52 protein-coding genes and 1 tRNA gene (1 of these 53 running past the window's edge) are annotated in these 57671 nt (G+C 67.5%); 26 read left to right on the forward strand and 27 right to left on the reverse strand.

The window, feature by feature from the left end:
* Nucleotides 1-211: 211 nt before the first annotated feature.
* Nucleotides 212-1996, forward strand: coding sequence for a penicillin-binding transpeptidase domain-containing protein (locus tag ACH438_RS42980; RefSeq protein ID WP_397016442.1), 1785 nt, complete (start codon nt 212-214; stop codon nt 1994-1996).
* Here ACH438_RS42980 and ACH438_RS42985 read toward each other — a convergent pair.
* The 5 genes from ACH438_RS42985 to ACH438_RS43005 all read right to left on the reverse strand — a co-directional run bounded on the left by ACH438_RS42985 (nt 1930) and on the right by ACH438_RS43005 (nt 5961).
* Nucleotides 1930-2412 carry an SMP-30/gluconolactonase/LRE family protein gene (locus tag ACH438_RS42985; RefSeq protein WP_397016444.1) on the reverse strand — a complete coding sequence of 161 codons (483 nt, stop codon included), beginning with the start codon at nt 2410-2412 and terminating at the stop codon, nt 1930-1932. The two genes, ACH438_RS42980 and ACH438_RS42985, sit on opposite strands and share 67 nt — an antisense overlap.
* A 116-nt stretch (nt 2413-2528) precedes the next feature.
* Complete coding sequence (locus ACH438_RS42990; RefSeq protein WP_397016446.1) at nt 2529-2951, reverse strand: hypothetical protein; 423 nt, start codon at nt 2949-2951, stop codon at nt 2529-2531.
* Between the two features lie 117 nt (nt 2952-3068).
* Nucleotides 3069-3590 carry a DUF3145 domain-containing protein gene (locus ACH438_RS42995; protein ID WP_397016448.1) on the reverse strand — a complete coding sequence of 174 codons (522 nt, stop codon included), beginning with the start codon at nt 3588-3590 and terminating at the stop codon, nt 3069-3071.
* 118 nt (nt 3591-3708) lie between these two features.
* Nucleotides 3709-4521, reverse strand: coding sequence for a serine hydrolase domain-containing protein (locus tag ACH438_RS43000; RefSeq protein WP_397016450.1), 813 nt, complete (start codon nt 4519-4521; stop codon nt 3709-3711).
* A 9-nt stretch (nt 4522-4530) separates the two neighbouring features.
* A complete protein-coding gene (locus ACH438_RS43005; protein ID WP_397016452.1) occupies nt 4531-5961 on the reverse strand; it encodes an amino acid permease in 1431 nt (476 codons plus the stop codon).
* Nucleotides 5962-6157: 196 nt separating this feature from the next.
* On the opposite strand from ACH438_RS43005, the gene ACH438_RS43010 reads away from it, so the two are divergent.
* Nucleotides 6158-7348, forward strand: a complete 1191-nt coding sequence (locus ACH438_RS43010) for a serine hydrolase domain-containing protein (protein ID WP_397016454.1) — start codon at nt 6158-6160, stop codon at nt 7346-7348.
* Here the strand turns inward: ACH438_RS43010 and ACH438_RS43015 are convergent.
* Nucleotides 7345-7923, reverse strand: a complete 579-nt coding sequence (locus ACH438_RS43015; RefSeq protein ID WP_397016456.1) for a DinB family protein — start codon at nt 7921-7923, stop codon at nt 7345-7347. The genes ACH438_RS43010 and ACH438_RS43015 overlap by 4 nt on opposite strands.
* Before the next feature lie 77 nt (nt 7924-8000).
* The gene (locus tag ACH438_RS43020; RefSeq protein WP_397016458.1) at nt 8001-9065 is read right to left on the reverse strand and encodes a phosphotransferase family protein; all 1065 of its coding nucleotides are present in this window, start codon (nt 9063-9065) and stop codon (nt 8001-8003) included.
* A gap of 83 nt (nt 9066-9148) precedes the next feature.
* Here ACH438_RS43020 and pabB point away from each other — a divergent pair, with 83 nt between their 5' ends.
* A complete protein-coding gene (pabB, locus tag ACH438_RS43025; protein ID WP_397016460.1) occupies nt 9149-11320 on the forward strand; it encodes an aminodeoxychorismate synthase in 2172 nt (723 codons plus the stop codon).
* A 7-nt stretch (nt 11321-11327) separates the two neighbouring features.
* Here pabB and ACH438_RS43030 read toward each other — a convergent pair whose 3' ends face one another.
* Nucleotides 11328-11825 (reverse strand): hypothetical protein, encoded by a 498-nt coding sequence (locus tag ACH438_RS43030; protein WP_397016462.1) that lies wholly within the window; start codon nt 11823-11825, stop codon nt 11328-11330.
* A gap of 64 nt (nt 11826-11889) precedes the next feature.
* Between ACH438_RS43030 and ACH438_RS43035 the strand changes: the two genes are divergently transcribed.
* A complete protein-coding gene (locus ACH438_RS43035; RefSeq protein WP_397016464.1) occupies nt 11890-13557 on the forward strand; it encodes a TerD family protein in 1668 nt (555 codons plus the stop codon).
* A gap of 122 nt (nt 13558-13679) precedes the next feature.
* A complete protein-coding gene (locus ACH438_RS43040) occupies nt 13680-14462 on the forward strand; it encodes an SDR family oxidoreductase (RefSeq protein ID WP_397016466.1) in 783 nt (260 codons plus the stop codon).
* A 139-nt stretch (nt 14463-14601) separates the two neighbouring features.
* Here the strand turns inward: ACH438_RS43040 and ACH438_RS43045 are convergent, their stop codons facing one another.
* Nucleotides 14602-15345 carry a hypothetical protein gene (locus ACH438_RS43045; RefSeq protein ID WP_397016468.1) on the reverse strand — a complete coding sequence of 248 codons (744 nt, stop codon included), beginning with the start codon at nt 15343-15345 and terminating at the stop codon, nt 14602-14604.
* A gap of 117 nt (nt 15346-15462) precedes the next feature.
* Between ACH438_RS43045 and ACH438_RS43050 the strand changes: the two genes are divergently transcribed.
* The 3 genes from ACH438_RS43050 to ACH438_RS43060 all read left to right on the forward strand — a co-directional run bounded on the left by ACH438_RS43050 (nt 15463) and on the right by ACH438_RS43060 (nt 18945).
* On the forward strand, nt 15463-16692 hold the full coding sequence (locus ACH438_RS43050) for an MFS transporter (protein WP_397016470.1): 1230 nt from the start codon (nt 15463-15465) through the stop codon (nt 16690-16692).
* A 119-nt stretch (nt 16693-16811) separates the two neighbouring features.
* Nucleotides 16812-17216 carry an ArsR/SmtB family transcription factor gene (locus tag ACH438_RS43055; RefSeq protein ID WP_397016619.1) on the forward strand — a complete coding sequence of 135 codons (405 nt, stop codon included), beginning with the start codon at nt 16812-16814 and terminating at the stop codon, nt 17214-17216.
* Nucleotides 17217-17337: 121 nt separating this feature from the next.
* Entirely contained in the window at nt 17338-18945 is a 1608-nt protein-coding gene (locus ACH438_RS43060; protein ID WP_397016472.1) for a flavin-containing monooxygenase, read from the forward strand.
* Nucleotides 18946-19006: 61 nt separating this feature from the next.
* Here the strand turns inward: ACH438_RS43060 and ACH438_RS43065 are convergent, their stop codons facing one another.
* Nucleotides 19007-20038, reverse strand: coding sequence for an alpha/beta hydrolase (locus ACH438_RS43065; protein ID WP_397016474.1), 1032 nt, complete (start codon nt 20036-20038; stop codon nt 19007-19009).
* 295 nt (nt 20039-20333) lie between these two features.
* Here ACH438_RS43065 and ACH438_RS43070 point away from each other — a divergent pair, with 295 nt between their 5' ends.
* Nucleotides 20334-21704, forward strand: coding sequence for a serine hydrolase domain-containing protein (locus ACH438_RS43070; RefSeq protein WP_397016476.1), 1371 nt, complete (start codon nt 20334-20336; stop codon nt 21702-21704).
* Between the two features lie 41 nt (nt 21705-21745).
* On the opposite strand, the gene ACH438_RS43075 is transcribed toward ACH438_RS43070, so the two are convergent.
* A complete protein-coding gene (locus ACH438_RS43075) occupies nt 21746-24910 on the reverse strand; it encodes a BTAD domain-containing putative transcriptional regulator (RefSeq protein ID WP_397016478.1) in 3165 nt (1054 codons plus the stop codon).
* 95 nt (nt 24911-25005) lie between these two features.
* On the opposite strand from ACH438_RS43075, the gene ACH438_RS43080 reads away from it, so the two are divergent.
* The 4 genes from ACH438_RS43080 to ACH438_RS43095 all read left to right on the forward strand — a co-directional run bounded on the left by ACH438_RS43080 (nt 25006) and on the right by ACH438_RS43095 (nt 26679).
* Nucleotides 25006-25422 carry a PaaI family thioesterase gene (locus ACH438_RS43080; protein WP_397016480.1) on the forward strand — a complete coding sequence of 139 codons (417 nt, stop codon included), beginning with the start codon at nt 25006-25008 and terminating at the stop codon, nt 25420-25422.
* Between the two features lie 99 nt (nt 25423-25521).
* Nucleotides 25522-25737 (forward strand): hypothetical protein, encoded by a 216-nt coding sequence (locus tag ACH438_RS43085; protein WP_397016482.1) that lies wholly within the window; start codon nt 25522-25524, stop codon nt 25735-25737.
* 63 nt (nt 25738-25800) lie between these two features.
* Nucleotides 25801-25977 (forward strand): DUF6374 family protein, encoded by a 177-nt coding sequence (locus tag ACH438_RS43090; protein ID WP_397016484.1) that lies wholly within the window; start codon nt 25801-25803, stop codon nt 25975-25977.
* A gap of 159 nt (nt 25978-26136) precedes the next feature.
* On the forward strand, nt 26137-26679 hold the full coding sequence (locus ACH438_RS43095) for a hypothetical protein (protein ID WP_397016486.1): 543 nt from the start codon (nt 26137-26139) through the stop codon (nt 26677-26679).
* Here the strand turns inward: ACH438_RS43095 and ACH438_RS43100 are convergent.
* On the reverse strand, nt 26674-28740 hold the full coding sequence (locus tag ACH438_RS43100; protein ID WP_397016488.1) for an AfsR/SARP family transcriptional regulator: 2067 nt from the start codon (nt 28738-28740) through the stop codon (nt 26674-26676). The genes ACH438_RS43095 and ACH438_RS43100 overlap by 6 nt on opposite strands.
* Nucleotides 28741-28898: 158 nt before the next feature.
* Here ACH438_RS43100 and ACH438_RS43105 point away from each other — a divergent pair, with 158 nt between their 5' ends.
* Nucleotides 28899-30161, forward strand: a complete 1263-nt coding sequence (locus ACH438_RS43105; protein WP_397016490.1) for a GAF domain-containing protein — start codon at nt 28899-28901, stop codon at nt 30159-30161.
* A gap of 88 nt (nt 30162-30249) precedes the next feature.
* Here ACH438_RS43105 and ACH438_RS43110 read toward each other — a convergent pair whose 3' ends face one another.
* Nucleotides 30250-31224: a helix-turn-helix transcriptional regulator gene (locus ACH438_RS43110; RefSeq protein ID WP_397016492.1), complete on the reverse strand. Its 975-nt coding sequence runs from the start codon at nt 31222-31224 to the stop codon at nt 30250-30252.
* Between the two features lie 61 nt (nt 31225-31285).
* Here ACH438_RS43110 and ACH438_RS43115 point away from each other — a divergent pair, with 61 nt between their 5' ends.
* Nucleotides 31286-31864: a DinB family protein gene (locus ACH438_RS43115; RefSeq protein ID WP_397016494.1), complete on the forward strand. Its 579-nt coding sequence runs from the start codon at nt 31286-31288 to the stop codon at nt 31862-31864.
* Nucleotides 31861-32253, forward strand: coding sequence for a RidA family protein (locus tag ACH438_RS43120; RefSeq protein WP_397016496.1), 393 nt, complete (start codon nt 31861-31863; stop codon nt 32251-32253). Before ACH438_RS43115 ends, ACH438_RS43120 begins: the two co-directional genes overlap by 4 nt.
* Before the next feature lie 32 nt (nt 32254-32285).
* Here the strand turns inward: ACH438_RS43120 and thrS are convergent, their stop codons facing one another.
* From thrS to ACH438_RS43145, 5 genes are all read right to left on the reverse strand, one after another.
* Entirely contained in the window at nt 32286-33503 is a 1218-nt protein-coding gene (gene thrS / locus ACH438_RS43125) for a threonine--tRNA ligase (protein ID WP_397016498.1), read from the reverse strand.
* 192 nt (nt 33504-33695) lie between these two features.
* Nucleotides 33696-34616, reverse strand: a complete 921-nt coding sequence (locus ACH438_RS43130) for an NADP-dependent oxidoreductase (RefSeq protein WP_397016500.1) — start codon at nt 34614-34616, stop codon at nt 33696-33698.
* An 85-nt stretch (nt 34617-34701) separates the two neighbouring features.
* Complete coding sequence (locus ACH438_RS43135; RefSeq protein ID WP_397016621.1) at nt 34702-35838, reverse strand: serine hydrolase domain-containing protein; 1137 nt, start codon at nt 35836-35838, stop codon at nt 34702-34704.
* Nucleotides 35839-35925: 87 nt separating this feature from the next.
* Nucleotides 35926-36381: an aminoglycoside 6'-N-acetyltransferase gene (gene aac(6') / locus ACH438_RS43140; RefSeq protein ID WP_397016502.1), complete on the reverse strand. Its 456-nt coding sequence runs from the start codon at nt 36379-36381 to the stop codon at nt 35926-35928.
* A gap of 27 nt (nt 36382-36408) precedes the next feature.
* The gene (locus tag ACH438_RS43145; protein WP_397016504.1) at nt 36409-37335 is read right to left on the reverse strand and encodes an FAD-dependent monooxygenase; all 927 of its coding nucleotides are present in this window, start codon (nt 37333-37335) and stop codon (nt 36409-36411) included.
* A 230-nt stretch (nt 37336-37565) separates the two neighbouring features.
* Between ACH438_RS43145 and ACH438_RS43150 the strand changes: the two genes are divergently transcribed.
* Both ACH438_RS43150 and ACH438_RS43155 read left to right on the forward strand, forming a co-directional pair.
* Nucleotides 37566-38915 carry an MFS transporter gene (locus ACH438_RS43150; RefSeq protein ID WP_397016506.1) on the forward strand — a complete coding sequence of 450 codons (1350 nt, stop codon included), beginning with the start codon at nt 37566-37568 and terminating at the stop codon, nt 38913-38915.
* Nucleotides 38916-38926: 11 nt separating this feature from the next.
* On the forward strand, nt 38927-39604 hold the full coding sequence (locus tag ACH438_RS43155; protein WP_397016508.1) for an isochorismatase family protein: 678 nt from the start codon (nt 38927-38929) through the stop codon (nt 39602-39604).
* 28 nt (nt 39605-39632) lie between these two features.
* Here the strand turns inward: ACH438_RS43155 and ACH438_RS43160 are convergent.
* Nucleotides 39633-39706, reverse strand: a tRNA-Ile gene (locus ACH438_RS43160).
* Between the two features lie 250 nt (nt 39707-39956).
* Here ACH438_RS43160 and ACH438_RS43165 point away from each other — a divergent pair.
* The 8 genes from ACH438_RS43165 (at nt 39957) to ACH438_RS43200 (ending at nt 48307) form a co-directional block, all read left to right on the forward strand.
* Nucleotides 39957-40385, forward strand: a complete 429-nt coding sequence (locus ACH438_RS43165; RefSeq protein ID WP_397016510.1) for a nitroreductase family deazaflavin-dependent oxidoreductase — start codon at nt 39957-39959, stop codon at nt 40383-40385.
* A gap of 194 nt (nt 40386-40579) precedes the next feature.
* On the forward strand, nt 40580-41620 hold the full coding sequence (locus ACH438_RS43170) for a TerC/Alx family metal homeostasis membrane protein (protein ID WP_397016512.1): 1041 nt from the start codon (nt 40580-40582) through the stop codon (nt 41618-41620).
* Nucleotides 41621-41679: 59 nt separating this feature from the next.
* Nucleotides 41680-42165, forward strand: coding sequence for a hypothetical protein (locus ACH438_RS43175; RefSeq protein WP_397016514.1), 486 nt, complete (start codon nt 41680-41682; stop codon nt 42163-42165).
* A gap of 262 nt (nt 42166-42427) precedes the next feature.
* Nucleotides 42428-43429: an ABC transporter permease gene (locus ACH438_RS43180; protein WP_397016516.1), complete on the forward strand. Its 1002-nt coding sequence runs from the start codon at nt 42428-42430 to the stop codon at nt 43427-43429.
* Nucleotides 43426-45198 (forward strand): ABC transporter substrate-binding protein, encoded by a 1773-nt coding sequence (locus tag ACH438_RS43185; RefSeq protein WP_397016518.1) that lies wholly within the window; start codon nt 43426-43428, stop codon nt 45196-45198. The genes ACH438_RS43180 and ACH438_RS43185 overlap by 4 nt, the downstream gene beginning before the upstream one ends.
* Nucleotides 45199-45204: 6 nt before the next feature.
* Nucleotides 45205-46185 (forward strand): ABC transporter permease, encoded by a 981-nt coding sequence (locus tag ACH438_RS43190; protein ID WP_397016520.1) that lies wholly within the window; start codon nt 45205-45207, stop codon nt 46183-46185.
* Entirely contained in the window at nt 46182-47264 is a 1083-nt protein-coding gene (locus tag ACH438_RS43195) for an ABC transporter ATP-binding protein (protein WP_397016522.1), read from the forward strand. Before ACH438_RS43190 ends, ACH438_RS43195 begins: the two co-directional genes overlap by 4 nt.
* Nucleotides 47261-48307: an ABC transporter ATP-binding protein gene (locus ACH438_RS43200; RefSeq protein WP_397016524.1), complete on the forward strand. Its 1047-nt coding sequence runs from the start codon at nt 47261-47263 to the stop codon at nt 48305-48307. Before ACH438_RS43195 ends, ACH438_RS43200 begins: the two co-directional genes overlap by 4 nt.
* A 529-nt stretch (nt 48308-48836) precedes the next feature.
* On the opposite strand, the gene ACH438_RS43205 is transcribed toward ACH438_RS43200, so the two are convergent.
* The 8 genes from ACH438_RS43205 to ACH438_RS43240 form a co-directional block, all read right to left on the reverse strand.
* Nucleotides 48837-50600 (reverse strand): SDR family oxidoreductase, encoded by a 1764-nt coding sequence (locus tag ACH438_RS43205; RefSeq protein ID WP_397016526.1) that lies wholly within the window; start codon nt 50598-50600, stop codon nt 48837-48839.
* Nucleotides 50601-50636: 36 nt separating this feature from the next.
* Nucleotides 50637-51716 carry a PDR/VanB family oxidoreductase gene (locus ACH438_RS43210; protein WP_397016623.1) on the reverse strand — a complete coding sequence of 360 codons (1080 nt, stop codon included), beginning with the start codon at nt 51714-51716 and terminating at the stop codon, nt 50637-50639.
* Nucleotides 51717-51742: 26 nt separating this feature from the next.
* Nucleotides 51743-52645: a metal-dependent hydrolase gene (locus ACH438_RS43215; RefSeq protein WP_397016528.1), complete on the reverse strand. Its 903-nt coding sequence runs from the start codon at nt 52643-52645 to the stop codon at nt 51743-51745.
* A gap of 130 nt (nt 52646-52775) precedes the next feature.
* On the reverse strand, nt 52776-54638 hold the full coding sequence (locus ACH438_RS43220; RefSeq protein WP_397016624.1) for an amino acid transporter: 1863 nt from the start codon (nt 54636-54638) through the stop codon (nt 52776-52778).
* A 217-nt stretch (nt 54639-54855) separates the two neighbouring features.
* Nucleotides 54856-55629, reverse strand: coding sequence for an N-acetylmuramoyl-L-alanine amidase (locus ACH438_RS43225; RefSeq protein ID WP_397016530.1), 774 nt, complete (start codon nt 55627-55629; stop codon nt 54856-54858).
* 37 nt (nt 55630-55666) lie between these two features.
* The gene (locus tag ACH438_RS43230; RefSeq protein WP_397016532.1) at nt 55667-56083 is read right to left on the reverse strand and encodes a MarR family winged helix-turn-helix transcriptional regulator; all 417 of its coding nucleotides are present in this window, start codon (nt 56081-56083) and stop codon (nt 55667-55669) included.
* A complete protein-coding gene (locus ACH438_RS43235) occupies nt 56073-57449 on the reverse strand; it encodes an MFS transporter (RefSeq protein WP_397016534.1) in 1377 nt (458 codons plus the stop codon). Before ACH438_RS43235 ends, ACH438_RS43230 begins: the two co-directional genes overlap by 11 nt.
* Before the next feature lie 82 nt (nt 57450-57531).
* On the reverse strand, nt 57532-57671 hold the end of the coding sequence (locus ACH438_RS43240) for a hypothetical protein (protein ID WP_397016536.1). The gene runs 580 nt beyond the window's last position; only the last 140 of its 720 coding nucleotides appear in the window; its start codon lies beyond the right edge, outside the window; it ends in the stop codon at nt 57532-57534.

Consider the following 57671-nt stretch of genomic DNA (forward strand, 5'->3'; position numbering starts at 1 on the left):
ATCGCCGCCGCCCTGGCCGCCGCACCGGCACGCCCGCAGCACAACAAGAACATCCCGCTGTAAATCACTACACGGCAACAAAAGCGGGCAGCCTCCACGGAGACTGCCCGCTTTTGCGTTGTGTTCCGGCTCGATTCGTATCGTCTTTCCTCGATCGATACCGAATCGGCTCGTTTCATTCCGAATTGCGATTGCTCCGGGCCCGCCCGGAATGAGTAGGGTCGGTCGGGTGCGAACAACCACCAGGATTCTCGCTCTGCTCGCGGCGCCTGTGGTGGCGCTGGCCGCCTGCTCCTCCTCGGGGCCGGCGCAGCCCAAATCGGTGGCGCAGCAGTTCGCCGATGCCCTGACCAAGGACGATGTGCAGGGTGCGGCGGCGCTGACCGACGACCCGAAGTCGGCGTCCGCGGCGCTCGGCCCGCTGTACGACGGACTGGGCAAGAACGTGAAATTCCAGGTGCAGGACACCGGGAAGAACGGTGGCGACAGTTTCGAACTATCGGCGACCTGGAAACTCGGCGCCGACGGCAAGAACGAATGGACGTATACGACGCAGGGCACCGCCGCGGATCACGGTGGCTGGAAAGTGCATTGGAATCCGCTGACCGTCGCGCCTGGGCTGGATCAGGGGCCGTTGAGTTATGGCCCCGCCTATCCGCAGCAGCCGGCGCGCATTCTCGACTCGAATGGCGGCGAGTTGATGACGCAGCAGGTGGTGACGCTGGTGAATGTGTCGTCCGGTGCGGATCTGGGCGCGGTGGCGGCGCTGCTGGCGCCCATCTCGCCCGGTATCACCGCGGCCTCGCTGCAATCGGATCTCTCCGGGGCGCAGGGTAAGCCGATCACGGCGATCACGCTGCGGGATTCGGATCTCGCACCCATTCAGCAGCAGTTGTCCGCGCTCTCGGGTGTCACGCTGGCCCAGCAGACCCGGTTGTTGACTACCGACAAGGCGCTGACCTCACCGACTCTCTCCGGTCTCGCCGATCTGTGGCAGCAGCAGGCCGATGCGGCGAGCGGCTGGGCGGTCCGCGCGACGACCTCCGATGGCAGCACGGTCCGCATCGCGGGTCAGGATGCCAAGACCACCAGCGATATTCGCACCACGCTCGATGTGGGCATGCAGCGGGCGGCGCTGGGCGCACTCTCGTCGATCACGCAGCCCGCGGCCATTGTGGCGCTGCAGCCCTCGACCGGGAATGTGCTTGCCATGGCGCAGAATTCGCCCGCCGACGCGCAGGGCCCGATCGCGTTGACCGGTCTCTACCCGCCGGGTTCCACGTTCAAGACGGTGACGGTTTCCGCGGCCCTGCAGGCCGGCATCGTCACGCCCGATACCGTGCTCCCGTGCCCGGGCAGCGCCGATATCGAGGGCCGGACCATCCCGAACGACAATAACTTCGACCTCGGCAATGTCCCCTTGCACACCGCGTTCGCCCAGTCCTGCAACACCACCATGGGCAAGCTGGCGGTGCAGCTGCCGCCGGACGGGCTGACCAAGGCGGCCGCCCAGCTGGGGCTCGGAATCGACTTCGTGACACCGGGACTCACCACTGTCACCGGTAAGGTGCCCGCCGCGAACACGCCCGCCGAGCGGGTGGAGTCGGGCATCGGTCAGGGGCAGGTCACCGCCACCCCGTTCGGTATGGCGTTGGTGGCGGCCACGATCGCGCACGGTTCGGTCCCGAATCCGACTCTCGTCGCCGGTCAGCCGGGGAAGCCGAATCCGGTTCCCGCGCCGCTGCCCGCGAATATCCCGGACGAGATCAAGCCCATGATGCGGGAGACCGTCACCTCCGGCACCGCGACCAATCTGCGCGATATCCCGGACATGCTGGGCAAGACCGGTACCGCCGAGTTCATCGACGACAAGCATGCCCACGGCTGGTTCGTCGGCATCTCCGGTGATCTGGCCATCGCGGTGTTCATCTACGACGCGAACAGTTCCACTCCGGCAGTCGATGCGGCGGGACGCATGCTGCGCGCGCTCCACTGACGCCGTGCGCTAGCCGATGCCGAGCAGCAGTCCGTCGATGAAATGGGCTGCGGCCGTGCTGGATCGGTATTCGACGCGGACAGCCGCCCATTCAGGGAGTAGGTGTTGCCGCGCCCGTCGATGATGATGTCGTTCCAGCCCGGCTTGCCGAGGTCCGCAGAGAGTGCGAGGTCCCCCGCGGCCGTGTGCCGGAGTAGTTGCCCCTTCGGCGAATCCACGATGATCAGGTCGCCGTCCGGGTGCCAGGCGAGGCACAGCGGCAGTGAGTCGACGCGCGCCACGGTCTCGGTGTGCCCGGCGAGGTCGGTCGCGAGCACTTCACCCGAGGACCAGTCCGCGAAGTACAACCGGCCGTCATGCCAGCGCGGGGATTCGACCAGGCCGCGTCCGGTGACCAGTGTCTCGAAGTCGCTCATCCGAAGTCCTGCCTCTGCCGTGCCGGGATGATGCCGCACCCGAGCCTAGTGGCGTGGCCGCGCGTGTGGAGGCCCTGCCGAGAAATCGAATTTCCGGCCGGAGAAACAGCTTCCGTTCAGGAGACGAGGCGGACTTTCTCGGCGGATTCGTTCTGGCTGGCGCATTGCTGGACCGGGTTGGGGTCGCCTTGTCGTTCGCCGCAGACCCAGCGGATATCCGCGACGACGACGGCCACATCTCCGTCGGGTTGTTTGGCCCGCTGTTCGGCGTAGGCATTGACGACGGCCATGGCGGTCGGGCAGTAGTCGTTGCCCTTGACCGTGGAGGCGACGACGGCCAATCCCCACGGACCGGTGCCGCATTGCACGAGTTCGTGTCCGGAGGCCGGGAAGGCGCCGGCGGCGGCGCTGCTCGGCTGCGATGAGGTGCTGGTCCCGCCGGTGGCGCCGGTGGTCGATTTGTCGTTGCATCCGGCGATCCCGAATGCGGTGACCGCGGCCAGCACCGCGATGCCGAGTGTGCCTGTGATCCGCTGCATGAGCCCTCCACACATCGTTGGCGCGATTCTCCGGTGCCTCCTTGCGCATTCTGCCCGGAGCGCGGGTCCCGAGTCACCTGCCACGCCCACCAAATCCGGACAAGCCGGACAGTCGGGTCAGCCGACGTCGCGGCGGAGCCAGGTGACTTCCGCGCCTTCACCGCCGAAGCGGTAGGGCTCGAGGGTGTCGTCCCAGGCGGTGCCGAGGGCGCGGTCGATCTCGGCGGCGATATCGGCGCGGCGGCTGCGGGCGTCGTCGATGATGGCGCGCAAGCGCATCTCGCCGACCATGACATCGCCGTTGGCGCTGACCGTGCCGCGCCAGAGGCCGAGTCCGGGAACGAAACTGTAGCGTTCGCCGTCCACGCCTTCGCTGGGTTCCTCGGTGACTTCGAAACACAGGACCGGCCAATCCCGCAATGCGCTGGCTAATTTGCCGCCGGTACCGGCCGGACCGAACCAGTCGGTGGTGGCGCGCAAATGTCCCGGGTCCGCGGGTTGTCCGGTCCAGCGGAGTTTGGCGGGGGCCTTGAGGGTCGAGGTGAGTGCCCATTCGACGTGCGGGCACAGCGCCGCCGGCGACGAATGGATATAGACGACTCCGGACGTCGCCTCGGCGAACTGACCCGACGCACGCACCACTGACACCTCCGGCTCGACGAGGAACGTCTTCCCCAACGATCTCCGCGGCCGGCGTTGCCCGAGTTTACTGGAGTGCCCGGTGTTACGTGTGTTGCTTTCCCCGACGTGTCGCAGACTACGCAAACTCCGCGATCACGGCGTCACTGAGGGGCGGCCAGGCGGCTCGCGCCCAATCACCGAAATTTTCGTCCGCCAGCGCGGGACACGCCATGCCGACTTCCGGGTCGATCCAGAGAAAGGTGCCGGATTGCCCGAAATGGCCGTAGGTGCGCGGCGAGTTGGCGCCGCCGGTCCAGTGCGGCGTTTTGTGGTCGCGGATTTCGAAGCCCAGTCCCCAGTCATTGGGGCGCTGCGACCCGTAGCCGGGGAGTACGCCATTGCGTCCCGGGAATTGCACTGTGACAGCTTCGGAAACGAGTTCCGCGCTCACAATCGTGGGCTCCAGCAATTCACCAGCGAACCGCAGCAGGTCTGCGACCGAGGACCGTGCCCCGTGCCCGGCCGACCCGGCCAGCACCGAGGACGCCATGCCCAGCGGTTCGAACACGGCCTCGTGCAGGTAGCGGTCGAACGGAATCCCGGTCTGCGCGGCCACGAAATCGGCCAGCACCTCGAATCCCGCACTGGAGTAGATGCGCCGCAGCCCGGGCTCGGACAGCACCTCGTTGGTGGCGAAGGCGAGTCCCGAGGTGTGCGCCAGCAGATGCCGGACGGTGGACCCCGGTGGCCCGGCCGGCTGCTCCAGCTCGATGGCCCCCTCTTCGATGGCGACCAGAACCGCATATGCCACAAGCGGTTTCGTCACCGACGCGAGCGGGAACACCTTCGCGATGTCCCCCTCGGTGTCGACGACACCCTTCCCGCGGGCGACGACACCCGCGGCCGCGTTCCGGACCGGCCACTGACGAATCTGCTCCAGCGCTCGCACGCTACGAGCCTACGAGTCGACCTCCGCCCGCGCCCCGGCGGCTCGGCTCAGCGCGGACCGGCGGCGCCCGTAGCCGAAATACACCACCAGCCCGACCGCCGACCACAGCGTGAAGGCCAGCCAGGTCACGCCCGGCAGATGGACGAGCAGCCACACGCACATGCCCACGCCCAGTACCGGCACCAGCGGCACCAGCGTCCGGAAGCTGCGCGGCAGATCCGGCTTGGTGCGCCGCAGCACCAGCACCCCGATGTTCACCAGCCCGAAGGACACCAGCGTGCCGATATTGGTGGCATTCACCAGTTCTCCGAGCGGGATCAGCGCCGACAGCACCGCGACCGCGCCGCCGACGATGAGGATGTTCGTGGTCGGCACCCGCTTGCTCCCGACCCTCGACAGCACCTTCGGCATGAGCCCGTCCCGGGACATGGCCACCAGGATGCGGGTCTGCCCGTACAGCACGGTGAGCACCACCGAGGCGATGGCGACGACCGCGCCGGCCGCGAGAATCGTTGCGGGCCAGCCCCGTCCGGTCACCTGCTCCAGCACCGTGGACAGCGAAGCGCCCGAACTGCTCACATTGTCCACACCCACCGCGCCGACCGCGGTCAGCGCCACCAGCACATAGGCCAGGGTCACGATGCCCAGCGAGATGATGATGGCGCGCGGCAGATCCCGCTGCGGATTCTTGGCTTCCTCACCGGCGGTCGAGGCGGCGTCGAACCCGATGAACGAGAAGAACACCATGGACGCGGCCGCGCTGATGCCCGAAATTCCCGCGGGCGCAAAGGGATGCAGGTTGCTCGAGTTGAACGCCGTCACCGCGACGACCACGAAGAACACCAGCACCGCGATCTTGATCATGGTGGTCACAGTGGTGACCCGCGCACTCTCCCGAACCCCTTGCAGCAGTACCCCGGTGGCGATGAGCACCACCACCGCCGCGGGCAGGTTCACGATCCCGCCGTCACTCGGCGCGGACGCGAGCGCATCCGGAATCCGCCACCCGATCGTGGACCCCAGGAACTCGTTGAGGTACGCACCCCACCCCACCGCGACCGCCGCCACCGAGACGCCGTACTCCAGCAGCAGGCACCACCCGCACACCCAGGCCACGATCTCCCCGAGCGTCGCATAGGTATAGGAGTAAGCCGACCCCGACACCGGCACCGCACTCGCCAGTTCCGCATACGACAGCGCCGAGAACAACGCGGCCAGCGCGGCAACCACGAACGACACCACCACCGCGGGCCCGGCGAGCGGCGCGGCCTCCCCGAGCACGACGAAGATCCCGGTCCCCAGCGTCGCACCCACCGACAGGGCGATCAGCGGAATGAGCCCCATACTGCGGCGCAACGCGGTGTGCTCCCCCTCGGAGGCGAGCTGTTCGACAGGCTTGGTCCGCAGCAATGATGCGGTAATCGTGGATAGACCGGGCACGCCCGGCCACGCTACCCGGTCAACCCCCACATCCCCGCCCGAGCCCGACGTGTCGAAAAACCGTACATACCGCCCCGCAACAACCCCGCACTCCCCGCCCGGAGCTGGTCGGGTGATCACCGGGCGCTCACTCGAGCATTCGCCGAGTAGGTGCCACCATGAGTGCCCGCTCGCGGGTCGATACGATCGGGCCATCATGGGTGAGCAGGTCAGGGTCCACGGTGAGGTGGATGGCGGGTTCGGGCCGGTGGCGGATGCGTTCCGGCGGAACTTCGCGCGGCATGGGGAGATCGGGGCGGCGGTCGCCGTCTTCGATGGGGATCGGCCTGTTGTCGATCTGTGGGCGGGGTATCGGGATCGGAAGCGGAAGGTGGCGTGGGAGCGGGACACCATGGCGCCGGTCTGGTCCTCGACCAAGGGGATGACGGCGTTCGTGGTGGCGTCGGCCGTGTCGCGGGGGCTGCTGGATTATGAAGCGCCGGTGGCGAAGTACTGGCCGGAGTTCGCGGCGAACGGCAAGGAGTCGATCACCGTCCGGCAGTTGCTGGATCATCAGGCCGGGCTGGCCGCGCTGGATCGCACGGTGCGGTTGACGGATATGGCCGATCTGGACGCGCTGGCGGTGACCCTGGCCGCGCAGAAACCGTTGTGGCGGCCGGGGACCCGGCACGGGTATCACCCGATCACGGCGGGGTTGTATCAGGGTGAGTTGATTCGCCGGGTGGATCCCGCGCATCGCACGCTGGGCCGGGTTTTCGCCGAGGATTTCGCGGCGCCGCTGGGCTTGGACTTCTATATCGGCCTGCCGGAAGAGGTTTCGCTGGATCGGGTGGCGACCTTGTCCGCCACCGAGGGCCTCGACGTGCTGCGCTACGAGCGGGACGTGCCCGTGCGGATCGGCGTGCAGCTCTACGCCAAGCGCGGACTGTCGTTCCAGGCGTTGAACTCCCCGCAGGTGGGTGCGCCCGCGCGGGCGACCCGCCGGGAGTTCCTGTCGGTGGAGAGTCCGGCCGCCGGTGGTGTGGGCACCGCCCGCTCGCTGGCCCGGGTTTACGGTGCGGCGGCGGGCGGTACGGGTGAGCTGCCCATCGACGAGGCGGTGCTGGCCCGGCTGGCCACCGCCGAGACCGCGAATGATGTGCCCGCGGCGGATCTGGTGCTGCTCACCGACAGCCGCTATCACCTGGGTTTTCGGAAGTCGTGCGGCAGTTTCCGTTTCGGCTCCGACAAGCGGGCGTACGGCACCACGGGTTATGGCGGTTCGTTCGGATTCGCCGATCCGGCAACGGGTCTCGGCTTCGGTTATGCCATGAACCGCCTGGGTATGGCGGTGCTGGACGATGTCCGTTCCCGCAATCTCCGTGAGGCGCTGCTGCGCTGCGGTTAGCCGCGGACGTCGTGCACGTGGTGCACGAGGTCGTGCGCGAAGTAGCGGGCCAGTGAGTCGACCGTGAACTGGGAGCCGTTGCTGCGCCGGGAGAAGCGCGCGCGGTCGGCGTCGGGCACGGATTCGAATGCGCCGGCGGTCTTCTCGGCGGCCGCGGACAGTTCGGCGGCGACGGCGCCGGGTCGCTGGCTGCCGTAGTTCTCGGCGACCGCGGTGATGTCCTGGTCCCAGTTGGCGAAGGTCGGAATACCGGCATCGTCGAGCGAGACGGACGAGTCGTACCCGCCGATCACCGGTCCGGGTCGCGCCGAACCGGTGCGTGTGATGTCGAGGCGGTGTTCGAAGATCCGGCACACATCGCGCACGTGCGCCGCGTATTCGAGCGTGGACCAGGTCGAATCATCCGGCCGCACAGTGGCATCCGGGCGTTCCAGTGCGGCCGAGATGCGCGTGGCGCTGTCGCGGACCAGTCCGGGCACCGCCTCGAAGGAGACGGCGTCCGGCGCGAATCCGCATTCGGTGCAGGTGCGTTCCAGCACCCAGGTCCAGTCTTTGCTGTCAGGAACGATCGGCATGACCGATAACCTAGTGTGTCGTAATCTTTTCGACCACTAATATCCTGCCATATCGCGTCGAGATCCCGACATCTTGCTCACTCCATGAGCCGGTGCGCCTTGTCGAAGAGTTCCAGCGTGATGGCGTGCAGGAAGTCCCCGACCTGTTTTGGCGCCTTGCCCGCCGCGGCCCGCGCATACGTGCCTTCCAGCACGATCCCGAGTTTGAAGCAGGCCAGCACCGTGTACCAGGTGGCATTGCTCAGGTCGCGGTCGTTGAATTTGCCGTAGTGCTCGATCATCTCCGCGGGCGTGGGCAGTCCGCCGACCGCGCCGAGGGTGCCGATGAGGGCCGCGCCGGTGGTGCCGGGTTCGGGGCGGGTGGCGATCTGCCAGCCGAGGTCGAGCAGCGGGTCGCCGATGGTGGACATCTCCCAGTCGACCATGGCCGCGACTTCGGGGCCGTCGTAGGAGAACATCATGTTGGCGAGGTGGCAATCGCCGTGCAGGATGCCGGGTTTCCACTGTGCGGGCCGGTTGCGGTCGAGCCAGTCGCCGACGCGTTCGACGCCGGGAATCTCCGGTCCGGCGTAGCCCTCGTTGGCGCTGTAGGACTCGAGTTCCTTGAGCCAGCGCGGCACCTGACGCTCCAGGAAGCCGTCGGGCTTGCCGTAGTCGGCGAGTCCGAGCGCCTCGTGGTCGAGGGCGCCGAGGCGGGCGATGGCCTCGACGGCGGAGAGGCCCATCTGCCGCCGGATCTCGGGGTCGCCGGCGTGCAGGGCGGGGAGTTCGGTCTGCGGGTTGAACCCGTTGATGGGTTCCATGAGGTAGAAGGAGGCGCCGATGACGTCGTCGGCGGCGCCGGCCGCAATCACCTTGGGTGCGCGGATCCCGGTGCCGTCGAGCGCGCCGAGGATGCGGGATTCGCGGCGGATCACATTGTTGCTGGCGGCCCGGAGATGCTTGGGCCCGCGGCGCAGCACGTAGTCGCGGCCGCCGCGGGTGAAGCGCAGCATGATGTTCTGCGTGCCGCCGCCGAGCGGCGCCACCCCGGTGAATTCCCCGGCGGGCAGGCCCTGCTCATCCATCCATTTCCCGACGGCCGCGAAATCCACGACGTCTCGATCCACTTCGACCGGCTGCGCTACAGACATGCCTGCCATTGTGCCGTAGGTCGCAACCGGAACTGAAGGCACTCGCCCGCAGTAAGAATCCGACCGGCTGACCACGTAATGTTTGCTGCGAAATGCGCACGCTGCTGATCGACAACTACGACTCGTTCACCTACAACCTGTATCAGCTGATCAGTGAGGTGAACGGGGTCGAACCCGTGGTCGTGCGCAACGACGCGGTCGCAGCGCTCGCGGAGTTGGATCTCGCGCAATACGACAACATCGTCATCTCCCCCGGCCCGGGACGACCGGATGTGCCACGCGACTTCGGTATCTCCGCGGCCTTGATCGCCGAGGCCGAGTTGCCGCTGCTGGGTGTGTGTCTCGGGCATCAGGGCATCGTGCTGGCCGCCGGGGGCGTGGTCACCGCCGCCCCGCAGGCCCGGCACGGGTTCCCGGATCACATCACGCACGATGGCCGCGACCTGTTCGCCGAGCTGCCACAGGACTTCACGGCCGTGCGCTACCACTCGTTGTGTGCCGCACTGCCCTTGCCGGACGAGCTGGAGGTGACCGCGACCGCGCCGGACGGCGTGATCATGGGCGTCCGGCATCGGACCCGGCCGCAGTGGGGTGTGCAGTTCCATCCGGAATCCATTGCGAGCGAGCACGGCCGGACCCTGCTACGCAATTTCGCGGCGCTGACGCGGGCGCATCACGGCGGAGTCGTGCACGAGCCGGCGCCTGTCGATCGGTCCCCGCGGCCGCTGACCGCGGAAGAGTCGCAAAGGCTTTCACGGCACACGTTCTGGACGGAGACACCGCCGGGTGTGACCCGTTATCGGGTCGAGCAGGCGGTGATCGAGCGGGCCGTGGATGCGGAAGCCGTCTTCCTGAGCCTCTACCGGGATTCCCCGACGGCCTTCTGGCTCGACAGCGAGCATGTGGAGCCGGGGCTGGATCGGTTCTCGTTCCTGGGTGATGCGTCGGGCCCGCTCGCCGAGGTGGTGCGCTATCGGGTCGGCTCGGGCCACGTCGAGGTCGAGTCGGCCGCCGGGCGCCGCGAGGTGCCGGGCAGCGTGCTGGATTACCTATCCGGTCAGCTGCGTCTGCGCTGGCTCGACTTCCCGGATGTGCCTTTCGATTTCGCCGGCGGCTATGTCGGCTATCTCGGCTACGAGATGAAGGCCGACTGCGGCGCGGAAGCCACGCATCGCGCGGCGACGCCGGATGCGCAGTGGTTGTTCGCGGATCGGCTGATCGTGGTGGATCACGAGGCGGGGCGCACGCATCTGCTGGCCTTGACCGAATGGAATTCCGCCGCCCCGGATCCCGCGTCGCCGGAGTTCATCGGCAGTGCGCGGGAGTGGCTGGATCGCACCTCGGCCATTGTGGAAGCCCTTCCCACGTGGGCGAATCCGCCGGATCTGGCCTTGACCGCCGATGAGCGCACGGTCGCGCCGCTGCTGACGAGAGGCCGGGAGCAGTATCTCGCCGATGTGGCGGCCTGCCGGGCACAGCTGCACGCGGGCGAATCCTACGAAATCTGCATCACCGACAGCGCGTATCTCCCGATCGACAGTGACGGTCTCTCCGTCTATCGCACCCTGCGCCGCTGTAATCCCGCGCCCTACGCGGCCTTCCTGCGTTTCGCCGAGCTGGAGGTGGCCTGCTCCTCCCCCGAGCGGTTCCTCAAGATAGATCGTTCCGGCACGGTGGAGAGCAAGCCCATCAAGGGCACCGCGCCCCGCGGCCACACCCCGGACGAGGACGAGCGCCTGGCCGCGGAACTGGCCAGCAGCCCGAAGACGCGCGCCGAGAATCTGATGATCGTGGACCTGCTGCGCAATGACCTGGGCCGCGTCTGCGAGGTGGGTTCGGTGCACGTCCCGAAACTGATGGCGGTCGAAACGTATTCGACCCTGCATCAACTGGTTTCCACGGTGCGCGGCAAGCTCCGCCACGGCATGAACGTGATCGACTGCCTCCGAGCCTGTTTCCCGGGCGGTTCGATGACCGGCGCCCCCAAACTCCGCACCCTGGAAATCATCGACGCCCTCGAAACCGAAGCGCGCGGCATCTATTCCGGCACCATCGGCTTCCTGGGCCTGGGCGGCACCGCCGACCTGAACATCGTCATCCGCTCCGCCGTCCGTCACGAGGGTCGCTGGCGCGTCGGCGCGGGCGGCGCCATCGTCCTCGACTCCGACCCCGAAGACGAGTACGCCGAAATGGTCTGGAAGGCCGCCACCGCCCTGCGCGCCCTCCCCGGTGTGGGCAGCCGCGTGGTACTCCCGCAGGCCTGATCCCCGGTTACTTCTTGCGGTCGAGGCGGGATTTCGGTTCGGCGGCCGGGGGTTCGGGGTGGTCGCGGCCGGTGAGGCGGCCGAGGAGGGAGGCGCCGGGGAGTTTGTCGAGGCGGGAGAAGAGGTCCTCGGCGAGGGTGGTGGCGGATTCGAGGCGGGTGAGAAGACGGTCGTAGGCGACGAAAGCGGGTTCGGCCAGGGCGAGGGTGCGGTCGAGTCGGTCGATGGTGGCGTTGAGGCGTTCGACCGCGGTGGTGAGGTTCTCGATGAGGTCGGGGAGCTGGGCGGCCAGCTGGATGGAGGCCGGGGGCAGGCGGACGGCGGTGTCGAAGGCGGTGCGGCCGGTGAGCTGAGCCGAGTCGATGGCTTGGCCGGCGGCGGTCTGGGCGGCCTCGACGGCGGATTGGGCGGCGGCGAGGATGTCGGCGGCGGTGGGGACGCGCGGGGTGGCGGGTTTGGCACGTGGGGGCTGGGACCTGCGTGCGGGGTCCTTGGGATCGGTCATGAGTCCACTGTGCCTCAGCTCTGTGACAGAGTCTGTCGGGGGCCCGTGGCATAGTTCGATCACGATGAAACTCACGAAGGGTGACCAGGCGCCGGTTCCGACATCGCTTCTGACGGTGGTGCTTTCGTGGCACTCCGGACACGGGGTCGATGCGCATGCCTTACTGCTCGATGCCTCGGGCCGGGTCCGCTCCGACAGAGATTTCGTCTACCACCGCACGCCGCGCCATATCTCGCAAGCGGTGACCCTGGATCAGGAGCCCGCGCCCGGTACGGCCCGCCTGTCGATCTCCCTGCCGCGCACCGAGCCGGCGGTGACGCGCATCGTGGTGGCGGGCTCGATGCACAGCGTGTTCTCCGATATTCCGGGCCTGTCGTTCACCGTGTTCGACCACGATCGCCCGGTGGCCCACTACGACGTCGCCACACCGGATCCGGTGCCCGCCATGATATTCGGCGCTTTCTACCGCGAGGACGACGAGTGGTTGTTTCGCGCCGACGCTCAGGGCCGGCCGAGCCTGGCCCGCCTCGTCACGGATTTCGGTGTCCGGGTGCATGATCCCGGCGCGGCGCCCCTGCGACCGCCCCGCAGCACCGAGCCGGTCGGCGGACTCGCACGCGCTCACCAGGGCGTGTCGCTCGGACGCGAACCGCAGGCGACCCCGACGCCCGCCGATCCGGAACGCGCGGAGTGGCATCCGGACCCCGAGGGCGCGCAACGGCTGCGCTGGTGGGACGGCGCGGAGTGGACCGACGTCACCCGGCCGCGTTTCCCCGCGGACGCCCGGCACTGCCCGCGGTGCGGCAAGGCTCGACGCCGTTTGTTCGGGCGGCCCGCGCCGTGCCGGGAGTGCGCGGCCGAGATCGATGCCTACCTGCGGCCGTGGCGGGGCCGGGCGCAACGGGTGTTGCGGACGGCCGGATTGCACGGTGAGGATTGGGATGCGCTGTGGGCGGCCTTGCGTTTTCATCGCATCGATCGGGCCGCCGGGCTGGAGTTGTTGCGGCCGGTCGCGTTCGATCATGTGGAGCGGCTGGTGGCGTTCGCCTTCGCGGACGGCATTGTCGAGCAGGTGGAGCTGGACGATTTCGAGGATGCGGTAGGCGAGTTCGGCTTGCACGGTCCGCTCATCGAGGATCTGCGGCGGCGAATGCTGCGCGGTCGCATGCTGACTCGCCTGCGGGCGGGCGAGCTGCCGATCGTGCAGGCGCCGGGCCTGCATCTGGATCCGGAGGAGCGGGTGCATCTGGATGTGCCCGCGATCCATATCCGCCAGCTCGCGCGCGGCCCGAAGCTGACCGAGGGCCGTCTGATCGTGAGCACCCGGAAGCTGCGTTTCACCGGGGCCGATACCGGCATCGAAATGCCCTGGGCCCGAGTGGTTTCCGTCTCCTCGGAAGGCGGCCGGGTGATCCTGGCGGCCACGGCCGCACGCGGCGGCGCGGTCTTCGAGGTGGCGGATCCTGATCTGGTGGCGGCCGCCGTGGAGGGTGCGCTGCGGGTGGCCAAGCGCCTTGCCTTGTCGCCGGGCCGCCGCGATACCCGCACCATCGGCCAGGATATAAAAGCGCAGGTCTGGCAGCGGGACGGCGGTAAATGCGTGGAGTGCGGCGATTCCCATTACCTGGAGTTCGATCACATCATCCCGTTGAGCCGCGGCGGCGCGACGAGTGCCGCGAATCTCCAGATCCTGTGCCGCGCCTGCAATCGCGCGAAGGGTGCGCGGATCTAACCGCATCGACACGCGGGTCATGCCGGAATGTGCGTGATCCGACAGCATGCGATGAATCATGTTGAGCATCACCGACTGTGGCTCTAGCGTCCGAGAAAAGCGCGTCGAGAAAGGGATTCGGCATGCAGGTGGCGGTTTTGGGTGGGACCGGAACGCTCGGGTTACCGGTGGTGCGGGAACTGGCGGCGCAGGGGCATTCGGTGCGGGTGCTGACGCGTACCGCGCCCGCCGATCCGGTGCCGGGGACCGAGCATCATCCGGTGGATCTGGCGACCGGCGCGGGCCTGGATGCCGCGCTGGAGGGCGTGCACACGGTGGTGGATGCCGCCAATCACGCCGGTCTGCGCAGTGAGAGGGTGCTGGTGGAGGGTGTGCGGGCGTTGCTGGCCGCGGAGCGCCGGGCCCGGGTCTCCCATCATGTGGAGATCTCGATCGTGGGCTGTGACCAGGTGCCGTTCGCCTACTACCGGGCCAAGACGGCGCAGGAGCGGGTGGTCACGCAGGGTCCGGTGCCGTGGACCCTGTTGCGCGCCACCCAGTTTCACTATTTGATCGACCGGATTCTTGCCGCGGCAGCGAAATTGCGGGTGGCACCGCATACCGGCATCCTGTTCCAGCCCGTGGACGTGACGGTGGTGGCCGCTCGCCTGGCTGCTGCGGCGGAGACGGGCCCGTCCGGCCGGTTGCCGGATGTGGGCGGCCCTATTGTGCAGACCTTGACCGAGCTGGCCGAGGTCCGCCGCCGCACGTTGGGGCAGTCCCTGCTGCCGCTGCCGGTGCCGCCGCTCGGGCGGGTCGTGCGACGGTTGCGCGACGCTGCGCTGTGTCTCGACAACGATGGCGAGACAGTGTCGTTCGACTACGCCGAGTGGTTGCGCCGGCGGTGCGAGCTGCCGGGTATCTGACCTGTATTCATGGTGAGCCGGCAGGTAGGTCCCGGGAATCGGTAATTTCCCGGAGATTCCACGTATTTCCCTCGTCCGGACTACGTACGTCGGGTCGTACCAGGAGCTCACGGGCGTGGCCGGCGCATGGGCTCGCGGGTCAGCGCATGACCCGGGCCACCGCGGGTTCGGCGCAGAATTGCGTGCCGGCCTGGTCCAGATCCAGCCCGGTGCGCCCCAATCCGCCCTCGTCGGTGACGGTGCACTTGCTGCCGGAGACCTTGCCGGTGCCGTCGTCGAGTAGTTCGACGTGGGCGGTGACGACGGGCTTCAGCAGGTCGGCGTCGAAGACCCAGAAGCCGACATTCCAGAAGGCGTAGCCGTCGTGCGCGGTGACCGCGACGTATCCCGTTGTGGACGTGTCGATTCCGATGCCGGAGAGTTCTCCGGCGCGCTGGAATCGGGTCGCGTCGCCGGTGGCGTGGTAGATGACGTAGCGGATATTCGAGGTGGCCCCATAGACGGGGATGATCACTTCGTCGCGCCCGTTCGAGTCGAGGTCGCGCAGGTGTGGTTCGGCCGGGGTCCAGGTGTCGGGTTCGGTGAGGGTCTGGAGCTGGTTGCCGGTCCGGTCCAGCACGGTGATGGTGATGCCGCCGTGCAGGTGGCGTACTTCGAAGGCGAGTCCGGCGCTGTCCCGGGATTGCAGGACGCAGTCGGGTGGTGTCGAGGCCGAGGCGATGTCGCCGCAGGGTGGCAGGTTCGAGACGGGTCGCGCCGGCGTGGGCATACCGGGCGTTATGCCGGTGGGTGGCACGGGCCGTGCGGTGTCGTGCCGGGCGCAGGCCGTCACGGTCAGCGCCGCGGCGAGTGCCAGGACGCCGATGGTGGGGTTCCTCCGCATAGAGCGAGGATAGCGACGTTTCACCGGGCAAATCGCCCGTAACCGGCCGGGTGGCGCTTATCCGCCATCATGTGCACAACTGCGCACATGTTGCCCTATGGTGGTCGTGTGCGCCGAGTGCTTCTCCATCCCCAGTTCCGCAAGCTCTACACCGCCCAAGTGGTGGCATTGGTGGGCACCGGTCTGCTGACCGTGGCCCTCGGGCTGCTCGCCTACAATCTGGCGGGCGCCGACGCGGGCGCGGTGCTGGGCACGGCGCTGGCGATCAAGATGATCGCGTATGTGGCTGTGGCGCCGATCATTTCGGCGCTCGTGCATCGGCTGCCGCGGCGGGTGGTGCTGGTGTCGGCGGATGTCGTGCGCGCGTCGATCGCGCTGCTGCTGCCGTTCGTCACGCGGACGTGGGAGATCTACATACTGATCGCGCTGCTGCAATCGGCCTCGGCCACCTTCACGCCGGCCTTCCAGTCGCTGATCCCGGCCATCCTCGACGATGAGGAGGACTACACGCGCGGGTTGTCGCTGTCCCGGATGGCCTACGACGGGGAGGCACTGGTCAGCCCGATCCTGGCGGCGGCGCTGCTCACGGTGATCAGCTTCAATCTGCTGTTCGTGGGCACGGCCGCGGGATTCGTGGCGTCGGCGCTGCTGGTGGTCACGACTCGGCTGCCGCAGCTGCCGATACCGGAACGCGCCGCGCCGCTGTGGCACCGCATCACCGAGGGCGCGCGGTTCATGGCCGAGCGACCGGCGCTGCGCAGTCTGCTGGCCATGAACATGGTGGTGGCGGCGCCGACGGCGCTGGTGATCGTGGATACCGTGGTGTACGTGCGGGATCGGCTGGGTGGCTCGAATACCGATGTCGCATTGGCGCTGGGCTGCTTCGGATTCGGGTCCATGATCGTGGCATTGGCAGCGCCGCGGGTGCTGCGGGTGCTCCCGGATCGGCGGGTCATGCTGACGGGTTGCGTGGTGTTGCCGATCGGACTGCTGGTGACGGCGATCGTCCCGGAGCTGGGCCCGGTGCCCGGCGGGGCGCTGCTCGCGGTCAGCTGGGCGGTCTTGGGTGCGGGGACCTCGCTGATCAACACCCCGTCGGCCCGGCTGCTGCGCGCGCAGACCGAACCTGCCGCGCGCCCTGCGGTTTTCACCGCGCAGTTCTCGCTGTCGCATGCGTGTTTCCTGGTCACCTATCCGATGGCGGGCCGGCTCGGGGTGCTGGCCGGGCTGCCGATCACGGCGGTGGCGCTGGCCGCGCTCGCTACACTGGCAGGGGCGATGGCCGCTCGACTGTGGCCCGCGTCCGTTCCCTCGGGCATCGAGGTGGCGGTATCGGCAGGAAGGTGAGCATGGTGAGCAAGCGCGATGCGGCGCCGCTGCCCGCGTCCGGGCTCATGTCACCGTCCGCGTCCGGGCTCATGTCACCGTCCGCGTCCGGGCTCATGTCACCGTCCGCGTCCGGGCTCATGTCACCGTCCGCGACCGGGCTCGCGTCACCGTCCGCGACCGGGCTCACGGCACTGCCCGCGGCCGAGTTCGCCAGTCTCACTCACCCCGCGGAGCCGGATCAGGCCCGCCTGGATGCGGCGACCGCGACCTTCCGGATGCTGGCGGATCCGACTCGCCTGCATATTCTCTGGATTCTCGCCGAGGCCGAAGCCGATGTCACCGCGCTGACCGAGGCCTGCGGGGCCTCGCGCACAGCGGTCAGCCAGCATCTGGCCAAGCTGCGGTTCACCGGTCTGGTCGATACCCGCCGCGACGGCCGCCGCATCATCTACCGCATTCGTGACGGCCACTTGGCGCGCCTGGTGCGCGAGGGCCTCAATCACGCCGACCACGTGGTCACCGGCGAGCCCGGGCACGAATAGCCGCGTCCGGCTTCCCCTGCTGCTGCTCCTGATCAGTGGGACCAACCCTCGCACGCGTCCGCACGCGGCTCGACGATATGCCTAGTCGAAATATCACGAGACGAAGGTGAGAGGTCGCCGCATGCATCCCGAGCAGGGCAGTCCCTACGATGTGATCATCATTGGCGCCGGTTTCGCCGGACTCTACGGCGTGCATCGGGCGGCGCGCGCCGGACTCCGCGTGCTCGGGCTGGAGGCCGGTGAGAGCGTGGGCGGCACCTGGTTCTGGAACCGCTACCCGGGTGCGCGCTGCGATGTGGAGAGCGTCGACTACTCGTACTCCTTCGACGAGGATCTGCAGCAGTCCTGGACGTGGACCGAGCGTTTCGCGGCGCAGCCGGAGATCCTGTCCTATATCGATCATGTGGCCGATCGCTTCGACCTGAAGCAGCGCTATCGGTTCGGGCAGCGGGTGACGGCCGCACATTTCGACGACTCGACCTCGACATGGACGCTGGGCACCGAGGCCGGGGACGAATATCGTTCCCGCTTCGTGGTTTTCGCGACCGGCTGCCTGTCGGCGCCGATCAAGCCGAATCTGCCGGGCGTGGAAACCTTTGCGGGCGAGGAGCTTTTCACCGCGCAGTGGCCGGAGGAGGGCGTGCCGATGACGGGGAAGCGGGTCGGTGTCATCGGCACCGGGTCGTCCGGGATCCAGGTGTCGCCGATCATCGCGCGGGAGGCTCGGGAGCTGACGGTCTTCCAGCGCTCCCCCAATTTCAGTGTGCCCGTGCCGAATCGGCCGTGGACCGAGGCGGATCAGCAGGAGATCCGCGCCACCTACCGGCAGCGGCGTGAGAAGTCCTACTACGCGCCCGCCGCCACTCCGCATGCCGGTCTGCAGACGAAGGCGGTCGAGCTCTCGGCCGCCGAACGCGAGGAGGCCATGGAGGACCGCTGGAACGGTGGCGGCGTGCTGTTCAACAAGGTCTTCCCCGATCAGAACAGCGATCTGACCGCGAACGAGTTCGTGCGGGACTTCGCCGTGGCCAAGATCCGCGCGAAGATCGACGACCAGACGGTGGCCGACGATCTGATTCCCACCGATCACCCGATCGGCACCAAGCGCATCTGCACCGACTCCGGCTATTACGAGATGTTCAACCGGCCGAACGTGTCGCTGGTGAACCTGCGGCGCGAGGCCATCGAGGAGGTCACGCCCACGGGTGTCCGCACGGCGAACCGCTTCATCGAGCTCGACACCCTGGTCTACGCAACGGGTTTCGATGCCATGACCGGCGCCCTGCTGCGTATCGACATCCGCGGCGCGCAGGATGCCCGCCTGGGCGATACCTGGGCCGACGGCCCGGTCACCTATCTCGGATTCGGTATCCCGGGCTTCCCGAACATGTTCAGCATCAACAGTGTCGGCACCCCGTCGGTGATGGCGAACATGGTGTTGCACTCCGAGCAGCAGCTGGACTGGGTGCTGGCGCTGGTGGAGCACTGCCGCGCACAGGGAATCCAGCGCGCCGAGGTGCACGCCGAGGCGGCCGAGAAGTGGACCGATCACCTCATGGAGGTCGCCGAAGGCACTCTCTTCGTGAAGGCCAATTCCTGGTACATGGGCGCTAATGTGGAGGGCAAGAAGCGCGTATTCATGCCCTACATCGGCGGTTTCGGCAACTACCGCCGTTACTGCGACGAGGAGCGCGACGGCGGTTACCCCAACTTCGAGCTGACCGCGTAGCCGTCGGATACACGAAATCGGCTCGCCCCCAACGGGAGCGAGCCGATTTTCATGTCGCAGATCAGGCGGGCAGTCCGAGGCCTTGGGCCAGGACCGGCCACGACTGCTTCAGGTCGTCCTGCCAGTAGCCCCAGGAGTGGGTGCCGGTGGGCGTGAAGTCGTAGGTGGCGGGGATGCCGAGGTCGTTGAGCTTGGCCTGCAGGTTGTGGGTGCAGTAGTTGACGGCTCCTTCGAGCGCGCCGCCCACGACCAGCTGGTTGGCCCAGCCGCCGGGTCCGGGGAGGGTGTGCGGGCCATTGAGGGTGTCCCACTGGCCGGGCAGGCCGGAACCGCTGGAGATGAACAGGTTCAGGCCGCGCAGCTGGTCGGCGTGCACGTACGGGTCGTTGGCGGCCCACATGGGGTCGCCCTCGGGGCCGTACATGTTCTTGGAGTTGCCGCCGCCGGCCGCGACGACGGTGTTCACGAAGTTGTAGCCGATGGGGTCGCTGATCTGCGCGCAACCGCTGTAGGCGGCGACCGACTTGTACAGGCCGGGTGCGGCGATGGGCAGCTGCAGCACGGAGGTGCCGGCCATGGAGAGTCCGGCGATGGCGTTGAGGCCGTTGGTGTTCAGCGCCTTGTCGATGAGCGGCGGCAGTTCCTGGGTGAGGAAGGTCCTCCACATATTGACGCCGAGCGTGGGATCCGGTGCGCGCCAATCGGTGTAATAGCTGAATCCGCCGCCGACCGGGGAGACGACATTGACGTTCTTGTCGGCGAGGAAGTTCAGTGCGTCGGTCTGCTTCTGCCAGGTGGCGGAGTCCTCGCCGCCGCCGGCGCCGTTGAGCAGGTAGAGGACCGGGGTCGGCCCGGAGGTGTCGGCGGCGCGTTGCACGTCGATTTCGATGGGTTTGTTCATGGCGGCGGAGAAGACCTGCAGCTTCAGCGTGCGATCACCGGTCGATTGACTCGAGGCGATGTACGAGCCGTCCGCCGAGGCGCCCGCGGAGGCCAGGGCGGGAGCGGCGTGCGCGGTGCCGGCGGCGACCGGTAGCAGGAGGGTTGCGGCCAGGGCGACAACAGCGCCGCCCCAGGTCTTCGATGAACGCACGCCATTGACTCCTTTTGCAGGTATTACGCATTCTGAACAATCAGCCCTCCACACTGGTCACCGCCACTGTGCGTTTGCTGACCCGAAACTGAGCTGGGCCTGAGAGGGATTGCTCCCCGCCGGTCAGCACCGGGATACGCATGACCGTGAGCTGGCTCACTCCGATTGCGGGTGCGCTGTCGGCGGCCGTCGGTGCGCTGTCGGCGGGCTGTCAGCGCCGCCGCGCATCGTGATGTCACCGGATGCACCGGCCACCGAGAACCGGCCGGGCACGAGACACGGAGAGGCATCAGCCATGCAGGACAACGCGCTGTCGAAGATCGTCGAGAGCATCGCCACCGAGTACGGCATCCCCGGCGTGGCCGTCGGGGTGTGGGCCGACGGCCAGGAGTTCCACGCCAATTACGGCGTCACGAATATCGAGGCGCCCGTCGAGGTCGACTCGGACACGGTCTTCGCGATCGGCTCGATCAGCAAGACCTTCACCACCACCGCCCTGCTGTGCCTGGTCGCCGACGGCAAGCTGGACCTGGACGCTCCCGTGCGCCACTACCTTCCGGAACTGGTCCTGGCCGATGAGCACACGGCCGCCACCATCACCCTCCGCCAATTGCTCAACCACACAGCCGGTTTCGACTGGAACATCATCAACGACATGGGCGAGGGCGACAGCGCACTGGCCGACTTCACCGCCTCCCTGTCCGAACTGCCGCTGATCGCCGCCCCCGGCGAGCGCGCCTCCTACAGCCAGGCCGGCTTCAACCTGCTGGGCCGCGTCATCGAGAAGGTCACCGGCCAACCCTTCGAAACCGCCGTCGAAGACCTGGTTCTCACTCCCGCAGGCCTGTCGGAGACCTTCTACTCCCGCGACGCGGTAATGACCCGCCGCTTCGCCGTAGGCCACGAACGCCAGGAGGACGGCACCCTCTCCGTCTCCCGCCAGTGGAAGGGCAACCGCGCCAACAACGCCGGCGGCGGCATCGGCGCCTCGGTCTCGGAGCTGCTGCGCTGGGCCCGCTTCCAGCTGGGCGACGGCCACGCCGAGAACGGGACCCCCGTCCTCCCCGCCGACCTCCTCCACCTGATGCAACAGCCCACCGTGACCTTGCGCGCCAGCTCCCTGGGCGACGCCATCGGCCTGTGCTGGTTCCTCCGCGACGTCGACGGCGTCCGCACGGTGGGCCACGGCGGTTCCGGCTTCGGCCAGTTCGCCGAACTCCTCCTCGTCCCCGCCCGCAACTTCGCCGTCGTGATCCTCTCCAACGCCAGCCCCGAAGGCATCCCCACCAACCTCGCCATCCTCCGCTGGACCCTGGAGCACTACCTCGCCGTAATCGACAAGGACCCCACCCCGATCCCCTTCGACCCCGAAATCGCCCGAGCCATCACCGGCCACTACGAAATCGACGCCATGACAATCGAAATCACCACCGAGGCCGAAACCCTGACCCTCGACTGCAAAGTAAAACCCGAAATCCGAGCCGCCGCCCCCGCCGCCGCCATCCCCCAAGACCACCCCCCATTCGAATTCGCCCTCCTCCCCAACAACGAATACATGATCACCAAGGGCTCCTTCGAAGGCCAACGAGGCTTCTTCACCTACACCCCCGAAGGCACCGTAACCGGCCTGGACCTAGCCGGCCGCCTCTTCACCCGCACCGCCTGACCCACCCCCGAGCCCGGACACCCCAGGTGTCCGGCCTCCCTTCATCCGCCGCCAAGGCTGGCGGTGCCTGATTCGTCGGTGAGGCGGGCCAAGGCTGCTGGTCTGGGGAGGGTTGCGCCCAGGGCGTAGGCGGTGACGTAGGCGTCGGGGCCCAGGGCGGTGGTCAGGGCGGTTATGAGGGTGGTTAGTTCGGGGTCGCCTTGGTCGGGGGTGCCTCGGATGGCTTCGGCCAGGCCGAGGGTGGTGGCTGCGGCGGTGGGGTTTTGTTCCAGGAGGAGGAGTTTCGATAGTTGTTCTGCGGCTTGGGCGGTGGATTGGGCGATGGTGGCGGCGTCGCCTGAGGCGGTGGCGGCTTGCAGGACTTGGGGGAAGAGTTTGCGGGCCTCGGTGGGGTCGGCTGCTGTCAGGCGGATTGCGAGGCGGGAGACTGCTATTCGGGCGGTGATCATCATTGGGGGGAGGGGGGTGTGGGCGGTGCGGTGGGTGATTCGGTCGAGGGTGCGGTCGGCCTCGGGGAGGTTGCCGGTGCGGCGGAGGAGGTCGGCTCGGGCGAATTGGATGGTGGTGGCGAGGCGGGTGAAGGCCAGGTCGGTGGCCAGGCGGTCGGCGGCGTCCAGGTCGAGGGCGGCGGCTCGGAGGTCGCCGGATCGCATGCGTTCGGTGGCGAGTTCGGTTCGGCTGGCGAGGATGTCGTCTTCCATGCCCAGTTCGAAGGCTACGGTGACGGCTCGGGCGAAGGCGGCGATGGCTTGCTCGTGGTCGCCGTGGAGGGAGTGGTCGCGGCCTACCGAGAGGAGGGCCAGGTCCAGGCCCCAGCGGTCGCCGACTGTTTCGAAGCCGCGGAGAGCCTCGCGGCGCGCCTCGGCGCCTTCCGGCTGGCGGCCCAAGCCTGTCAGGGCCAGGTCGCGGGCCAAGTAGGCGCTGGCTCGGACCCAGGGGTCGGGCCAGGTGAGGGCCTCGGTCAGGCGTTGTTCGGCCAGGTCTTCGTTGCCGGTGCGGGCGGCCAGGAGGGCGGTCCAGAGTGGGAGTGCCGGGTGGAATTCCAGGCCTCCGGTGCGGACGCATTCCTCGATGAGGGTGGTCAGGTCGGTGGAGGTGGCGGTGGGGGCGCCGGTCATCAGCTGGATTACGCCGAAGGCGGCGCGGGCGTCGGCAGGGAGGGCGTCGGCGACGCGGAGTACGTCGGTCAGGGCGGTTTCGAACTGGGCGGTCATGCCGCGGATTCCCCAGTACCAGAACAGGGATCGGACCATGAGGGCGACGGTCGCGGTGTCGCCGGCGGCCGAGGCGGTGCGCAGGGCGGCGGCCATATTGGGATGCTCGGCGTCGAAGAGGGCTACGACGTCGAGTTGTTCGCCGGTGCGCAGGTACGGCTCGTGCTCTTCCGCGAGGGACAGGTAGTACGGTGTGAACTGTTGCCGCACCGCGTCATCGGCGGTTGTGAGCCGGTCGGCGGCATAGGCGCGGATGGTTTCCAGCATGCGATAGCGCGGCTGATCGTCGGCGGACACCACCACGATCGACTTCTCCACCAGCGTGCCGAGCACGTACAGCACATCGGCCACGGGCAGTGAATCGTCGGCGCAGATCGCCTCGATCGCTTCCTCCTTCGCACCGGCGGGGAAGATGGAGAGCCTGCGCGCCAGGGTCTTTTCGGGTTCGTCGAGCAGATCCCAGCTCCACTCGACCAGCGCGAGCAATGTCCGCTGTCGCGGGAGCGCGGTACGGCTCCCCGAGGTGAGCAGCCGGAACCGATCGTCGAGGCGGCGAGCGATCTGATCCACGCTCATGGACCGCAGTTTCGCGGCGGCGAGCTCCAAAGCCAGTGGGATGCCGTCGAGCTGACGGCAGATCTCCACTACCGGACCCGCGGTGCGGTCATCGAGAACGAATCCGGGACGGACGGCGCCCGCCCGATCCACGAACAGTCGTACCGCCGAAGATGCCTGCGCCACTGCGAGATCCGCAGTCTCGGCAGGCACATCCAGCGGTCCGAGAGGCCACAGCGATTCACCGGTGATGGCCAGCGGCTCGCGACTGGTGGCGAGGATCCGCAACTGCGGCAATCGAGCCAGCAGCTGTTCGGCCAGTTCCGCGGCAGCCGCGATGAGGTGCTCGCAATTGTCCAGAACCAGCACGGCCGCACCGGCATCCAGCAATTCGACCAGGCGCGCCGTCTTGTCCGGCCGCGGCTCACCGGGAGTCTGTTCCAGCGCACCGGCAATCGCGTCCGCCAGCTGATCGGGCGCACCCACCTCGGCGAGCGGCACGAAGAACACCGGCCCTCCGCTGTGGCGATCCATGGCTTCCAGCGCCAGCCGCGTCTTCCCCGCCCCACCCGGCCCGACAATCGTGACCAGTCGCGAATCCTGCAGCAGCCGAGCCAATCCCGCCAGCTCGGCATCCCGCCCGATGAAGCTGGTCAGCCGCGCGGGCAGCTTGTTCGCGAGGGTCTCCCTGCGCGCCACCGGCGTTTCCAGTTCCCCGCGCAGCAAGGCCAGGTGAGTGTCACGGAGTTCGACGGAGGGATCGATGCCGAGTTCCTCATCGAGACGACCGCGCATCTCCTCGTAGACGGCGAGCGCCTCCGACTGCCGCCCCGCGGCCGCGAGCGCGCGCATGCGCAGCGCGGCAAGTCGTTCGCTCAACGGATGGGCAGTCCCCGCGACCTCCAGATCGGCGAGAATATCGGCATAGCGCCCGGATCGGAGTTCGGCCTCGAACCGATCCTCGGTGGCGCCCGCCCGCAGATCATCCAGCCGGGTAGCGGCCGCACCTGCGAAAGGCGCGTCCAGCACATCGCCGAACGCTTCCCCTCGCCACAGCCCCAGCGCCTCGCCGAGCACCGCGGCCGCGGATTCCGCTCGCCCCGCGGCGAGTTCCCGCCGCCCCTGCTTGGCCAGTTCCTCGAACCGATCGGCATCGACGCGAATATCCGGCAGCCGATACCCACCGGCCCCGAACTCGACCGTCCCGGCCCCGCTCAACGCCTTCCGCAGCCGCGACACCAGCGCCTGCAGCGCGCCCGCCGCCTCGGCGGGCGGTTCCTCGCCCCACAATCCGTCGATGAGGGCCGCGACCGGCACCGCTCCCCCGCTCGCCAGCGCCAATCGCGCCAGTAGCATTCGCACGCGGACGCCGCCGATCTCGACCGCCGTCCCGTCCGCACCGAGCACCTGGACCGGACCCAACACACCAACCTGCACCCGCCGAGTCTCCCAGAACGTCGCGACCGGGCCACCGGTGACCATTACCCGGGGAGTAATGGCCCCGCGGCCGGTTTTGCGGCACAGTCGATCTCATGACCGACACCGATATCGCCCCGGATCCGCTGGGCACGCAGATCTTCAGCACCATGCCGTTCAGCGAGCGGCTGGGCGTGGAGGTCCTCGAATGCGGCCCGGAACTGGTGCGCAGCCGCCTGGCCTGGGATGAATCCCTGTGCACGCTGGGCACTGCCATGCACGGTGGCGCGCTGATGTCGCTGGCCGATGCGACGGCGGCGGTGTGCGCGTTCCTGAACCTGCCGGAGGGCAAGCAGGGCACCACGACGGTGGAGTCCAAGACCAATTTCCTGCGCGCCCTGCGGTCGGGTCATGCGACGGCGACGGCCAAGCCCTTGCACGCCGGACGCTCCTTCATCGTGGTGGAGACCGAAATCCGTGATGACGCAGGCAAACTCGTGGCCAAGGTGACGCAGACGCAAGCCGTGCTCTGAGCCACGCACGCGGCACGCTCTTTTCGTGCGCGTGGAACCAAGATTGCAAATTGATAGCAATGGGACATTTCCGTCGGCCGGCATAGTTAGGCTCGACCCATGCCTCGCGTTCCAGCCGGAAATCGTGCGCTGACCTGGTTTCTGTACCGCTACCAGGGCATTCGCCCGCCGCGTCGGAGCTCCGCCGAGCGGTTGCGGGATCTCGCCGTGCGCCCACTGCTGTACGCGCGGGTAGCGCAGCTGTCACTGCGCTATCTGCTGCACAACCGGGCCCGCCTGTCCGAGGGCGGCAATCACTGGACGGCGCGCAATTGACGTCCGCCCGGCCCCTGCGCAAACACTCGAACAAATGTTCTACTCGAGGTATCGTTCCGGGACATGCCGGAACTCTCTCGCCGCGACTGGGCCACCATGAACCTCGATCAGGCCCGCAGCCAACTTCTCAATGCGGCCACCTTCGGGAAGACGCTCACCCCTGAGCAGTTGGAGATCGCCGCCGGGAAGATCAGTGAGGGCCTACGGATCTTCCGCGAGGAGACCGAACATCTCGCCTAGTTCACAGCTGGCTGCCAGAGATCGCCGCAACCTGAAAAACCGCTCTTACAGAGCTGATTTCCTATAGACGCAAATGCATGGCAAGCGCATCATGGTCTTACGTCCGAAGCCGTTCGTCGGGGGAACGCCAAGGAAAACCCGAACGGATGGAAAGAGATCATGTTTACCAGGAAGTTGGTGGCGACAGCGGTATTCGCCATCGCGGCCACGGGAGTCACCATGGCCACGGCCAACGGCGAGGCGACGCTGGCCGATATCAATATCGGAGGGATGGCCGGCCCGGTCGGCTACACCACCACGCTGGCGGCCGACCACTCGCACGCCGATGTCAGCTTGAACAATGGCACGTTCGCCCTCACCCCCGGCGGCGTGCAGGTGCTGTCCACGGACGGCGCGGTCGTCGGCACGATACCCACGACCCTGGTCGCGGATACCGGCCAAACCTTCGCCGTCACACCGGCACTCGTCGATCCCGCGGATCTGACCCTCACCCCGGTGGGCGGTCCGACGCCCGCGGCGGCCAGTGTGCAGAATCTGCCGTTCCTGCATCAGGCGGACGGCAACGGCGGCGCGATCCTGGCGGGCGCGGTGGTCGGCTGCCTCGTCGGCGTCGTGATCGGGATCTGGTTCTTCCTGGTCGGCGCGATCGTCGGCTGCGCGATCGGTGCGGCGATCGGAGGATTCATCGGCGCGGTGTCATAGCAGGGCTCCGGGTGTCACGGCCCGGTACCGAATCCGGTCGCCAGCCTCCTGGCGGCCGGATTCGCCCTGTGCGAGAGGCCGACCGGCCAGCGCCGACTCACGTTCCAGGGCCGCGTAGGCGCGGATCGTTTCGGCCATGCGGTATCGGGTGCCGTCGAACTCGACCAGGGACTTGGTGACCAGGGACATCAGGGTGTCGACAATGCCGGCGGCGGTGACGGCCCGCATCGGATCCGAGGCGTCGGCGGCGTGGTCGGCGCAGGTCGCGAGCACCATGTCGAGGGTGGCGCCGGTGCCGAAAACCGATATGCGGCGGGCCAGTTCGGCCTCGCGCTCGGTGAGCAGCGCCCAGCTCCAGGCCACGGCGGCGTGCAGGCTGCGGTGCCGTGCGGCGATGCGGCGGGAGTTGCTGGTCAGCAGGGCGAATCGATCGTCGAGTCGGTCGATCACCGCCCGCAGCGACAGCACCTGCAGGCGGGCGGCGGCCAACTCGATCGCCAGCGGCATGCCGTCCAGGCCGCGCACGAGGGTGGCGACGTCCGCGCAGTTGTCCTGGGTCAGGCCGAAATCCGGTCTTACGGTGGTCGCGCGGTCGACGAACAGCCGTACGGCGGAGCAGTTGCCGGCCGCCTCTATCGTGTCGCCGGATCCGGGCAGGTCCAGCGTGCGCAACGGGTACCTGCGCTCCCCCTCGATTCCGAGCGATTCCCGGCTGGTCGCGAGGATCGTCAAGGCCGGAAGTCGTTGCAGCAGTTGATCGGCCAGCTCCGCGACGGCCACCACCACATGCTCGCAATTGTCCAGGATGAGCAGCATCCGCCGTCCCCGCAGCGCATGCACCAGCACTTCGATCCAGTCCCCGCCACCGGCATCCACCCGTTCCACTCGTCCGAGCGCCGACAGCACGGCAGCGCCTACCGCCGCCCGCGCGGACATCCCGGCCTGTTCCGGACCGACCCCCGCCAGCTCGACGAACACATGACCGTCCGGCCAATCCGGGCCGCGAGCATGCACGAGTTCCGTTGCCAGCCGCGTCTTCCCGACCCCCGCGAGCCCGACCAGAGTCACCATCGGGCTCTCCGCGAGCAGCCGGGCCACCTCCGCGAGATCCTGTTCCCGCCCCACGAAGCTGGTGAACCGTCGCGGCAGCCGCGCCCGGTCCGCCGCCGCCGGGGCAGGACGCAGGGGCGTGACCGGGTCGGGGCGCACCGGAGCGGGGCGGCGGGATGTGGCTGGCTCGAGGTGCGCCGGAGCAGGGCGGCGGGATGTGACCGGCTCGGAGCGCGCCGGAGCGAAGCGGCGGGACGTGACCGCCTCTGGGCGCGCCACTTCGATCGTCGGCGCCACGAGGTCCTTTACCGCGCTGCGCAATTCAGCGGAGGGGCCGACGCCGAGTTCGGCGGCGAGGGTCGCCTCGGTGCGGCGATACACCTGCAGCGCTTCGGCTTTGCGGCCCACGGTGGCGAGGACGGTGATCAGGCGGGCGGCGAGGGATTCGCGGAACGGATTGGCCGCGGTCTCCACGGTGAGTTCGCGGACGATCTCGGCGGCGCGGCCTTCAGTGAGGTAGGCGTCAGCGCGTAGTTCGATCGCGTCCAGGCGTTGCTCGGCGACAGTGTCGGCAATGACACGGAGGTGGGCGATATCGCCGATGTCGGCGAAAGCCGGTCCACGCCAGAGGTGCAGCGCCTCGTCGAGGGCGGTGGCCGCGGCATCGGGGCGGCCGGCGGTCAGAGCGCGGCGGCCGGTTTCGAGGGCGTGCCCGAAGCGGTGGATGTCGACATCCTCCGGCTCGATGGTGAGCAGGTATCCGCGCTGCACGTATTTGACGGTGTCCGCGGGCATGATCGCCCGCAGCCGCCGGACCAGGGTCTGCAATGCGTTCTCCGCGGCGGCGGGTGGTTCCTCGTCCCAGATGCGGTCGATCAACCGTGCCACCGGTACGGCTCGCCCGGCGTCGAGCGCGAGCAGGGCCAGCAGCGCGCGGACCCGAGGTCCGCCCACCTGGGCGGTGTTTTCCGCCACTGCCAGTGTCGTCGGCCCCAACAGTCCTACCCGCATGAACTACTCACCTGGCCATCGGTCCTGTGCATTCTTCAGAACACAACCGTGCCGGGGTGCGGGCTTCAAGGGTTGCGCAACGTTGCATATCGATGTGCGCCCGCCGCAACCCCGAAATATGCTGATCGGTACGGTTTTGTGGCTACAGGATGGATACCGTGGGTGATTTCAGCGCAATCCGGCCCGGCACGGATCTTCCGCGGTACGCCCGGGACCTGATCCGCATGCACGACGCCGTCCTCGGCGGCAGCAAGTCCCCGCTCCGCCCGCGCCCGCTCATCGCCCGCTCCTGGTCCCGCGTGCAGGAGGCCGGCCTCACCGCCGACCGGTTCAACAATCGAACCCTGTTGCCCGCGGACGAGATCGAACGCCGCCGCCAGTCACCGCTGGCCGAGGTACTCGACGAGATCGTGCAGGTACTGCACGCCGTCGCCGACGATTCACAGCTCATCGTCGTCATCACCGATATCGACGGGGTGGTGCTGTGGCGGGCCGGGTCGGCCCGCATCCGCTGCCAGGCCGACAGTGTCGGCTTCCGGGAGGGCGCGATCTGGACCGAGTCCACCGTGGGCACCAATGGCATCGGCACGGCACTCGCCGAAGCCGCGCCGGTGCAATTGTTCTCGGGCGAGCATTACGAGCAGTCACAGCACGGCTGGTATTGCACCGCCGCCCCGATCCACGATCCGCGCACCGGCGACCTGCTCGGCGTCGTCGACCTCAGCGGACCGGCGCTGACCCTGCATCCGGCGATCACCGCACTCGTGTCCACGGTGGCGCGGCTGGCGGAGGTGAAACTGCAGAGCCTGCACCAGAATTCGCTGGAACGACTGCGCACCAGCGCCGGACCGACCCTCGCCTCGTTGTCCGGGCCCGCACTGCTGGTGGACCGGCACGGCTGGGTCGCGCACGCCGCGGGCCTGGCGCCGGCTCGCCGCATCGCGGCCCCGCGCGGTGAGCGCGCGTTGCACGTCCCCGGTCTCGGCCTGTGCGTACCCGAACGACTCGGCGCGGGCTGGCTGCTGCGGCCGCGACCCGAAACCGCCCCCATCCGGCTGGAACTCGACCTGACCGGGCCGCCGACGGCCATTGTCACCGGACCCGAATCGAGCTGGCGCAGTGCGCTTTCGGCCCGGCACGCGGAGATCCTGCTGCTCTTGCATCTGAAGGGCCGGACCGGCATGTCGGTCGCGGAACTCGGGGTCGCGCTGTACGGCGATTCCGAGCATGCGGTCACGGTGCGGGCGGAAGTGTCGCGGCTGCGGCGGGTGCTGGGCTCGATCATCGAGAGCCGGCCGTATCGCGTCAACGACACCGTGGAACTCAGCGTCGATCTCGGTGACGGCGGCTACGGCGACTGCGAATTCGTCCGGAATGCCGCGAGTCCCGCGGTCCGCGCATTGATCCACGACAATCCCTGAGCGGCATACCGGCTGCGCCATGCGGGACCTTTCCTCGAGGGTCGGCGTGCTCTCCGACAGGTTCGCGGGCCGCGCTGGCACGGCGCTGTCAGCCGCTGCCAGTCGGCGGCGGGACCGGGGCGCCGGCCGCCAGCAGGCGTTGCGCCAGTGCGCGGGAACGCTTCCCGAGCTCCGGCGGGTCGAGCACCTCGAACTCGTGACCCAGCAGCAGGATGTGCAGGAGTACGCCGTCGAGGTTGCGGGCGCCGCTGAGCACCTCGCAGGCCTCGGCCCCGCATTCCCGGACGGCGGCCGCGGACGGTGAAAGTTGTTCGCGCACAATATCCGCCGGTGCGTGAACCAGAAACCGGGCTTGATGCGGGTAGACCCGGCTCGCCACGCCCTCCTGGACATACCGTGCCGCATCGGGTGCAACCCGAGGCTGAAATCGCCAGGTGCGCGCGGAAACCTCGCTCATCCGGTCGACGCGGAAGCTGCGCCAGTCATCGCGATCGAGGTCGTAGGCGAGCAGGTACCAGCGGCGATCGGAGGCGACGAGGCGGTAGGGCTCGACGCGGCGGCGGCGCAGTTCACCGTTGGACGGGTAGTCGAACCCGGCCTCCACCTCGTCGCGGCAGGCCCTGGCCAGTGCCATCAGCAGCTCCGGATCGACCGGGATGCGGGCGCCGGCGAAGGACTCCACCGAACCGGCGAGCGCGCGCACCTCGTGCCGTAGCCGGGTGGGCAGTACCCGGTCGAGTTTGGCCAGCGCGCGCAGTGCGGCATCACCGGCGCCGGCCGCACCGGCGAGCAGCGAGACCGCGGTGGCAATGGCCTCTTCGTCGTCGAGCAGCAGCGGCGGCAGTTCCTGTCCCGCGCCCAATTGGTAGCCGCCGCCGACACCCTGGCAGGCGCGGACCGGATAGCCGAGCGCGCGCAGCCGTTCGATATCGCGCCGCACCGTGCGCGGGGTGACGCCGAGTCGTTCGGCCAGTTCGGGTCCGGTCCAGACCTGGCGTTGCTGCAGCAGTCCGAGCAGGGTGAGCACCCGCTCGGTCGTCCCCCGGTCCGCGCCGTCCGCCATTTCGCCACCCTGCCACAGATAGCGGACCGATCCTGTCCGCTAGGGGTGCCAGGGTAGCGGCATGGATGCAGACGACTTCGACTGGAACCGGACACTGCGCGAGCAATGGGAGTTCCATTGGGACCATCAGATCCGGGCCCGGCTGCAGGGCCTCACCGACGACGAATACCTCTGGTCACCCGCGCCGGACCCCTGGAATGTCCGGCCGCGAGACGCCTCGGCGATGCCGCCGCAGCCGGGCGCCGGACCCTTCACCATCGATTACGCCTATCCCACACCGGTTCCCGCACCCTTCACCACCATTGCCTGGCGGCTCGCGCACGTCATCGTGGGAGTGCTGGCCATGCGCAACGCCACCCACTTCGGCGCACCCGCCGCCTCCTACGAGACCTGGGAGTACGCGGGCGACGCGGCCACCGCCCTCGCACAACTCGACACCCAGGTCGGCACCTGGATAACCGGGGTACGCAGCCTCACCGAAACCGAACTCCGCACCCCGGTCGGCCCCAAGGAGCCCTACCCGGACGCGCCGATGGCCACGCTCGTCCTGCACATCCACCGCGAGCTGATCCACCATCTGTCCGAGGTCTCGCTGCTGCGCGACCTCTACGTACACACCCGCCAGGGAGCCACCGTATGACCACGAAGACGACCCACGTCGACCCCGAAGGGCTCTTCTACAACCCCGCCTTCACGCAGGGCGTCATCGCGCCCGCGGGGCCGACGTTGTACGTCGGCGGCCAACTCGGTACCGACAGCACCGGAACCATGCTGGACGGCATCGAAGCCCAAACCGCCCAGGCCATGCGCAATGTGCTCACCGTGCTGGCGGCGGCGGGCACCGGGCCCGAGCACGTGGTCAAACTCAATATCTATATCGTCAGCGGGGTCGACGCGCAGGTGGGATACGCGGCGTCCCGGGCGGTTTGGGGTGATCACCGCACCGCGATCACCGTGGTTTCGACCGCGGGGCACGCGCGTCCGGGCGCGCTGGTGGAGATCGACGCGGTGGCGATCATTCCCGAATGACCGGCGCGCCCGGTGGATTCGCATTGCCGTGGCTAGTCGATCCACAAGCGGGTGTCGTGGCTTTCGACCAGTGCGCGAATACTCGCCAGCGCGCTTCCGGTCGAAAGTGAAGGCAGGCGGCGGCCGTCCCTGAGCCGGACGGCCACCTCGCCGTTCGCGATCTCGGCGGGGCCGAGGATGAACTGGTACGGCGCGAGCCGGGTATCCCGCACTCGCGCACCCAGACTCCCGGATTCGGCGTCCATCACCTCGGCGCGCAGGCCCGCGTCCAGGCAACGATCACGCAGTTCCGCCGCCGCGGACTCCTCCGCGCTGGAGATCGGCAGGATCGCCACTTGCAGGGGCGCGAGCCAGGCCGGGAAGGCGCCGCCGTGTAGTTCGATCAGGTGGGCGACCGCGCGTTCGACACTGCCGATGATGCTGCGGTGCACCATGACCGGGCGATGTTTACCGCCGTCCGCGCCGGTGTAGTGCAGGTCGAATTGTTCGGGTTGGTAGAAGTCGACCTGCACGGTGGACAGGGTGAACTCGCGGCCCGCGTGATCGGCGAGTTGGACGTCGATCTTGGGCCCGTAGAAGGCTGCCTCCCCTTCGACGGCCTCGTATGCGACTCCGGATCGATCGAGGACTTCACTCAGAATCTTGCTCGCCTGCTGCCACATCTCCGGTGCCGCAACATATTTCCCGCCCGGTCCGGGCAGTGACAGGCGATAGCGCGCATTGTCGATACCCATGGCCTGGTAAGCCGCACCGATCAAGGCCAGCGCGTCGGCGGCCTCGTCCGCGACCTGTTCGAGGGTGCAGAAGATGTGGGCATCATTGAGCTGAATGCAGCGCACGCGGGTCAAACCACCGAGCACTCCGGACAATTCGGAGCGATACATCGCCCCGAGTTCGGCCATGCGCAGCGGGAGTTCGCGATAGCTGTGTGATCGTGCGCGATACATGACCGCGTGGTGCGGGCACAGACTCGGCCGCAGGACGACCTGTTCACCGCCGATATCCATGGGCGGGTACATGTCGTCGCTGTAATGGGCCCAGTGCCCGGAGATTTCGTACAGTTCGCGTTTGGCGAGTACGGGCGAGTAGACATGCCGGTAGCCCGCCCGCCGTTCCACCTCGCGAACGTATTCCTCGAGGCTGTGCCGCACGATCGCCCCGTCGGGCAGCCAGTACGGCAGGCCGGCTCCGATCAGCGGGTCGGTGTCGAACAGGCCGAGCTCGCGGCCCAGCTTGCGATGGTCGTACATGGTGGGACTCCTCCCGATACAGGGCGGATGACCACGCGAAAAAGCCCCGGGCATCCGCCCGGGGCTTCGATCAGAACAAGGTTCAGCGCGCCGGGACGTGTTCCGGCGTCGTCGTGGACTGCATGCGCTGCATGGGCGGAACGCTACCCCGGCGCAGCCCCTCGGACCAAGGACTTTTCGCGGCGGGACCGCTCAGGGCTGGAGCACGATCCGGCCGGGGAGGCCACCGGCCGCCTTGGCGCTGAAGCCCTTGATCGCGTCGGCGAGCGGGTACACCTCGCTGACCGGCGGGCGCAATGTGCCCTCGTCGATGAGGCGGGCTAGCTCGGCGAGCTGATTGCGATCGGAGACCTGGACGAAGACGACCTTCTCGACATCGTCCCGGCCGGGCGGGAAATCGAAGGCCGCCTTGATGGTGACCAGCCGGCCGCCCTCGCGGAGCAGCGGGGCGGAGGCCGCGAGCACCTCACCGCCGATGGTGTCCACCACCAGATCCGCTTGCCCGGCAATATCTTCCAGTCGATCGGTATCCAGTGCGACGTACCGGTCCACGCCCATCTCGGTGGCCAGCGCGCGGGAATGACCGCGCCCGGTGCCGATCACCTCGGCCCCGGCCCAGTGCGCGAGCTGCACGGCCACCGATCCCACCGCGCCACCCGCGCCGTGAATGACCACGGTCTGGCCCGCGGCCAGTTTGCCGTGGTCGAACAGCGCCTGCCAAGCCGTCAGCCCGGCCCGCGGCACGGCGGCGGCCTGCACGTGATCCAGGGTGCGGGGCTTCAATGCGAGGTTCCGCTGCTCGACGGCCACGAGCTCGGCGGCCGCCCCGTCGCGCAGCTGGTCGGTCAGGCCGAAAACCTCGTCGCCCACGGCGAATCCGGCGGCCCCGAAGCCCAGTCCGACGACCACGCCCGACACCTCGTTACCGGGGATGATCGAGGTCCGCTGGTGGCCGGCCCGGCAGGTCCAGACCGGCCAATCCAGCTCGTTGTGCGTGATCCCGCAGCCGGCCACCCGGATCAGGACCTCGCTCAACCCAGGCTTGGCATCGGGGACGTCCTCGTATACGAGCCCGTCGATGCCTGTCGGTTCGTGGAGACGAACAGCCTTCATCCCCCACTCCTTCCGCGCGTGAAACTCTACCCTTGGCATTATGCTCGGATAACCTTCGAGCGCTTGGTATTTCGCCTGGGAACCTTCAGGCTGCGCACGCCGCGACATCGAGTGTGTGAAGCCCCGCGCGGAAATGTTCTCCATCGACGAGGTCCTGGTTGAAGGCGATGGTCACCGCGCGCCCGGTCTCCGGCACCACACCGTCGAAGGTCAGGAATCCGGAGACGCCGCCGGTATGCCCCCACAGCTGACGCCCGCAGGACAACGATATCCGCGCCAGGCCCAGACCGTATGCCATCGTGCCCTGCTCGTCGGCGGATCTGACATTCTTCATTTCCGCCAATTGCGCGGGCGGCAGCAGTTTTCCGTCCAGCAGACCGGCGAAGAAACGGTCGAGGTCGGCGCCGGTCGCGACCATCGCGCCCGCGGCGCCCGCCCAGGACACGTTCTGGCTGGTGTAGTCGATCCGATTGCCGCCGACCTGGCTGTAGCCGATGGGATGCGGGCCGCGGATGCCGGTTTCGCCGGGCTCCGGATAGTAGGTGTCCCGCAAAGCGAGTCGCTCGATAATGCGGCTGGTGATCTCGGCGCCGACGGAATGGCCGGTGACCTTCTCGATCACCATTCCGGCGACGATGTAATTGGTGTTGGAATACCGCCATTGCGCGCCGGGCTCGAAATCGGCCGGTGCGGTCAAGGCATTACGGATCACCGCAGCCATATCCGCCGTCGTCCACCGGGCCTGCTCGGTCACGATCTCGACCTGACCGGGTTTGGGAGTCTCCCCGAATTCCGCCGCGAATTCCGGTAGTCCACTGGTGTGCTGCAACAGATTTCGGATGGTGATCCGATTACCGTCGATGCCGGGGCCGTGCACCACCCCCGGCAGGTAACGCTCCACCGGGGCATCCAAGTCGACCTTGCCCTCGCCCACCAGCTGCAGCATGACGGTGGCCACGAAAGGCTTGGTATTGCTGCCTATCCGAAGCCGGGAGTCGTCGGCGAACGGCTTCCCGGTGGCCAGGTCACCGGCGCCCGCGGTGACGGTCCAGACATGGCCCTTGTCGCTGACCACCGCCTGCCCTCCCGGAAATCCCAGGTGCACAGCATCATTCAGAGCGGTCTGGATCTCACCCCGCCCGATCTCCTCGGTATCGCCCGAACCGTCCACTCCGCAGGCCGTTACCGCCGCCATGGCCACACCCAGCACCGCAAGTCTCATCCGCACGGCCCCAAGTTATGGAAAACGGCCCACGCGAAACAGCCTGCTACCGCCCTGGCAATGGTGGGGCTGACCTCACCGGGCCGATCAGTGTCCGGTGCCCAGCATCTTCCGGTAGTACACGACGCGTTCGCGCTCTTCGAAGCCCAAGGCGGCGTGCATCGCCTGGCCAGTGGGGTTTTCGAGCAGGGCGTCCGAGCCGAGTTCGGTGCAGCCGAGGGCGCGGCCCCAGGCTTCGATTGCGTCGCACAGCATTCGGGCGATGCCCGCACGGCGGTGTGCGGGATCGACGTACATGCCCTCCAGGAACGCGACCGGCGACGTGTCGCAGCCGTTCACGTAGTCGGTGCGCAGGGTCGCCTCCGCGAAACCGATGGGGGTGTCGCGGACGTCACGAGCTATGAAGGCCACCGCCGTGCGGGAGCCGTCGTACGCGCCAGCGATATCGGCGCGATGCTCCTCGATCGGAAGGTCGGGCCACAATCGGGTACGAAGAGTGGCCAGCTCGTCCAGGTGTTCCGGGCCGCACTGGTGGATTCTCATGCGGTCAGCGTATTCGGGCGCCCGTGTTCAGCCGACGACATCTCCCGGGAAGGTGGGTATCGGATATTCGGCTCCTTTGCCGAACAGGTGGGTGAGCAGAGCGCGCACCGGTTGCAGCGGGCGCGAGGTGACCACCGTGACGAGGCCGTGCATGAAGGCGATCCCGCGGCGGGTCACCGGATGACGCAGCCGCACCTGGGCTTCGGTGCCCTTCTGCACGGCGGTCACCAGCGGACGGAGCAGTTCTTCATAGCGTGTCAGGGCGCGCTCGAAATCATCTGGTGTGGTGGCGATTTCCCCGGCGAGGAGATACGCGCCGATGAGGGCGAGCGCGGTACCCATGCCCGTCATCGGCGATCCGCAGTAGGCGGCGTCGCCCAGCAGCACCACGCGGCCCTGCGACCACTTGGGCATCCGGATTCGGGCCACCTCGTCGAAGTAGAAGTCCGGGGAGTCGGCCATGGTGTCCAGGATTTCCGGGACCACCCAGCCGTGCCCGGACAGTCGATCGCGGATCAACTGCTGCTGCGCCGCGACATTCCCGCGCAGCCGGTCATCTACGGGGACGCGGGTGGAGATGATGGCCATGGAGGTCGCCGGTTCCGGGTCCGGGCGCACCGCGAGAACGCTGCCGGGCATGGGATACACACCGACCCAACCGGTTTCGAGCATCATCGCGGCCGGCGTGGGGATGGTGAAGAAACCGATGTAGGCGCCGAGGTATTCGGCGTATTGTGCGCGCGGCCCGAATACCTGCTCCCGCATGGCCGAATTCAGGCCGTCGGCGCCGATGACGAGATCGAAGTCGGCCACCGCGCCCGAGGCGAAACGCACCTTCACGACTTCCGAATCCTGCTCCAGTTCGGCGACCGATTCACCGTAGCGATAGTCGAGTGCACCGGATTCCGCTGGGAGAGCGGCAATTTCGTCGAGCAACACCTGATCGAGGTCCACGAATCGATCGAGACATGGTGGACCTCCCCGTACGACGCCATGGACTCGATTCAGCCTTCCCGCGGAATCAGCGCGTGACAACCGATTTACCGGTGCTGGGGAGCAGCACTCGGCAGGAGTTGTGGCGACGATCACTTTTTCGGCTTCCGCCCTGTTCGCGGGGGACAAATCGGGCCGCTTCCCCGATGCCTGTTGTTTGCCCATGCGGCGCGTGGGTACCGGTCTGTTTCGTGCGACAAGAGACGGAAACGAAGACATCCGGCTTCCCGCTACGGCGATCGGTAGCCGCCAGCGCGCTGGGCAATGCCACCGAGTGGTACGACTACGGCGTCTACGCGGCGACGGCCACCTACCTCACCGATGCCTTCTTCCCGGGCTCGCTCGGCACCCTCGGCACCATGCTCGGCTTCGCCGTCTCCTTCCTGCTGCGGCCGCTCGGCGGCATGGTGTGGGGTCCGCTGGGCGATCGCATCGGCCGGAAAGCGGTGCTCGCCACCACGATTCTGCTCATGGCCCTCTCCACCGGCCTGATCGGCATCCTCCCGACCCACGCCGGCGCCGGCGTGCTGGCGCCGATCCTGCTGATCACGCTCCGTGTCGTGCAAGGCTTCTCGACCGGCGGCGAATACGGCGGCGCCGCAACCTATCTGGCCGAATGCGCCACCGACCGCAAACGCGGCTTCCTCGGCAGCTTCCTCGAATTCGGCACCCTGGCCGGTTTCGTCGGCGGCTCGACCGTGGTCCTGGCCTGCCAGCTGATCCTGGGCTCGACGGGTATGCACGACGGCGGCTGGCGCATCCCCTTCCTGCTCGCCGTCCCGCTGGGCCTGATCGGCTGGTACCTGCGCGCTCACCTCGACGAATCCCCCGTCTTCAACGAACTCGCCGAACAACCCGACCGCGACCAGCCCCCCACCGGCCTGCGCGAGGTCCTCACCACCTACCGCCGCGAGGTCCTCACCCTCATCGGCCTGGTAGTGGCCCTGAACGTCGTCAACTACACCCTCCTCACCTACCAGCCGACCTACCTGCAACGCACCCTCGGCCTCGGCGAATCCACCACCACCGCAATGATGCTCATCGGCCAGCTCGTCATGATGATCTCCCTCCCCTTCTTCGGCCGCCTCTCCGACCGCGTAGGCCGCCGCCCCCTCTGGCTGGTCTCCCTGGTAGGACTGGCAGTTCTCGCCATCCCGATGTACTGGCTGATGGGCAAGGGAACAGCTTGGGCCATAACAGGATTCGTAATCCTGGGCCTCCTCTACGTCCCCCAACTCTCCACCATCAGCTCAACCTTCCCAGCGATCTTCCCCACCCACGTCCGCTACGCCGGCTTCGCCCTCGGCTACAACATCTCCACCGCGATATTCGGCGGCACCGCCCCCTTGGTCAACGAGGCCGTAATCGAGAAAACCGGCTGGTCCCTCTTCCCCGCCGGCTACATGGTCGCCGCCTCCCTGATCGGCCTCATAGCCTGGACCTTCCTCCGCGAAACCGCCGGAACCTCCTTGCACGGCACCGAAATCCCCGACGCCGACACTCCCACCCCAAACCACCCACCAGTCGCCGTCAGCAGGTAAGACTCCAAGGCGTGGATATCGAGCAGCCCCAAACACACAACTGGCACATCGAGTCCCGCGAGTACGCCCGCCAGGAATCCCACCGCGGCCGCCGCTTCGCGTACCCCACCCTCGATCCCGAGCGCACCGCCCTGATCGTGATCGACATGGTGCCGTTTCATGTCGCCGACAACCCCTACTGCCGCGCAATCGTCCCCAACATCAACCGAACAGCGGAAGCCCTGCGCCGAGCCGGCGGAACAATCGCCTGGGCCCTCCCCGGCACAGCCGAACCGAGCCCAGCCGCCATCGAGTTCTTCGGCCCCCGAACCGCCGAAACCTACAGCACCTCAGGCGGTTCCGGCCCCCTCCCCACCCGCCTGTGGCCGGCCTTGTCCACCCACGAAGACGACCTCTTCATGGAGAAGTCCGCGTTCAGCGCTTTCTTCCCCGGCCGCTCCACCCTCCCGGACCAACTCGACCAGCGAAACATCAACACGGTCCTCATCACAGGCACCGTCACCAACGTCTGCTGCGAATCCTCGGCCCGAGACGCCGCCACCCGCGGCTACCGCGTAATCATGATCGCCGACGCCAACGCCGCCCGCCGCGACCAAGACCACAATGCCACCCTCCACACCATCTACAGATCCTTCGGCGACGTCCGCCCAACCTCGGATCTGCTGGCAATGATCGCCGCAGCAAAATGACCCGATTCCTTCTGCGGCAAGGCATTTGTGGGGCGGGCGGGGCTCGAACCCGCGACCAATGGATTATGAGTCCACGGCTCTAACCGACTGAGCTACCGCCCCTGACCGCGGCTCGTGCGCGGGCGTCGCGATGTTACCTCGTGGGGGTACCTGTTGCCTACTTGGGCACCGGAAACTGTGGGTGGCCCCGGCCTGCCGGGGCGGAGTTCGGCTGTTTTCATTGCGTCGATCCTCTTGGTGTAGTGCGAAATTCGGGGGTGGCGGCGGGGTCTGTGCGGGAACGGTGTCCGCGAGGTCGTGATCGCCTGGTGAAGCGTTAATGTAGGCAGTGACCACGAGAGCAGGAGGAATGATGGCGAATCTGTTCGGGAACGTGTTGAAGGCGCATCAGTGGCTGTATGAGAACAGCAATGGGGTGGTCGGGCATAAGTTGTTGTTCGGGAATCCGACGCTGTTGTTGCGGACGGTTGGGCGGAAGAGTGGGGAGGCGCGGACGTCGGCGCTGACCTATGCGAAGGATGGCGGCGATTATCTGGTGACGGCTTCCAATGGCGGGGCGAAGAAGCCGCCGGGGTGGCTGGCCAATGTGAAGGCCGATCCGAAGGTCGAGATCCAGGTCGGGACGAAGCGGATTCCGGTCACGGCCCGCGCCACCTACCCGGACGATCCGGATTACGCACGCCGCTGGGATCTGGTCGACAAGGTGAATCAGGGCAGGTACACGGAATATCAGAAGAAGACCGATCGTCCGATTTCGGTGGTGGTGCTCAGCCCCCGCTGACCGCGACACGGGCACATCGAGTGGACACGCGAGGTAAGGGTCGACTATCCTCACCGCCGTAGAGGGGAGTACTTCCCAATAATCACTCCGGTCAGTACGGGCCGCGCCGTCGCGTCCCCCGGATGATTGCCCGCGAGCAGGATCTACGTGGGTGAAGGAGACCTCGGCTGGTTTCCCATGCCCGAGGAGGTCCCATGAGCCTTACTGTTTTCGCGAGTGCACCCGTCATCCACACCATCGGCACACCGTGGTTGTGGGGCGGCACCATCATCGCCGTGCTCGCCCTGCTGGTCCTCGATTTCAGCCTGACCCGGCGCCCGCACGAAGTATCCATGCGCGAAGCCATCGGCTGGACCGTCTTCTACATCGCCCTGCCCGTGCTGTTCGGGCTGTTCCTGTGGGGCAACAACGGCGGTAAACCCGCCATGGAATTCTTCACCGGCTATCTGCTGGAGAAATCGCTGTCGGTGGACAATCTGTTCATCTTCATGCTGCTGCTGTCCGCGTTCGCGGTGCCGGCGGCGCTGGCGCAGCGGGTGCTGCTGTACGGCATCGCGGGTGCACTCGTCCTGCGCGGCATCTTCATTGCGCTCGGCGCGGCCGCGCTCGCGACCCTGGATTGGGCGTTCCTGCTGTTCGGCGTGATCCTGCTGATCACCGCGGTGAAACTGCTGGCCGACGCGGCGGGCGGGCACGAACAGGACGTCGACATCTCGTCCATGCGCTCGGTACGACTGCTGCGCCGCATCTGGCCCGTCACCGACGACTACCGCGGCACCAAAATGATTGTCCGGGAAGCCGATCCGAAGCAGCCGTCCAAGCTGCGCCGCGCCCTGACCCCGCTGGCCCTGGTGGTCACCGCGGTGATGGCGACCGACCTGGTCTTCGCGGTCGACTCGGTACCAGCCGTGTACGGCGTCACCGGCGACCCGTTCCTGGTGTTCGCCACCAACGCCTTCGCGCTACTCGGCTTGCGCGCACTGTATTTCGTCCTGCACGCCGCCCTGTCCCGCCTCGTGCACCTGGCCTACGGCCTGGCCGCCATCCTCGCCTTCATCGGCGTGAAGCTGGTAATGCACTGGGCGCACGGCGTCTGGAGCGGCGTCCCGACCATCCCCACCGCCACCTCGCTGGTGGTGATCGTGGTGGCGCTGGCGACGGTGACCTTCACCAGCCTGCGCGCGACCCGCGGTCAGCAGCAGCCGGACGCCGAGATCAGCACGCCCAGCGCCTGAGCGCCGCCCCGGAAATCGGCGCCGTGCGCAGGCTCCGGCCCGCGACGTACCGTGAACCCATGCTGCAACGCCGCTCCCGTCCACGGCTCGATCAGGTGAATCGAGCCGTGGACGCGCTGGAACTGCCCGACGCGGTATTCAAGACCAGCCCGTGGCAACCCCGCGACCTGGTGGAAACCGGTCTGCGGCAATGGCTGCGCTGTTGCGGGGCCGCCATGCGCGACGATCAGGTGATCGGCATGCCCTCGCACGCGGTCGACGAGGCCTGGCACGGGCTGATCCTCTGCACTATCCGTTACGCCCGCTTCTGCGAGGCCGCGTACGGCCGCTTCCTGCATCACTTCCCGGACGGCGAGGGCACCGGATCCGGCGACCCCATGGCCGATCAGCTGGGCCGCACCGTGGTCGCCTGGTCCATGGTGGCGCGGCCGGACGAACAGTGCGTGCTCTGGAACCTGGATTCCGCTGTAGGCGTGGACAATCCGTGGGGCATCCCGCTGGAGCGAGTTGAAACCATAGAGACGGCACTGCGGTCCGGCGACTGAACCACCGGATCTCCTGAGCCCCAAAGCCTCAGCTATGCAATTGTTTCCGTAAAGGTGGTCGCATACCGCCGAAAACTGGCCGGATTGTCAAGTGCAGTCCGATCATCGGTCGATTATCGGAAATATGTTGTGTTACAGCACAGTTGAGCATCCCCGACCCTCGGCGCGCCTGGACGCGAGCATGAGTTGACGTTGAACGGTATGAGCCGTACGGTTCGTCCATTCTTGTCAACTGATTTGTTTCGGGTGATCGGGGAAAGTAGTGGCGGTACTGCTCACGGATCAAAATGCCCCGGATGTCGCACCGACCACCGAGGAGAAGCGACTGCGCGGGCGCTCGCCCGGACAGCTCGCCTGGCGGCGGTTCAGACGGGACAAGACCGGCCTCGTATCCGGTGTCGTGGTGCTGTTCTTCTTCGTCGTCGGCCTCGGCGCACCGCTGATCTCGCTGCTCTACGGCAAAGATCCCTACACCCCGTACGCGACGCCGGAGAACGGGTTGCTCACCAATACCGGCTTCCCGGTCAAGCCGAACGGCGGTGTCTCGGGCCAGTTCTGGTTCGGCATCGAACCGCACACCGGCCGCGACGTGTTCATGGTGCTGATCTACGGGATCCGGACCTCGCTGCTGATCTCGCTGGCCGTGGTGCTGGCGACCACGATCATCGGCACGGTGCTCGGCATTACGGCCGGCTACCTGGGCGGCAGGTCCGACTACCTCATCAGCCGGATCACCGACACCTTGTTGTCGGTGCCGTCGACGCTGTTCATCCTCGCGTTCATGCCGGTGGCCTGGGCCGGCTATATGGCGGCCGGAGAGGAGGTTCCGGTGTGGGTGCGGGCGGGGAGCATCGTCGGATTGCTGACCCTGTTCGGGTGGACCCGCAATGCCCGCCTGCTGCGCGGGCAGACGTTCTCGCTGCGGGAGCGCGAGTTCATCGAGGCGGCCAAGGTGACCGGCGCCGGTACGCGTCGAATCATCTTCCGCGAGCTGCTGCCGAATCTGTGGACGCCCGTGCTCGTGCTGGTGACGCTGGACCTGCCCTCCTATGTCACCGCGGAGGCGGCCTTGTCCTTCCTCGGCGTCGGGATCACCGCGCCGACGCCCGACTGGGGTGTGATGGTCCAGAACGGGGCGGGCCTGATCTCCTCCGATATCACCTATCTGGCCTTCCCCGGTTTCGCGATGATCATTTTCGTGCTCGCGTTCAATCTGCTCGGCGACTCGGTGCGCGATGCCCTGGACCCGAAGGGGAACCGTTGAACAGAAGAGATTTCGCGCGCACCGCGGTGCTGGCGGTGACCGCGGTGCTGGCCGCGGACGCCTGCTCGCCGGGCCACAGCAATGTCGGGCCCGGCGACCTGCCCGGCGCCCCGCCGAACAAACTCACCCTGGACCCGGAGGGCCTCCAATCGACCGGCCCGGCCGCGCCGCTGCCCGGCGCACAGACGGGCGGCACGCTGAACGTGACGTGGCGCAACGACTTTCCGCACTACGACCCGGTCAAGGTCTACACCTCGCCGGACGACGCGGTGTTCCGGCTCATCAACCGGCGTCTCACGGTGCTGAAGCAGAACGACGACGGTTCGATGGTGCTGGTCGGCGACCTGGCCACCGATACCGGTACGGCCTCCGACGGCGGCAGCACCTGGAAGTACACGCTCAAGGATGGCGTGACATACGCCGATGGCACGCCGATCGTCTCGCGGGACATCAAATATGCCGTCGAACGCAGCTTCGACTCGCGATTCGCCATGGGCCCCAAGTGGGTGCAGCAGTGGCTGATCGGCAATGACGACTACAACTCGGTCTATCAGGGTCCGTACAAGGGTCAGGAACTCGGCCCCGACAAGATCGAGACACCGGACGACAAGACCATCATCTTCCACCTCGCCGCGCCGCAGTCGGACTTCCCGTTCGCGGTCTCGATGACCCAGACCGTTCCGGTGCGCAAGGCCCTGGACACCGATCAGAACGCCTTGGACGCCAACGGATTGGGTGACATGATCACCGGACCGTACAAGATCGACTCCCACGCGGTCGACCGGACGCTGGTGCTGGTGCGGAACCCGCACTGGGATCCGAAGACCGACCCGGTGCGCCACCAATACGTCGACAAGATGCACTTCCAGTTCGGCGTACAGCCCAAACAGGAGACCGACCAGCTCCGGGCGAACATGGACCCGCACAGCGCCGCGCTCTACAACCAGATCGACGTCGATCAGGTTCAGGACATCCTCGCGGATTCAGAGCTGAAGCAGCGCACGATAGACGCCGAGCTGAACTTCGTGATGAGTTTCCAGATCAACAACGCCCGGGTCACCGATCCGAATGTCCGCAAGGCCATCGCGACCGCGTTCCCGAAGCAGGATGTCATCAACACGCAGGGCGGACCCTACTACGGCGCCATCGCCACCACATTCAGTCCGCGTGCCGCGGTGGGCTATTCGCCGCAGCCCAATCCGTACGGTGTCGGCGACAATGGTGATCCACAGCTGGCCAAGCAGATCCTCACCGCCGCAGGCAAACTCGGTTACGTCGTCAATGTGTGCTGGGATTCCACGCCGGCGGCCGACCGGATGGGCGCCCCGATCAAGCGGGCGCTGGAAGCCGCCGGATTCAAGGTGAATCTCGATCCGGTGGCGGACAAAGGTTATTACGACGCCATCGAGCATCTGCAGAATCCGTACGACCTCATCTGGTATCAATGGGCGCCGGACTGGCCGACCAACCGAACCGTCTACAGCGCCTTGTTTTCCAGCGGTCAGGTCATGGAGGGCGGCAGCGCGGTGGCCCAGGTCAAGTCACAGCAGGTCGACGACAGCATCAACCGCGTCCAGGCGATCCAGGACATCGAGGCGCAAGGCGCTCAGTACATGCCGCTGGACCAGAAGATCCAAAAGGATTACGGGGCAGCGATTCCGGTGGCCTACGTCCGTAAACAGATGATGTTCGGTTCGAAGGTCCGCGGCGTGCGCGTCGATGTGATCAGCACCAGCATCGACCTGTCCCATATCTATCTCGAGAGGTAGCGCGGAATGTGGGGCTTCCTGATTCGCCGGATTCTCGGCGGCATAGTGATTCTGTTCATCATTTGCGCCGTCACTTTCATGCTGTTCTATGTGGCCCCGGGCCACAATGTCGCGAAACTGGCCTGCGGCAAGAGCTGCACGCCGCAAACCGTCGCCCAGGTCGCACATCAGCTCGGCGTCGACAAACCGGTCTGGCAGCAGTTCGCCGAGTATCTCGGCGGGATCTTCGCCGGCCGCACCGTCGGGCAGAACCACTGCCCGGCGCCGTGCCTGGGTTACTCCTTCCGCAACGACCAGCCGGTGCTCGAAACCATCCTGGGCCGGCTGCCGGTCACCCTGTCGCTGACCCTGGGCGCGGTGGTGCTGTTCCTGATCATCGGTGTGGGCCTCGGCATGCTGGCCGCGCTGCGCCGCGGCAAGGCCGCCGACCGGTTCGCGATGGGTTTCGCGGTACTGGGCGGGGCACAGCAGATCTTCGTGCTGGGACCGTTCCTGTTGTTCCTCTTCGTCTATTCGACCCACCTGATGAATGTGCCGACCTACACCCCGTTCTTCGACAACCCGCTGAAATGGGCGACCGGGCTGATCCTGCCCTGGTTCTGCCTGGCCATCATCACCGCCGCGTACTACGCCCGGCTCACCCGCTCCACCATGCTGGAGATGATGAGCGAGGACTACATCCGCACCGTGCGCGCCAAGGGCATGGGAAACGCGAATGTCTATGTGAAGCATGCCTTTCGCGGCGCGATGAGCCCGGTCGCCACCCTGCTCGGCCTGGATATCGCCGTGCTGCTGGGCGGGGCCATCATCACCGAGACGGTGTTCGATCTGCCGGGTGTCGGTCAGCTGGCCGCCACCTCGGTGCAGGACTCCGACCTGCCCGTGATGATGGCCGTGGTGCTGCTGGGCGCGGCCTTCGTGGTGACAGCCAACATTGTGGTGGACGTCGTGTACGCGTTCATCGACCCGAGAGTGAGACTGCGATGATCGTGACCGCCGAATCCGAAGCGCAGCAGGACATTTCCGATCGGGAGGCGATCCTGTCGGTACGGGATCTGCAGGTGCACTTCCGTACCGACGACGGCGTGGTCAAGGCGGTCGACGGACTGTCGTTCGACCTCGCCCCGGGCACGACGCTCGGCATCGTGGGCGAGTCCGGCTCCGGCAAGAGCGTGTCGAACATGGCGATCCTCGGCCTGCACAATCGCGAGCGGACCACCGTCGGCGGGCAAATCCTTTTCCAGGGCACGGATCTGGCGGGCGCGGACGAGCGGACCATGCGGCGGTTCCGAGGCAAGCGGATCTCGATGATCTTCCAGGATCCGCTGACCGCGCTGTCGCCGTACTACACCATCGGCAACCAGATCATGGAGACCTATCGCCGGCACACCGGCGCGAACCGCAAGCAGGCGCGGGCGCGGGCCATCGAGATGCTCACCAAAGTCGGTATCCCGCAACCGGAGCGGCGGGTGGACGACTACCCGCACCAGTTCTCCGGAGGCATGCGGCAGCGGGCGATGATCGCGATCGCGCTGTGCTGCGACCCGGACCTCCTGATCGCGGACGAGCCGACGACGGCGCTGGACGTGACCGTGCAGGCGCAGATCCTGGACCTGCTGCGGGAGCTGCAGGCCGAGTTCGACACGGCCATCATCCTGATCACCCACGATATGGGCGTGGTCGCCCAGATGGCCGATGACGTGCTCGTGATGTACGCGGGCCGAAGCGTCGAACGCGGCTCGGTCCGTGAGGTTCTCGGCCGGCCACGACATCCGTACAGCTGGGGCCTGCTGTCCTCGATCCCGCACCTGGGCGGGGACGTGAACACGCCGCTGCGGCCGGTGCGCGGCGCGCCACCGAGCCTGATCGACGTGCCCGCCGGATGCCCCTTCCACCCCCGATGCGATTTCACGGACCGGGTGGGCGGCGCACGCTGCCGGAGCGAGCGACCGGAGCTCGACTCGCCCACCGGGCGCGCCGCCGCCTGTCACCTGCCCGCCGAAACCGCCGACCGCATCTTCCTCGACGAGATCGAGTCCGAACTGGGAATCGGAGCGGAATCATGACCGAACAGACTCTGCCCCAGCCGATTTCGCCACCGAACGGCGATGGGCCGCTGCTGTCGGCGACCGGGCTGCAGATGCATTTCCCGATCCGCTCCGGAGTCTTGTTCCAGCGTCAGACCGGCGTGGTCCGCGCGGTGGACGGCATCGACCTGAGCGTGTCCGCCGGCGAGGCGTTCGGCCTGGTGGGGGAATCCGGCTGCGGGAAGTCGACCACCGGGCGGCTTTTGGCCCGGCTGCTGGAGCCCACCGCCGGCACGATCACCTACGACGGTCGCGACATCACCCATCAGACGCGCCGCGAGCTGGCGCCCATCCGGTCCGAAATCCAGATGATCTTCCAGGATCCGTACTCCTCGCTGAACCCGCGACAGACGGTGGGCGCGATCATCGCCGGGCCGATGGAGATCAACCACATCGACCCGCCGGGCGGTCGGCGCAACAAGGTCCAGGAGTTGCTCGAGACGGTCGGACTGAATCCCGAGCACTACAACCGCTATCCGCACGAGTTCTCCGGCGGGCAGCGGCAGCGCATCGGGATCGCCCGCGCATTGGCGCTGGAGCCGAAACTGATCGTCGCCGACGAGCCGGTGTCGGCACTGGACGTTTCCATTCAGGCGCAGGTGGTGAACCTGCTGCAGCGGTTGCAGCGCGAACTGGGTATCGCCTTCCTGTTCATCGCGCACGACCTGGCGGTGGTGCGGCACTTCAGCGAACGCATCGCGGTCATGTATCTGGGCAAGATCGTGGAGGTCGCCGACCGCGCCGACCTCTACACCCGCCCGCACCACCCATATACCCAGGCCTTGCTGTCGTCGGTGCCGGAGGCCGACCCGGACAGCGCACGCCAGCGCGAACGCATTCGCCTCACCGGCGACGTGCCGTCCCCGATCGATCCGCCGTCCGGGTGCCGCTTCCGCACCCGCTGCTGGAAGGCCGAGAGCATCTGCGCCGAGCAGGAACCGCCACTGATCCAGCAGGACACCTCCACCGCCGGACACCTGGCGGCCTGCCACTTCCCGGACCCGCAGCCCACGGCCGCCTGAACACGGCGTCGTGACGACCGTGGATGCGAGCGGCTAGCTGCTGCTCCCACCACCGCAGCTGCTCCCGCCGCCACAACTGCTACTTCCGCCACCGCAGCTACTGCTCCCGCCGCCACAACTGCTGCTGCCCCCGCCGCAACCGCTGTGACCACTATGGCCGCCGCCGCAGCCGTGATGGCCGTGGCTGTGGTGACCGGAACTCCCGCCGCTGTCGCCGCCGTACGTGCCGTAGTTCCAGCTGCTGTTGTCACTCGAACTGCTGCTATCCCAACTGCCGCCGCCCCGGCCACCGCCGCGGCGGGACCCCGAGCCGCGGCCCGATCCCTTGCTGAACAGGCTCGCCAGCCAGAACACGATGATGATTCCGATGATGATGACGATGAATGCACCGAGCATCGTTCTCTCCCCCTCCACCCCTCGGTCGTGGTGACCACGGGCTTCACCGCGAAACCTACAACCACGAGCCCCGCTCCGGAAGCCCGGGAATTCGGGGAACCGGAGCGGGTGTCGCAAGCCTCGCGGATGGGTATTACGTCAGCTTGACCCGCGCCGCGAAGAAGCGGGCGACAGCCGGTGTGAAGCGGTTGAAGCGGTACTGCAGCCAGGCTTCCGGGGTCACCGGAACCACGTCGCGGCCGTGCTCGACGGCCTTGACGATCTGGGCGGCGACCTTCTCCGGGCCGTAGCGGCGGGCGGCGTAGAGCTTGTCGTAGCGCTGCTGCTTGGCCGCTTCCTCTTCGGCGGAGACACCCGAGAAACGCGTGGTGGCAACGATATTGGTGTGCACGATGCCGGGGCAGATGGTGTGCACGCCGATGCCCTTGCCGTTCAGTTCGGCGCGCAGGCAGTCGGAGAACATGAAGACGGCCGACTTGCTGGTGGAGTAGGCCGCGAAGCCGCGCTGCGGGGTGTAGGCGGCCATGCTGGAGAGGTTCACGATGTGGCCGCCCAGGCCGCGGTCGGCCATGGCCTTGCCGAAGGAGCGGCAGCCGTTGATGACGCCGTGCAGGTTGATGTTCAGCACACGGTCGAATTCGGCTGCGGGAGTGTCGAAGAAGTCACCGGCCGCGCCGACGCCCGCATTGTTGATGAGGATGTCCGGCACGCCGTGCGCGGCGATCACCGTGGCCGCATGCTCGGCGACCGCCTCCTCGGAGGACACGTCGAGCTGGTAGGCGTGCGCCGTACCGCCCTCGCGCGCAATGAGTTCCGCGGTCTCCTTGGCGGAATCGAGGTTGATGTCGGAGAGCACCACCTCGGCGCCCCGCTTGGCGAACGCCAGCGCGGTCTCACGCCCGATGCCGCTGCCGCCGCCGGTGATGACCAGCAGCTGATCCTCGAAAGCGCCCTTCTCCCGGCCCACTTCGGCCCGGCGCAGCGCCCGCGTCTGCGCGCCGGTGCTCAGCGAGTCGATGAGTTCGGTGGTGGCGGTGGCCAGCAGCTCCGGATGCGAGAACGGCAGCCAGTGCCCGCCGCCGACCTCGCGCCGGTACAGGGTCGGCGCGTACTCCTTGGTGTCGCTGTAGCCGGCGGGTCGCACGGCCACGTCGCGCCGGGCGATGATCAGCTGCACCGGCACCTCGGTGCGCCGCTCCCGCGGACCGGTCATGCGGCGCAGGATGTTCGCGCGGTAGATCCGCATGCCGTCGAAGAAGTCACGCCGGAACTCCGGGCCGAGCTTGATGTTCTCGGGCGAGGTCTCGTTCATCAGCCCGACGAACCGCGACCACATCTTCTCCGTGCCCAGCGGCTTCAACACCACGCGCGGCACGCCCGGCGTCATGAACAGCCCGGTGTAGGCCGAGGACAGCAGCTGCGTGAACGGCCCCCACACCTTGCCCTGCGCCAGGCTCGACCGCACCCACCCGCCGAGGTGATCCAGGTTCGGCCCCGACACCGAGGTGAAGGAGGCGATCCGCTCGGCGGCCCGCGGTTCGCACACCGCCTCCCAGGACTCCACCGAACCCCAGTCGTGCGCCAGGATGTGCACCGGCCGGTCCGGGCTCACCGCGTCGGCGACCGCGAACAGGTCGGAGGCGAAGGCCTCCAGCTGGTAGTCGTCGGTGCGGTCGGTGCGGGTGGAGCGGCCGTGCCCGCGGGTGTCGTAGGTGACCACGTGGAAGCGGCCGGCCAGCAGCGGCACCACCCGGTCCCACAGGTGGTTGTCGTCGGGCCAGCCGTGCACCAGCAGCACGGTCTCGTTGGACGGTTCGCCGTATTCGTAGACGGCGAGGTCGAATTCGCCGTTGCGCACGAGTCGTTCGGCGGCGGGGATGACGGTCTGATCGGTCACGATCTTCTCCTGGCAGCGCTGCTAGAGACGGAAAGGCTAGAGGTCCAGCACCAAACGGTCGCCGGTACAACGGGATACGCAGATGAGCATGTCGCCGGCCGCGCGTTCGTCGGCGGTGAGCACGGTGTCGCGATGCTCGACGTCACCGTCGAGCACCCGCACCCGGCAGGTGCGGCAGAAGCCCTGCCGGCACGAATACGCCGTCTCCGGACGGGTTTTCAGCACTTCCTCGAGCACCGACTTGTCGGCCGGAATGTCGACGGTCGCGCCGCTGCGGGCCAGTTCGACCCGGAACGGGGTGCCGTTCACCACCGGCGGCGCGGAGAACCGCTCGGAATACATTTCCACGCCGGGCAACTCGTGCACGGCGTCGGCGATGGCCTGGGTCATGACGACCGGGCCGCAGCAGTAGACCGAGGTGTCCGGGCCGACCCCGGCGAGCAGGTCGGCGCCGGTGGGCAGGCCGTGCTCGTCATCGGTGCGGACGGTGACCCGCTTGCCGAAGCTCTCGATCTCTTCCAGGAACGGGATGGTCTCGCGGCTGCGCCCGGCGTACACCATGGTCCAGTCCACGCCCAGTCGATGCGCCATCCGCACCATGGGCAGGATCGGCGTGATGCCGATGCCGCCGGCCACGAAATGCACTCGGGCGGCGGAGGATCCGAAGCCGGGCAGCACGAACGGGAACGCGTTGCGCGGCCCGCGCACGGTCAGCTTGCTGCCGACCTTCAACTCGTCGTGCACCTCCAGCGAACCGCCGCCACCATTCGGTATGCGCCGCACCGCGACTCGATACGCGTGCGTGTCGGCCGGATCGCCGCACAGCGAGTACTGCCGCACCCGCCCGGACGGCAGTTCCAGATCCAGGTGCGCGCCCGGCCGCCACGGCGGCAGCGCGCGGCCGTCCTGCGCGCACATCAGCAGGCTGATCACATCGGTGTCGTGCGCCTCGACGCGGCGTTCGACCACCACCAGCGGCAGCCGCCGGTCGTCGACCCGCATCTGCGGGTCGCGCCGGTTCACCAGTGTGGTCCAGCGCAACCGGGTTTCGACAATGCTGTCCAGCACCCGGATCCCGCGGTCCGGGCGCGGACGTCCGTACAGGTCCCCCGGCATCTCGCGGGGGACCTCGTGCACCGAGGTCACGAGGCGGCTCGCGCCGCCGGGGACTGCGCCAGGTAGGCCACGGCCTGCGCGGTGGAACCGACCGACTCCGGGGTGTAGGCCGGTTTGAACGTGGACAGGCCACTCCACAGCAGCGACGGCAGACCCGGCAGCGAGCCTCGCCACATGGCGCCGAACACGCGCTTGATGATGCGGGGGTAGCCGAGGTCGGGCAGCGCGGGATCCTGCCGGACAAGGTATTTGGTGCCGCGGATCATCAGGTAGATGAAGGTCGGGAAGACGATCAGCATGAGCGCGCCGCGGCGGATGTACCCGATGCCGAAGTACTCGGCGACATCGTGCGCCACATTGCGGTGCTCGACCTCCTCCGCGCCGTGCCACCGGAACAGGTCCAGCATGCGCGGGTCGGCGCCGAACTTCTCCAGATCGGCATTGAGCACCCAGTCGCCGAGGAAGGCGAAGAAGTGCTCGAGCGACGCGATCATCCCGAGCCGTTCGACCAGCGTCTGCCGCTGCTCGATCTCGCTCTGCCCCTCGCGCGGGCCCAGCGACTTCCGGAACAGGTACTGCATCTGCTCCTGATAGGCCGCCACGTCGACCCCATTGGCCACCAGCACCTGCTCGAACGAACCCGCGTGGGTTTCGGCGTGCATGGATTCCTGGCCGATGAAGCCGATCATGGCTTCGCGCAGCTTCTCGTCCTTCACGAGGGGCAGCGCCTCGTTGTAGGTGAGGATGAACATCCGCTCGCCCTCGGGCAGCAGCAGATTCAGTGCATTCAGTACATGTGAAGCGATCGGTTCGGCGGGCATCCAATGCAGAGCGGTGTCGGCCCAGTCGAACTGCACGTTCCGAGCGTGCAGTGCTACCTCACCGGGCTCGGTCACCGCGCGGCGGTCCCGCTTCGGAAGTAGCTTCATCGATACTCCTGGTTCGTCGTCCGAGGGCTGTGGTGATCGATCCCACAGCCACCGTTTGCTGCGTGAGCGTAGCAATATTCTACGCATGTATGAAACCAGGAGTTACAGCTAAATATCCCGAGCGCGTCGATCAGCTGTCGACGTGCACGTGGGGGCGTTGGGAGCGGCGGGGGACGGCTCGGCGGAGGATCTCGCGGGTTACCGGGGCGACCTCGCCTTCGCCGAAGAAGAGGTAGCGGACGAGGTTTGTCAGGGGGTTGCCCTCGGTCCATTCGAAGTAGACGTGCGGGATGACGCCGGTGCGGTCGCGGATGGCGAGGAGGATGGCGGCGATGGAGTTGGGGACGGCGGAGGCCTCGACGCTGAGGATGTGGTACTCGTCGACGTCCACCTCGGTGACGAGGAGGTTGGTGCTGAATTCCGAGGGGTCCCGGACGATCACCTCGAGGAAGAGGATGGGGTCCTCGTCGGGGATGTGGCTCTCGCGGCGCTGGTCGAGTTCCTTCTCCGCGTACTCCTCGGGCTCGCGCTGGTCGATGTCGTGGGTGACGATGCGGATCTCGCCGCGGGCGGCGAGGTCGTCGACCATCTTTCCGGCCTTCTCGTCGAAGGTGACCTCGATGGCGCGCAGCTCGAACGCGCGATGCAGCCGGGAAGCGAAGGACACCACCACGATTGCCAGCACGAACAGGATGGCCAGGTGCAGACCGGCGGGCTTCTCGATGATGTTGTCGATGGTCGTGTACACGAAAATGACCGACACGATGCCGAATCCGAGCACCCGCGACTTCTGGCCCTTGCGCCAGGCCGAAATCGCCACGGCCATGGCCGCGGAGGTGATGAGCACCAGCACACCGGTCGCGTACGCGGCGCCCTGCGCGTCCACGTCGGCGTCGAAGTACCAGGTGATACCGAAGGACACCAGCGCGAAAACCAGCACCAGCGGCCGAATCTGGCGCGCCCACTCCGGCGCCATGCCGAAGCGCGGCAGGTACCGCGGCACCAGGTTGAGCAGCCCGGCCATGGCCGAGGCGCCCGCGAACCACAGGATCGCGATGGTGCTGACGTCGTAGACGCTGCCGAACACGTCACCGAGATAGTGGTGCGCGAGGTACGCCAGCGCGCGGCCGTTGGCCTTACCGCCGTCCTGGAACTCCGCCTGCGGAATCAGGATGGTGGTGATGACGCTGGTGACGACGAGGAACGCGCTCATGATGATCGCGGCGCTGGTCAGCAGCTTGCGGGTGCCGATAATGCGGGCACGCGGGAACTCCGGGGAGTCGGCCGGACTGCCCTTGATCTGCGGCATGACCGCCACACCGGTCTCGAATCCGGAAAGGCCCAGTGCGAGTTTCGGGAACACCAGCAGCGCGACGCCGACCATGGCTATCGGACTGCCGTGCGCGGTGACGAGCGCGTCCTTCCAATCGGTCACCAGATGCGGCGCCTTGGCCACCTGATAGATGCCGACGCCTGCCACCACGAGATTCAGGGCCAGGTACGCGCCCACGAGCCCGACCGCGATCCCGATGGCCTCACTGAAGCCCTTGAGGAACACCGCCGCCAGCAATGCCAGCAGGATCAGCGTGATGATCATGTTCTGGCCGTGCAGGAAACTCGGCACCGACGGATTCTCGACGATGTGCGCCGCGCCGTCGGCCGCGGACAGCGTCATGGTGATGGTGAAGTCGGTGGCCGCGAAGCCCAGCAGCACCAGGATGAAGATCTTGCCCCACCAGTTGGGCAGGAAGTTCGCGAACATGGCGATGGAACCGCCGCCATTGTGGCTCTCCTTGGCGACGCGCCGGTACACCGGCAGCGCACCCAGCAGGGTGAGCGCCACCAGCACCAGGGTCGCCAGCGGTGACAGCACGCCCGCGGCCAGAGCCGCGATGCCGGGCTGGTAGCCGAGGGTCGAGAAGTAGTCGACACCGGTCAGGCACATGACCTTCCACCAGGAGTGCTGGTGTTCCTTGGGTGTGCTTTTGACCATCGGTCCGGGCAACTGCGCCGGCGGCTCGCTGCCGTCTTCGAGTAGCCAGTTCGCGAAGCGCGCGCGTGACCGTTCAGAGGTCGTGGTCAAGGAGTCCTCCCCGGAACTCTGTGTCGGTCCGGTTTCCCGAAAATTTCTCGTAAATGACGTGGTCAATGTACTCACGTCGAACCGGGCATATGCACACACCGCATCGCGAGTCGTACTGAGCGGTGTGTTATCCGAGGTAGGAGAGGATGGCCGCCGCGATGGCATTCGCGAATCGGGCGCGCCCATCAGGGGATTCGAGGACGGCGGCATCGCCGGGGTCCCGCATGTTGCCGCACTCCACCAGGGCCGTCGGCACCTCGGAGAAGTTCAGCCCCGCCAGATCGGAGCGCGGGTCCAGGCCGTTCGAGCCCACGTAGTTGGAGGTGTCGAAGCCCGCGGTGGTGAAACCGTCCCGCAGCGCGGTGGCCAGCTGCGGTGACGGGCCGCTCTGGGCGTCGTTGAGCGGCGGCGAGGAGTAGGCCACATGGAAGCCGTGATCGCCCGCGGGCGCACCGTCGGCGTGGATGGAGACCACGGCGGCCGCGCCGACCTTGTTGCCCAGCTTGCCGCGCTCGTCCACGCAGGGACCGACGCCGGTATCGCTGTCGCGGGACATGACCACGTGAATACCGTGGGCGCCGAGCGCATCCCGCACCCGCAGGGCCACGTCCCAGTTGAATTCGTGCTCGCTGTACCCGTCGGTGGCATTGGTGCCGGTGGTGTTGCAGGATTTCATGCCGCCGCGGCCGTCGGGAACCTGGGCATTGAGCTGGTCGGGATGTGCGGCGCCGCCGCCGTTGTGGCCGGGGTCGAGCACGACCGTGCGGTCGGCGATCGGATTCAGCGGCGCGGCAGGCGAATCCGCGACCGGGCGCGGGCCGGCGGCCAGGCTCTGCCCGCTACTGCCGATCAGCAGTGCACCGCAGATGATCGCCAAGGCTTTCCACTGTCGCTGTCGCACCCGCCCAACGATAACGGTCGGATCACGACACGGTGGGTCAGTGGTCGATCTTGCGCAGCAGATCGCGCAGACTGCGCAGATCAGCCGGGTCGAGGCCGGATAAAGTCGGCGGCGCGGGGTCGGGCGTGGCGAACGCGTACCCGAGCATCTCCCGTCCGGCCGGGGTGAGCGAGACCAGCTTGCTGCGGCGATTGCCCGGATCGATCTCGCGGACCACCAGCCCGCGCTCCTCGAGATCGTTCACCGCCACGGTGGCGGCGGGCGCGTCCATGGCGGCGGCGTGCGCCAGATCCTTCACGGTGAGCGGTCCCGCGGTCAGCCGGCGCAGTACGCGAATCCGGCTGAACGGCAATCCGGTTCGTTCGGTGACAGCGCGTTTCCAGCTGTCCCGGGTGTCCATGACGACGTGGGTGAGCAGCCGCCAGACGTCATCGGGCGTGGGGTCATCCGGCATGGGCGGGGACTTTCCGTTCTAGCAGCGGAACAATGCGATCGCGGGAACGGTACGCCCAGGCGGTGTTCGAGGCGACTCCGAGAACGATCACCGCGACCGCGAATCCGGAGATGGTCCACCACAATCCGCCGCCCGAGAGCGCACCGCACAGTGCCACACCGAGACTCACGCCGACCTGCCGGCTGGTGGAGGCGACGGCGGAGGCGGCGCCCGCGCGATCCAGCGGCATACCGCTCACGGCGGTCGTGGTGATGGGCGCATTGACCATGCCGAAACCGATGCCGAACAGCGCGAAGGTGACGATCAGCTGCCAGATCGGCGTATCCGGCTGCAGCCGCGTCAGCCCGATGGCGGCCAGGGCCATCAGCACGCCGGAGGCCAGCAGCGAGGGCCGGGTGCCGTAGCGGCCGACCAGGCGACCCGACAGCGGCGAGAAGATCAGCATGCTGAGCGCCATCGGCAGATACAGCAGACCGGTGTGTACAGCCGAGAAGTGCCGTGTCCCTTGCAGATACAGCGAGACGTCGAAGAGGAAGGCGCCCAGTCCCGCGAACGCGCACACCGCGATGACGGTGGCCGAGGAGAACGGGAAGCTGCGGAAGAAACGCAGATCGATGAACGGCGACGGGTGCCGGGCCTCGTGCCAGATGAATCCGGCCAGCGCCAGCGCGGTGAGACCGAAGATGGCCGGGCGCTGTTCGATCAGGCCGAACACCAGGGTGAACAGCACGCCGATGGCCAGCAGCTGCCCGATCGGATCGATGCCGCGCTGGGTGGCCGACTTCGATTCGGGCACATAGATGGTGGTGAGCACCATGGCCACGGCGACGATCGGCAGGTTGATCCAGAACACCGACTGCCAGCCCAGCGAATCGATGAGCACGCCGCCGACCAGTGGGCCGAGCGCGGTCGAGATGCCGACCACCGCGCCCCACACGCCGACCGCGCGGGCGCGTTCCACCCGGCCGGTGAAGGTGGTCGTAATGATGGACATGGCAACGGGATTCAGCATGGAACCGCCGATGGCCTGCAGGAACCGGGCGCCGATCAGCACGTCGATATCGGTTGCGAGGCTGCACAACAGGGATCCCGCCGCGAAGGTGAGCAGGCCGATGCGGAAGACGCGCTTGCGGCCGAAGCGGTCCGCGGCGGCGCCGGAGAGCATGAGCAGGCTGGCCAGGGTGAGGGTGTAGACGTCGACGATCCACTGCAGCCGCGAGAACGGGGCGGACAGGTCGTGGCGAATGGTCGGGATGGCGACGTTCACGATGGTCGCGTCCATGGACGAGATCAGCAGGCTGAGACAGCAGGTGATCAGAATGATCCGTTTCCGGCGCGCGCCGAGCTCATCGACAGTTGTAACCACACAATGATTGTGAAACCACAATCATTCAGGATGCAAGGAGTTGCGGGAGTGCGACAGGTCACTCAGCGCTTCGCGGTCACCCTCAGCGCTTCGGGATCAGCTGCGTGATGACCCCGGCGAGCGCGCCCTGCACATCCGCGGTCTGATCGTCCGCGGTGCCGTAGGTGTGCGCACTGACCGTGAAACCCGGCCCGAAGGAGGCCGAGGCCACCTCCGGCGGCG

This window comes from Nocardia sp. NPDC020380, from assembly GCF_044386975.1.
GTDB lineage: Bacteria > Actinomycetota > Actinomycetes > Mycobacteriales > Mycobacteriaceae > Nocardia.

Coding starts and splice junctions, on each gene's coding strand:
- ACH438_RS43170 (WP_397016512.1), top strand. CDS start 40,580: ATGAGCCTTACTGTTTTCGCGAGTGCACCCGTCATCCACACCATCGGC.
- ACH438_RS42990 (WP_397016446.1), bottom strand. CDS start 2,951: ATGCAGCGGATCACAGGCACACTCGGCATCGCGGTGCTGGCCGCGGTC.
- ACH438_RS43030 (WP_397016462.1), bottom strand. CDS start 11,825: ATGACCGATCCCAAGGACCCCGCACGCAGGTCCCAGCCCCCACGTGCC.
- ACH438_RS43130 (WP_397016500.1), bottom strand. CDS start 34,616: ATGAAGGCTGTTCGTCTCCACGAACCGACAGGCATCGACGGGCTCGTA.
- ACH438_RS43085 (WP_397016482.1), top strand. CDS start 25,522: ATGCCTCGCGTTCCAGCCGGAAATCGTGCGCTGACCTGGTTTCTGTAC.
- ACH438_RS43210 (WP_397016623.1), bottom strand. CDS start 51,716: ATGCCGGGGGACCTGTACGGACGTCCGCGCCCGGACCGCGGGATCCGG.
- ACH438_RS43200 (WP_397016524.1), top strand. CDS start 47,261: ATGACCGAACAGACTCTGCCCCAGCCGATTTCGCCACCGAACGGCGAT.
- ACH438_RS43120 (WP_397016496.1), top strand. CDS start 31,861: ATGACCACGAAGACGACCCACGTCGACCCCGAAGGGCTCTTCTACAAC.
- ACH438_RS43230 (WP_397016532.1), bottom strand. CDS start 56,083: ATGCCGGATGACCCCACGCCCGATGACGTCTGGCGGCTGCTCACCCAC.
- ACH438_RS43010 (WP_397016454.1), top strand. CDS start 6,158: ATGGGTGAGCAGGTCAGGGTCCACGGTGAGGTGGATGGCGGGTTCGGG.
- pabB (WP_397016460.1), top strand. CDS start 9,149: ATGCGCACGCTGCTGATCGACAACTACGACTCGTTCACCTACAACCTG.
- ACH438_RS43215 (WP_397016528.1), bottom strand. CDS start 52,645: ATGAAGCTACTTCCGAAGCGGGACCGCCGCGCGGTGACCGAGCCCGGT.
- ACH438_RS43045 (WP_397016468.1), bottom strand. CDS start 15,345: ATGCGGAGGAACCCCACCATCGGCGTCCTGGCACTCGCCGCGGCGCTG.
- ACH438_RS43090 (WP_397016484.1), top strand. CDS start 25,801: ATGCCGGAACTCTCTCGCCGCGACTGGGCCACCATGAACCTCGATCAG.
- ACH438_RS43040 (WP_397016466.1), top strand. CDS start 13,680: ATGCAGGTGGCGGTTTTGGGTGGGACCGGAACGCTCGGGTTACCGGTG.
- ACH438_RS43175 (WP_397016514.1), top strand. CDS start 41,680: ATGCTGCAACGCCGCTCCCGTCCACGGCTCGATCAGGTGAATCGAGCC.
- ACH438_RS43100 (WP_397016488.1), bottom strand. CDS start 28,740: ATGCGGGTAGGACTGTTGGGGCCGACGACACTGGCAGTGGCGGAAAAC.
- ACH438_RS43110 (WP_397016492.1), bottom strand. CDS start 31,224: ATGGCGGACGGCGCGGACCGGGGGACGACCGAGCGGGTGCTCACCCTG.
- ACH438_RS43095 (WP_397016486.1), top strand. CDS start 26,137: ATGTTTACCAGGAAGTTGGTGGCGACAGCGGTATTCGCCATCGCGGCC.
- ACH438_RS43115 (WP_397016494.1), top strand. CDS start 31,286: ATGGATGCAGACGACTTCGACTGGAACCGGACACTGCGCGAGCAATGG.
- ACH438_RS42980 (WP_397016442.1), top strand. CDS start 212: ATGAGTAGGGTCGGTCGGGTGCGAACAACCACCAGGATTCTCGCTCTG.
- ACH438_RS42985 (WP_397016444.1), bottom strand. CDS start 2,412: ATGAGCGACTTCGAGACACTGGTCACCGGACGCGGCCTGGTCGAATCC.
- ACH438_RS43080 (WP_397016480.1), top strand. CDS start 25,006: ATGACCGACACCGATATCGCCCCGGATCCGCTGGGCACGCAGATCTTC.
- ACH438_RS43070 (WP_397016476.1), top strand. CDS start 20,334: ATGCAGGACAACGCGCTGTCGAAGATCGTCGAGAGCATCGCCACCGAG.
- ACH438_RS43060 (WP_397016472.1), top strand. CDS start 17,338: ATGCATCCCGAGCAGGGCAGTCCCTACGATGTGATCATCATTGGCGCC.
- thrS (WP_397016498.1), bottom strand. CDS start 33,503: ATGTACGACCATCGCAAGCTGGGCCGCGAGCTCGGCCTGTTCGACACC.
- ACH438_RS43135 (WP_397016621.1), bottom strand. CDS start 35,838: ATGAGACTTGCGGTGCTGGGTGTGGCCATGGCGGCGGTAACGGCCTGC.
- ACH438_RS43015 (WP_397016456.1), bottom strand. CDS start 7,923: ATGCCGATCGTTCCTGACAGCAAAGACTGGACCTGGGTGCTGGAACGC.
- ACH438_RS43195 (WP_397016522.1), top strand. CDS start 46,182: ATGATCGTGACCGCCGAATCCGAAGCGCAGCAGGACATTTCCGATCGG.
- ACH438_RS43055 (WP_397016619.1), top strand. CDS start 16,812: ATGTCACCGTCCGCGACCGGGCTCGCGTCACCGTCCGCGACCGGGCTC.
- ACH438_RS43190 (WP_397016520.1), top strand. CDS start 45,205: ATGTGGGGCTTCCTGATTCGCCGGATTCTCGGCGGCATAGTGATTCTG.
- ACH438_RS43165 (WP_397016510.1), top strand. CDS start 39,957: ATGGCGAATCTGTTCGGGAACGTGTTGAAGGCGCATCAGTGGCTGTAT.
- ACH438_RS43220 (WP_397016624.1), bottom strand. CDS start 54,638: ATGGTCAAAAGCACACCCAAGGAACACCAGCACTCCTGGTGGAAGGTC.
- ACH438_RS43020 (WP_397016458.1), bottom strand. CDS start 9,065: ATGGCAGGCATGTCTGTAGCGCAGCCGGTCGAAGTGGATCGAGACGTC.
- ACH438_RS43035 (WP_397016464.1), top strand. CDS start 11,890: ATGAAACTCACGAAGGGTGACCAGGCGCCGGTTCCGACATCGCTTCTG.